The sequence below is a fragment of the Mangrovimonas aestuarii genome (assembly GCF_028767185.1).
GTDB lineage: Bacteria > Bacteroidota > Bacteroidia > Flavobacteriales > Flavobacteriaceae > Mangrovimonas_B > Mangrovimonas_B aestuarii.
Map to the genome: position 1 here is coordinate 1 of NZ_JARACK010000006.1, position 57,671 is coordinate 57,671.

The 57,671-nt window shown below is 35.9% G+C and carries 54 protein-coding genes (1 of these 54 running past the window's edge); 24 read left to right on the forward strand and 30 right to left on the reverse strand.

Annotated elements, in window-relative coordinates:
- Positions 1 to 716 precede the first annotated feature (716 nt).
- From PWU04_RS08675 to rpsF, 6 genes are all read right to left on the reverse strand, one after another.
- Positions 717 to 851 carry a macro domain-containing protein gene (locus PWU04_RS08675; protein WP_274475661.1) on the reverse strand — a complete coding sequence of 45 codons (135 nt, stop codon included), beginning with the start codon at positions 849 to 851 and terminating at the stop codon, positions 717 to 719.
- 102 nt (positions 852 to 953) lie between these two features.
- Positions 954 to 1,421 carry a DUF6495 family protein gene (locus PWU04_RS08680; protein WP_274475662.1) on the reverse strand — a complete coding sequence of 156 codons (468 nt, stop codon included), beginning with the start codon at positions 1,419 to 1,421 and terminating at the stop codon, positions 954 to 956.
- A 76-nt stretch (positions 1,422 to 1,497) separates the two neighbouring features.
- Positions 1,498 to 4,650, reverse strand: coding sequence for a TonB-dependent receptor (locus PWU04_RS08685; protein ID WP_274475663.1), 3,153 nt, complete (start codon positions 4,648 to 4,650; stop codon positions 1,498 to 1,500).
- A gap of 105 nt (positions 4,651 to 4,755) precedes the next feature.
- Positions 4,756 to 5,208, reverse strand: coding sequence for a 50S ribosomal protein L9 (gene rplI, locus PWU04_RS08690; protein WP_274475664.1), 453 nt, complete (start codon positions 5,206 to 5,208; stop codon positions 4,756 to 4,758).
- A 13-nt stretch (positions 5,209 to 5,221) separates the two neighbouring features.
- Positions 5,222 to 5,518: a 30S ribosomal protein S18 gene (gene rpsR, locus PWU04_RS08695; protein WP_274475665.1), complete on the reverse strand. Its 297-nt coding sequence runs from the start codon at positions 5,516 to 5,518 to the stop codon at positions 5,222 to 5,224.
- Positions 5,519 to 5,520: 2 nt separating this feature from the next.
- Positions 5,521 to 5,859: a 30S ribosomal protein S6 gene (gene rpsF, locus PWU04_RS08700; protein ID WP_274475666.1), complete on the reverse strand. Its 339-nt coding sequence runs from the start codon at positions 5,857 to 5,859 to the stop codon at positions 5,521 to 5,523.
- Between the two features lie 210 nt (positions 5,860 to 6,069).
- On the opposite strand from rpsF, the gene PWU04_RS08705 reads away from it, so the two are divergent.
- Positions 6,070 to 6,765 carry a LytR/AlgR family response regulator transcription factor gene (locus PWU04_RS08705; protein ID WP_274475668.1) on the forward strand — a complete coding sequence of 232 codons (696 nt, stop codon included), beginning with the start codon at positions 6,070 to 6,072 and terminating at the stop codon, positions 6,763 to 6,765.
- Between the two features lie 5 nt (positions 6,766 to 6,770).
- Here the strand turns inward: PWU04_RS08705 and priA are convergent, their stop codons facing one another.
- The 3 genes from priA to nadC are packed head-to-tail and all read right to left on the reverse strand — an operon-like array spanning position 6,771 to position 11,009.
- Positions 6,771 to 9,224: a replication restart helicase PriA gene (priA, locus tag PWU04_RS08710; protein ID WP_274475669.1), complete on the reverse strand. Its 2,454-nt coding sequence runs from the start codon at positions 9,222 to 9,224 to the stop codon at positions 6,771 to 6,773.
- A gap of 2 nt (positions 9,225 to 9,226) precedes the next feature.
- Positions 9,227 to 10,150, reverse strand: coding sequence for a YihY/virulence factor BrkB family protein (locus PWU04_RS08715; RefSeq protein ID WP_274475671.1), 924 nt, complete (start codon positions 10,148 to 10,150; stop codon positions 9,227 to 9,229).
- A 1-nt stretch (position 10,151) separates the two neighbouring features.
- Positions 10,152 to 11,009, reverse strand: coding sequence for a carboxylating nicotinate-nucleotide diphosphorylase (gene nadC / locus PWU04_RS08720; RefSeq protein WP_274475673.1), 858 nt, complete (start codon positions 11,007 to 11,009; stop codon positions 10,152 to 10,154).
- 163 nt (positions 11,010 to 11,172) lie between these two features.
- Here nadC and rlmH point away from each other — a divergent pair, with 163 nt between their 5' ends.
- The 4 genes from rlmH to PWU04_RS08740 all read left to right on the forward strand — a co-directional run bounded on the left by rlmH (position 11,173) and on the right by PWU04_RS08740 (position 15,404).
- On the forward strand, positions 11,173 to 11,646 hold the full coding sequence (gene rlmH, locus PWU04_RS08725; RefSeq protein WP_274475674.1) for a 23S rRNA (pseudouridine(1915)-N(3))-methyltransferase RlmH: 474 nt from the start codon (positions 11,173 to 11,175) through the stop codon (positions 11,644 to 11,646).
- A 411-nt stretch (positions 11,647 to 12,057) separates the two neighbouring features.
- Entirely contained in the window at positions 12,058 to 12,633 is a 576-nt protein-coding gene (locus PWU04_RS08730) for a non-canonical purine NTP diphosphatase (RefSeq protein ID WP_274475676.1), read from the forward strand.
- Between the two features lie 160 nt (positions 12,634 to 12,793).
- Positions 12,794 to 14,533, forward strand: coding sequence for a DEAD/DEAH box helicase (locus tag PWU04_RS08735; RefSeq protein WP_274475677.1), 1,740 nt, complete (start codon positions 12,794 to 12,796; stop codon positions 14,531 to 14,533).
- Between the two features lie 94 nt (positions 14,534 to 14,627).
- A complete protein-coding gene (locus tag PWU04_RS08740; RefSeq protein ID WP_274475678.1) occupies positions 14,628 to 15,404 on the forward strand; it encodes a carboxypeptidase-like regulatory domain-containing protein in 777 nt (258 codons plus the stop codon).
- A 24-nt stretch (positions 15,405 to 15,428) separates the two neighbouring features.
- Here the strand turns inward: PWU04_RS08740 and PWU04_RS08745 are convergent, their stop codons facing one another.
- Entirely contained in the window at positions 15,429 to 15,803 is a 375-nt protein-coding gene (locus tag PWU04_RS08745) for a VOC family protein (RefSeq protein ID WP_274475679.1), read from the reverse strand.
- A gap of 859 nt (positions 15,804 to 16,662) precedes the next feature.
- Between PWU04_RS08745 and PWU04_RS08755 the strand changes: the two genes are divergently transcribed.
- Positions 16,663 to 17,334 (forward strand): GNAT family N-acetyltransferase, encoded by a 672-nt coding sequence (locus PWU04_RS08755; protein WP_274475680.1) that lies wholly within the window; start codon positions 16,663 to 16,665, stop codon positions 17,332 to 17,334.
- Positions 17,335 to 17,360: 26 nt separating this feature from the next.
- Here PWU04_RS08755 and PWU04_RS08760 read toward each other — a convergent pair whose 3' ends face one another.
- Complete coding sequence (locus PWU04_RS08760; RefSeq protein ID WP_274475681.1) at positions 17,361 to 18,020, reverse strand: TrmH family RNA methyltransferase; 660 nt, start codon at positions 18,018 to 18,020, stop codon at positions 17,361 to 17,363.
- A gap of 152 nt (positions 18,021 to 18,172) precedes the next feature.
- On the opposite strand from PWU04_RS08760, the gene PWU04_RS08765 reads away from it, so the two are divergent.
- Positions 18,173 to 18,850 carry an SIR2 family NAD-dependent protein deacylase gene (locus PWU04_RS08765; RefSeq protein ID WP_274475682.1) on the forward strand — a complete coding sequence of 226 codons (678 nt, stop codon included), beginning with the start codon at positions 18,173 to 18,175 and terminating at the stop codon, positions 18,848 to 18,850.
- 213 nt (positions 18,851 to 19,063) lie between these two features.
- Here the strand turns inward: PWU04_RS08765 and PWU04_RS08770 are convergent, their stop codons facing one another.
- The 6 genes from PWU04_RS08770 to lon form a co-directional block, all read right to left on the reverse strand.
- Positions 19,064 to 19,714 (reverse strand): hypothetical protein, encoded by a 651-nt coding sequence (locus PWU04_RS08770; protein WP_274475683.1) that lies wholly within the window; start codon positions 19,712 to 19,714, stop codon positions 19,064 to 19,066.
- Between the two features lie 70 nt (positions 19,715 to 19,784).
- Entirely contained in the window at positions 19,785 to 20,915 is a 1,131-nt protein-coding gene (locus PWU04_RS08775; RefSeq protein WP_274475684.1) for a DUF4932 domain-containing protein, read from the reverse strand.
- A 193-nt stretch (positions 20,916 to 21,108) separates the two neighbouring features.
- Positions 21,109 to 22,941 carry a 30S ribosomal protein S1 gene (gene rpsA, locus PWU04_RS08780; protein ID WP_274475685.1) on the reverse strand — a complete coding sequence of 611 codons (1,833 nt, stop codon included), beginning with the start codon at positions 22,939 to 22,941 and terminating at the stop codon, positions 21,109 to 21,111.
- Between the two features lie 180 nt (positions 22,942 to 23,121).
- Complete coding sequence (gene cmk / locus PWU04_RS08785; protein WP_274475687.1) at positions 23,122 to 23,817, reverse strand: (d)CMP kinase; 696 nt, start codon at positions 23,815 to 23,817, stop codon at positions 23,122 to 23,124.
- Entirely contained in the window at positions 23,817 to 24,839 is a 1,023-nt protein-coding gene (gene porQ / locus PWU04_RS08790) for a type IX secretion system protein PorQ (RefSeq protein ID WP_274475688.1), read from the reverse strand. The genes cmk and porQ overlap by 1 nt, the downstream gene beginning before the upstream one ends.
- Before the next feature lie 112 nt (positions 24,840 to 24,951).
- The gene (lon, locus tag PWU04_RS08795; RefSeq protein WP_274475689.1) at positions 24,952 to 27,402 is read right to left on the reverse strand and encodes an endopeptidase La; all 2,451 of its coding nucleotides are present in this window, start codon (positions 27,400 to 27,402) and stop codon (positions 24,952 to 24,954) included.
- A gap of 222 nt (positions 27,403 to 27,624) precedes the next feature.
- Here lon and PWU04_RS08800 point away from each other — a divergent pair, with 222 nt between their 5' ends.
- From PWU04_RS08800 to PWU04_RS08810, 3 genes are read left to right on the forward strand one after another with little or no spacing between them, the layout of a single operon-like run.
- Complete coding sequence (locus PWU04_RS08800; RefSeq protein WP_274475690.1) at positions 27,625 to 28,182, forward strand: RNA polymerase sigma factor; 558 nt, start codon at positions 27,625 to 27,627, stop codon at positions 28,180 to 28,182.
- Positions 28,183 to 28,187: 5 nt separating this feature from the next.
- On the forward strand, positions 28,188 to 28,751 hold the full coding sequence (locus tag PWU04_RS08805; protein ID WP_274475692.1) for a hypothetical protein: 564 nt from the start codon (positions 28,188 to 28,190) through the stop codon (positions 28,749 to 28,751).
- The gene (locus PWU04_RS08810) at positions 28,729 to 29,811 is read left to right on the forward strand and encodes a hypothetical protein (RefSeq protein ID WP_274475693.1); all 1,083 of its coding nucleotides are present in this window, start codon (positions 28,729 to 28,731) and stop codon (positions 29,809 to 29,811) included. The genes PWU04_RS08805 and PWU04_RS08810 overlap by 23 nt, the downstream gene beginning before the upstream one ends.
- A 66-nt stretch (positions 29,812 to 29,877) precedes the next feature.
- Here the strand turns inward: PWU04_RS08810 and PWU04_RS08815 are convergent, their stop codons facing one another.
- From PWU04_RS08815 to PWU04_RS08830, 4 genes are all read right to left on the reverse strand, one after another.
- Positions 29,878 to 30,648: a hypothetical protein gene (locus PWU04_RS08815; protein WP_274475694.1), complete on the reverse strand. Its 771-nt coding sequence runs from the start codon at positions 30,646 to 30,648 to the stop codon at positions 29,878 to 29,880.
- 219 nt (positions 30,649 to 30,867) lie between these two features.
- Positions 30,868 to 32,151, reverse strand: a complete 1,284-nt coding sequence (locus PWU04_RS08820) for a hypothetical protein (protein ID WP_274475696.1) — start codon at positions 32,149 to 32,151, stop codon at positions 30,868 to 30,870.
- Between the two features lie 37 nt (positions 32,152 to 32,188).
- Positions 32,189 to 33,514, reverse strand: coding sequence for an MFS transporter (locus PWU04_RS08825; RefSeq protein WP_274475697.1), 1,326 nt, complete (start codon positions 33,512 to 33,514; stop codon positions 32,189 to 32,191).
- A gap of 68 nt (positions 33,515 to 33,582) precedes the next feature.
- On the reverse strand, positions 33,583 to 34,404 hold the full coding sequence (locus tag PWU04_RS08830) for a M48 family metallopeptidase (RefSeq protein WP_274475698.1): 822 nt from the start codon (positions 34,402 to 34,404) through the stop codon (positions 33,583 to 33,585).
- Positions 34,405 to 34,548: 144 nt separating this feature from the next.
- Between PWU04_RS08830 and msrB the strand changes: the two genes are divergently transcribed.
- Complete coding sequence (msrB, locus tag PWU04_RS08835; protein ID WP_274475699.1) at positions 34,549 to 35,025, forward strand: peptide-methionine (R)-S-oxide reductase MsrB; 477 nt, start codon at positions 34,549 to 34,551, stop codon at positions 35,023 to 35,025.
- Between the two features lie 16 nt (positions 35,026 to 35,041).
- On the opposite strand, the gene PWU04_RS08840 is transcribed toward msrB, so the two are convergent.
- Positions 35,042 to 36,367 (reverse strand): NAD(P)/FAD-dependent oxidoreductase, encoded by a 1,326-nt coding sequence (locus PWU04_RS08840; protein ID WP_274475700.1) that lies wholly within the window; start codon positions 36,365 to 36,367, stop codon positions 35,042 to 35,044.
- A 115-nt stretch (positions 36,368 to 36,482) separates the two neighbouring features.
- Between PWU04_RS08840 and lpdA the strand changes: the two genes are divergently transcribed.
- A complete protein-coding gene (gene lpdA, locus PWU04_RS08845) occupies positions 36,483 to 37,859 on the forward strand; it encodes a dihydrolipoyl dehydrogenase (RefSeq protein ID WP_274475701.1) in 1,377 nt (458 codons plus the stop codon).
- A 103-nt stretch (positions 37,860 to 37,962) separates the two neighbouring features.
- Here lpdA and PWU04_RS08850 read toward each other — a convergent pair whose 3' ends face one another.
- Positions 37,963 to 38,376, reverse strand: a complete 414-nt coding sequence (locus PWU04_RS08850) for a hypothetical protein (protein ID WP_274475702.1) — start codon at positions 38,374 to 38,376, stop codon at positions 37,963 to 37,965.
- A gap of 68 nt (positions 38,377 to 38,444) precedes the next feature.
- Positions 38,445 to 39,059, reverse strand: coding sequence for a hypothetical protein (locus PWU04_RS08855; protein WP_274475704.1), 615 nt, complete (start codon positions 39,057 to 39,059; stop codon positions 38,445 to 38,447).
- Positions 39,060 to 39,425: 366 nt separating this feature from the next.
- Here PWU04_RS08855 and PWU04_RS08860 point away from each other — a divergent pair, with 366 nt between their 5' ends.
- Positions 39,426 to 42,167, forward strand: coding sequence for a fibronectin type III domain-containing protein (locus tag PWU04_RS08860; protein ID WP_274475705.1), 2,742 nt, complete (start codon positions 39,426 to 39,428; stop codon positions 42,165 to 42,167).
- A gap of 77 nt (positions 42,168 to 42,244) precedes the next feature.
- Here the strand turns inward: PWU04_RS08860 and PWU04_RS08865 are convergent, their stop codons facing one another.
- The 3 genes from PWU04_RS08865 to PWU04_RS08875 form a co-directional block, all read right to left on the reverse strand.
- Positions 42,245 to 42,568, reverse strand: a complete 324-nt coding sequence (locus PWU04_RS08865; RefSeq protein WP_274475706.1) for a hypothetical protein — start codon at positions 42,566 to 42,568, stop codon at positions 42,245 to 42,247.
- Positions 42,569 to 42,573: 5 nt separating this feature from the next.
- Positions 42,574 to 43,749 carry a GlmU family protein gene (locus PWU04_RS08870; protein WP_274475707.1) on the reverse strand — a complete coding sequence of 392 codons (1,176 nt, stop codon included), beginning with the start codon at positions 43,747 to 43,749 and terminating at the stop codon, positions 42,574 to 42,576.
- A gap of 77 nt (positions 43,750 to 43,826) precedes the next feature.
- Positions 43,827 to 44,078: a type B 50S ribosomal protein L31 gene (locus tag PWU04_RS08875; protein ID WP_274475708.1), complete on the reverse strand. Its 252-nt coding sequence runs from the start codon at positions 44,076 to 44,078 to the stop codon at positions 43,827 to 43,829.
- A 161-nt stretch (positions 44,079 to 44,239) separates the two neighbouring features.
- Between PWU04_RS08875 and PWU04_RS08880 the strand changes: the two genes are divergently transcribed.
- The 4 genes from PWU04_RS08880 to PWU04_RS08895 are packed head-to-tail and all read left to right on the forward strand — an operon-like array spanning position 44,240 to position 49,354.
- Positions 44,240 to 44,770 carry a DUF4199 domain-containing protein gene (locus PWU04_RS08880; RefSeq protein WP_274475709.1) on the forward strand — a complete coding sequence of 177 codons (531 nt, stop codon included), beginning with the start codon at positions 44,240 to 44,242 and terminating at the stop codon, positions 44,768 to 44,770.
- A 6-nt stretch (positions 44,771 to 44,776) separates the two neighbouring features.
- Positions 44,777 to 45,727 (forward strand): glycosyltransferase family 2 protein, encoded by a 951-nt coding sequence (locus tag PWU04_RS08885; protein WP_274475710.1) that lies wholly within the window; start codon positions 44,777 to 44,779, stop codon positions 45,725 to 45,727.
- Positions 45,728 to 45,782: 55 nt separating this feature from the next.
- On the forward strand, positions 45,783 to 47,528 hold the full coding sequence (locus PWU04_RS08890) for a phospho-sugar mutase (RefSeq protein WP_406600949.1): 1,746 nt from the start codon (positions 45,783 to 45,785) through the stop codon (positions 47,526 to 47,528).
- A complete protein-coding gene (locus tag PWU04_RS08895; protein ID WP_274475712.1) occupies positions 47,528 to 49,354 on the forward strand; it encodes an ABC transporter ATP-binding protein in 1,827 nt (608 codons plus the stop codon). The genes PWU04_RS08890 and PWU04_RS08895 overlap by 1 nt, the downstream gene beginning before the upstream one ends.
- Before the next feature lie 222 nt (positions 49,355 to 49,576).
- Here PWU04_RS08895 and PWU04_RS08900 read toward each other — a convergent pair whose 3' ends face one another.
- Entirely contained in the window at positions 49,577 to 50,047 is a 471-nt protein-coding gene (locus PWU04_RS08900; protein WP_274475713.1) for a GNAT family N-acetyltransferase, read from the reverse strand.
- Between the two features lie 38 nt (positions 50,048 to 50,085).
- Positions 50,086 to 50,502, reverse strand: a complete 417-nt coding sequence (locus PWU04_RS08905; RefSeq protein ID WP_274475715.1) for an SRPBCC family protein — start codon at positions 50,500 to 50,502, stop codon at positions 50,086 to 50,088.
- Positions 50,503 to 50,632: 130 nt separating this feature from the next.
- On the opposite strand from PWU04_RS08905, the gene PWU04_RS08910 reads away from it, so the two are divergent.
- The 3 genes from PWU04_RS08910 to PWU04_RS08920 are packed head-to-tail and all read left to right on the forward strand — an operon-like array spanning position 50,633 to position 52,145.
- Complete coding sequence (locus PWU04_RS08910) at positions 50,633 to 51,175, forward strand: RNA polymerase sigma factor (RefSeq protein ID WP_274475716.1); 543 nt, start codon at positions 50,633 to 50,635, stop codon at positions 51,173 to 51,175.
- Positions 51,176 to 51,208: 33 nt separating this feature from the next.
- Positions 51,209 to 51,700: a hypothetical protein gene (locus PWU04_RS08915; RefSeq protein ID WP_274475717.1), complete on the forward strand. Its 492-nt coding sequence runs from the start codon at positions 51,209 to 51,211 to the stop codon at positions 51,698 to 51,700.
- A 4-nt stretch (positions 51,701 to 51,704) separates the two neighbouring features.
- A complete protein-coding gene (locus PWU04_RS08920; protein WP_274475718.1) occupies positions 51,705 to 52,145 on the forward strand; it encodes a Spy/CpxP family protein refolding chaperone in 441 nt (146 codons plus the stop codon).
- Positions 52,146 to 52,175: 30 nt separating this feature from the next.
- On the opposite strand, the gene PWU04_RS08925 is transcribed toward PWU04_RS08920, so the two are convergent.
- Entirely contained in the window at positions 52,176 to 53,198 is a 1,023-nt protein-coding gene (locus PWU04_RS08925; protein ID WP_274475719.1) for a WD40/YVTN/BNR-like repeat-containing protein, read from the reverse strand.
- Positions 53,199 to 53,291: 93 nt separating this feature from the next.
- Here PWU04_RS08925 and PWU04_RS08930 point away from each other — a divergent pair, with 93 nt between their 5' ends.
- The 4 genes from PWU04_RS08930 to purL all read left to right on the forward strand — a co-directional run.
- On the forward strand, positions 53,292 to 54,500 hold the full coding sequence (locus tag PWU04_RS08930) for an RsmB/NOP family class I SAM-dependent RNA methyltransferase (RefSeq protein ID WP_274475720.1): 1,209 nt from the start codon (positions 53,292 to 53,294) through the stop codon (positions 54,498 to 54,500).
- A gap of 19 nt (positions 54,501 to 54,519) precedes the next feature.
- Complete coding sequence (locus PWU04_RS08935; protein ID WP_274475721.1) at positions 54,520 to 55,509, forward strand: endonuclease; 990 nt, start codon at positions 54,520 to 54,522, stop codon at positions 55,507 to 55,509.
- A gap of 16 nt (positions 55,510 to 55,525) precedes the next feature.
- Positions 55,526 to 56,437: a fructosamine kinase family protein gene (locus tag PWU04_RS08940; protein WP_274475722.1), complete on the forward strand. Its 912-nt coding sequence runs from the start codon at positions 55,526 to 55,528 to the stop codon at positions 56,435 to 56,437.
- A gap of 91 nt (positions 56,438 to 56,528) precedes the next feature.
- A protein-coding gene (purL, locus tag PWU04_RS08945) for a phosphoribosylformylglycinamidine synthase (protein ID WP_406600950.1) crosses the window boundary here: on the forward strand, positions 56,529 to 57,671 show its 5' end (the start). 2,523 nt of this gene lie beyond the right edge of the window; only the first 1,143 of its 3,666 coding nucleotides appear in the window; its start codon is at positions 56,529 to 56,531; its stop codon lies off the right edge, out of view.

The following is a 57,671-nucleotide window of genomic DNA, read 5'->3' on the forward strand; positions in this document are numbered from 1 at the left end:
TCCCAATCAATGAACGTCGCTTTTTCGCTGGGCGTGCCCCTCTCAAAGCGGCTGCAAATATAAGACCGTTAATCAACAAGGCAAGCTTTTCCTCTCCTTTTTTTGAAAGTATTTTTATTGGAGCTGATTTTAAGTAGTTTACAATAAATCATCTTTACTCCTTTTAAAAAGGATGCTTTAAAAAATAAAACTAACATTCAAAACCACATAAATGTGTATTCAAAAAAAAGAACCACAACTAAAATAGAACAAAACAGTAAATTGTTCTGATTTCAAGGTAGATATCAAGGATGGTAAATATAGTAAATTTTCATTAAACACTGAAAATCATCGGCTTATTTTTTATCATCTAAACGTTTTGAATAAATGATTGAAGTTTTAACCATCATAACAAACAAATACAACCTTTCCTATTATGGCAAAGCTATATTTTTAAATGGCATCCATGACCAACTCAGCCACTCTATCTTTTGGAAAAACACTTATACCAGATTTATATTCGGAAAAAAATAGTTTTTAAATTTTGCTCTTCAGCAAGCTTTAAGCTATTTAAAGAACAATTCTTAAGTTTTTCACCCTCTAAATCACCTTATTTATTAGTAACAAGCCCTAATGTAGTAATTACTTTTTTTTGCAAAAAGGTTTCCTGCATTGACAATAACCGCTTCACCTACTTCACATCCTATCTGTCCATTTTTGATAACAATACACTGTCTCTATATTTGTGCTACCCCTACCCTATGAATAGCTCCATCTATACCTCCCCCTCCTAACAAAAATGGATCTGCAGTATTTACTATTGCTTCGACATGCAAAGTGACAATACCCCCTCTAGGCAATTCGATTTCCATTGCATTATGTTTTAATTTAAAACAACTAACCATAAAACAGAAAAAGCCCCTATAACTTACCGAGGCTCCTTTCCTATTCTAATTTTAATATTCCTTGTTTCCTTAATTAATCAATTTATCGAAAAAACGAAATAGTTCACCTTTAGTAATCACCCCACCTTGCTGCACAAGTTTAAATTTATCCAAATTCTGATCCTTACCATAAGGCTTCTTAGCCTGAAGAAACTCCACAGCATCATTCATTAAATTCTGGCGAAGCCAACTATAACCTTCAGGAGTCGTCAAGTCTTTATCATTAGCTAATTTTATTGCAATAACATGCATTTCCTTTTCACCCAAATGGAACAAATGCATTTGTTTAGACGAAATATGCTCTACATAAGATGCCTGATTTAGCACTCCTTCCCAAACCAGGTCACTAAACACATCCAACTCTTGTTCTGCTACCTCTGGTTTATCTCGTTTAATTTCTGTCCATTCGTCAGCATTAATGGATTGTGTTGCTAAAAAATTTATAAACTCTTTATGCAATTCTTCAAACTGCTCTTTAGTCAATCGACTATATTTCATGGTTTCTTTTTTTACTTATAAAGGAAACAAAAGCGCCCCCATAATGAGAGCGCAAATTTAAGCATATTATGATATCCTAAAAAATGTATCGAAGACCAACTTGTAATTGCCATCTGGAAGCTAGACTGGAATCGTATCCAAAAGTTTTAGATAGGTCTTCATTAAAAGTATAGGTAGGTACATTATTTTCATCAACTGTTACACCTATTGGCTGTACATTGTTTGGTTGCTGCACTACTCCCCAATCAGAATTGATAAAGTTACCAATATTAAGCATATCCAAACTAAACTGAATAGTGTTGTATTTATCTCCAGATACTCTGAATTTAAAATCCTGAAGAAACTTCATATCCCAACGGCTTCTCCACGGTGCAAGTGCTCCATAACGCTCTGCATAATCTCCCCGACGATCACTCAAATAATCATCTTGATTAATGTAATCATTAAACGCTTCAGCTTGTCCTGGTCCAGAGAATTGCATTTGCTGTATTTCACTTTCTGTTGGAATATAAATCAAATCGTTCACGTTCGAACCATCATTATTGATATCTCCACCATAAGTATAATTAAACCTTCCCCCCTTTGCATATTCAAAGAAAAAAGAAATGGTAGAGGCCCAATTATCATCTTTACCATAGGTCCACTTCTTAGTTCCCACCCCAACAAAACGATGAGTATCTCCATATTTGGAATACCCAAGACGGTCGTAGTTAACATTGCCAAGCGCAGGGTTAAAAGCAAAAGCATCACCCGTTATCTCTGCTTCGATAGAATTAACATCTTTTGCATTAAGATAACTATAAGCCAAACTTGCATAAAGTCCATTATTAAAAGTTTGCTGACCCTTTAATACAAAATTCCAAATACGCCCTTTATCAGTATTGGTAAACACATAAGCATTATTTGTTCCTTTATCTTCTGACAAGTAAATTTCACGGTTGTCAACCCCCTCAAGCGTCCCTGTTGGATCTTTTAATCCCCAATTTTGAACTTGAGCTCCATTAATATCTTTGGTATAAGAAGCGTCGAAAGTAAGAATCAACCCCATATCAAATCTATGATCAACCCCCAAACTAGTACGCCACACTTGTGGCCACTTAAAATCTGGATCGGTAATCTGGAAAAAACCTTGATCAGCGCCACTTACTTGGTTCCCTATCCACACAAAAGGAAAACGCCCCGTAAATATACCAGTTCCACCTCTCACTTGAGTCACATTATCGTTATTAACATCCCAATTAACTCCTAAACGAGGCGATATCAACCAATCGTTTGTTGGTAATTTAGTTGAATTAAGAGTTACAGCGTCTCCCGTTTCAGGATCGTAATAGATTGTATTTGGGTCTACACTGGCACCGTTATCAGTATCGATATACTCTTGGATTTTTTCTGAAGTATCAAAATACAATGGTTTATCGGCCCTTAAACCAATAGTCAACTTAAGATTATCCTTTACGTTCCATTCGTCCTGAATATAAAATGCTAATTGACCAACATTGGTTTCAGATAATTTCCAGCCACCATCATTCCCTTCTCCAGCAGCATTTTGATTAGCAAAAACACTTTGAGCATACGCTATGTTTAGAGCTAAAACTCCATTTGGATTAGCTGCATCATCCAAAAATGTTTGAACATCTGGATAAGCATTAAAGGTACCATAATAAGCAGGAGCCCCAAAATTATCATAGTTGGCAAGATTAAATGAATTATCGAACATAAACTTTTCAAACGATGTCCCAACAGTAAAGGTGTGATCTCCTTTATAAAAATTCATATTATCTGTAAATTGAAATACTTTTTGATCTAGCCTATTATTTATTGAAAACGGCTCATGTCCTGCAATAATATAATTAGACCCATCCTTTTGAATACTAATTACAGGAGCTGGAGTTGAAAATGGATTTCTGAAGTCGTTAAAATGGGTATACCCAATCTGGAGTTTATTTGCCGCTTCATCAGACAAAGTTGAGTTTAACTCCAATTGAATTGACTGTATTTCATTATTAATTTGATAACCGGAATTCTGAAATTGCAACACCGAAGCACTTGGTCCACGAAATCCTAAAGCGGTTGGGTGAGCTGTATTATCCTTAGCTGCATCCAAGAAATTGTAAATAACAGCCAATCTGTTATTTTCATTGATATTCCAATCTATCTTAAAAATACCTTTCGTAGATTCAGTTTTAAACAAAAAACCTTCATAAGCCCCCGGGTTATAACCTAAACCTAACAAAGCATTTTGAACATCTATCAAATCCTGTTCATCTACCCTTGACTCATTAATAGCTCCTGTTCCTCTATTAGGTAGCCAACTTTGCCCCAAATCTTCCCTATCGTCTTTTTCAAAGTTTGCAAAAAAGAAGAGCTTATTTTTTATAATTGGCCCTCCAACACTCACACCAACCTGAGTTTGACTTAATTTAGGAACAAAAATATCTTCTCCCTTTACTTTATCTCCAGTCATATCCTGGTTTCTGTAAAAACCGTAAACTGTACCATAAAACTCGTTGGTACCGCTTTTTGTTACAGCATTCACTGAAGCACCTGTAAACCCTGATTGAGTTACATCATAAGGTGCGGTTGATACTTGGATTTGATCTATAGCATCCAATGAAATAGGCTGCGAATCGGTTTGCCCTCCAGGTGTTGCTGCATCGAGGCCAAACGGGTTATTGAAAATAGCCCCATCTAGCGAAAAATTGTTATACTGATCATTCCTTCCAGAAAATGAACCGTTACTAGCTGTTGGTTCTAAACGAGTAAAGTCGGCTGCCGATCTAGAAATTGTTGGCAATCGAGTGATTTCCCTTCGACCAACACTAGTTTCTGCTCCAGTTCTGTCACTTCCAAATGTGCCCGTACCACCTGTTCCTTGAATTACCACCGTTTCCAATTCGGCACTATCTATTACCATGGAAATATCAATATTTTTAGTAATTCCCAAAGAAAGGTAAACATCGTCGTAGATCTGTTCCTTATACCCAACATAACTAATGGTTATGGTATACGGTCCGCCAACGCGAAGGTTAAGAAGATTAAAGCGGCCATCGAAGTTCGTAGCTGCACCATACTTAGTCCCTGTAGGGTTGTGTATAGCCAAAACGTTTGCACCTGGCAAGGGTACTGAATTTTCATCCAATACCAACCCTTTAATGTTTGATGTTGTAACCTGAGAAAAAGCAGTAAAAACAGTAAAAAACAGCAAACAAGCGAAGAAAATTGTTTTCATGTGACTGACAAATAATTAGTTAGCGTTTAGTTATTGTAAATAAATATACACAAAAAAAAACTGCCCTTTCGGACAGTTTTATTTTTTTTTACGCTAACTAACTGATTAGTCGGCCTGTGGAATTACTTCAAAAGGAAGTTCTACAGACACTTCACGGTGTAAACGGATGATTGCCGTGTACTTCCCTAAGCGCTTAACATTACCTCCAATCACATTTATGAATTTCTTATCAATGCTGTGACCAGCTTGGCTTAAAGCCTCTGTTACGTCAATGTTGTTTACAGATCCAAACAACTTGTCACCAGCACCAACTTTAGAAGCAATTTTAATTTCCAATGCTTTTAAGGCATCAGCAATGTTGTTAGCATCCTCAACAATTTTCTTTTCTTTAAAAGCTCTTTGCTTCAAATTCTCTGCTAATACTTTTTTAGCAGAAGAAGTAGCTAAAATAGCATGTCCTTGTGGAATTAAAAAGTTTCTACCATAACCGTTCTTAACTGTTACAATATCGTCTTTAAATCCTAAGTTTTCAACGTCTTGTTTTAATATAAGTTCCATAGTTATGATATTTTTATTTTAACAAATCAGCCACATAAGGCATTAAAGCTAAGTGACGAGCTCTCTTAATAGCTACAGACACTTTTCTCTGGTACTTTAATGAAGTTCCCGTTAAGCGTCTTGGTAAAATTTTACCTTGCTCGTTTACAAACTTCAATAAGAAATCAGGATCTTTGTAATCTACATATTTGATTCCTGATTTTTTGAAACGACAGTACTTTTTAGTCTTGTTTGTTTCTATGTTAAGCGGAGTTAAGTATCTAATTTCTCCGTCTTTCTTTCCTTTAGCTTGTTGTTCGATAGATGACATAATTACGCTTTTTGTTTGTTTCTATTTCTTCTCTTTTCAGCCCAAGCAATAGCATGCTTATCCAAGCTTACCGTAAGGTAACGCATAAAACGCTCATCACGTCTAAACTCAAGCTCCAATTGACCAATTACTTCACCTGGTACAGTGAATTCGAATAAATGGTAAAAACCACTCTTTTTGTTTTGGATTGGGTAAGCCAATTTTTTAAGCCCCCAATCTTCCTTAGATATCATCGTGGCACCGTTAGAAACAAGGAAGTCTTCGTACTTCTGTACTGTTTCCTTTATCTGCGTCTCAGATAAAACGGGATTTAAGATGAAAACAGTTTCATAATGATTCATAAAAACTAAATTTTATTTGTTAAAAATGGCTGCAAAAGTAACTATTTAATTTGTATATTGCAACACAATCCCGATAATCTTCTCTAAAAGAAACAAATTTATAGCTAATATTAGTGAAATGTTAAATTTCACACTTTACCGATGAAACATTGGATTTTAACTGTTTTTTTTGTAATATTATCGATATCTTAACCGAATAAATTGAACGTTATGACTTTAAATTGTGTAGTAGTTGATGATTCAGCGATTCAGCGTTTGTCAATAGTGAAACTGATAGAAAACCATCCCTCCCTTAATTTAATAGCAGAATACAATAGCGCACTCGAAACAAAAAATGGTTTAAACACACACAAAGTAGACCTTATTTTTTTGGACATTGAAATGCCTGTTCTTAACGGTTTTGAACTTTTGGATGTGTTAAACAACAAACCTCAAATAATTTTTGTGACGGGAAAAACAGAATATGCTTTTAAGGCATTTAATTACGATGCTACCGACTACCTGCACAAACCAATCACAAGGGAGCGTTTTAATGTTGCAGTGGAAAAAGCTATAGAATACCACAAACTGAAAAACGATTTTAAGGAAGCTGAAGGAGAGCACATTTTTGTAAAGAGTAACCTTAAAAAACGTAAGGTTTACATTAAAGATATTAAGTGGATTGAAGCCCTCGGAGATTATGTAAAGCTGGTTACCGAAGATGCTAGTCTTGTAGTTCTTTCTACAATGAAAGCCTTTGAAAAGGAACTACCGGAGAATATGTTTTTGCGCATCCATAAATCCTACATTGTAAATTTAGATAAAATTGATCGTTTTAACAGCAAGAATGTTGAAGTTGGATCATTTGAAATTCCATTGAGCCGCAATAAGAAAGTACAACTGGTTGAAGCTTTAAATAATATGTAAGCTATTTAATAACTATCTACATTTATAATAACTTTCACCGGTTTAAAGTCTTTAACACTCTCAAAGCTATTGTTAACCTTAACAATAGCTTCTTTTGTTTTTGCAAGTGATTGTTTTGGGTGAATTTTTATCAAGATGTAACGATGGTACTGATTCCGTATTCTTGATACTGGCGGCTCTACAGGACCTAAAATTCCTGCTTTAAAGATTTGACGCAAGGATTTTGCCATCCATTCTGATGCTGTATTCACCCTATTATAATCACGATGCCTCAAGGTTATCTTTACCAATCTATAGATAGGTGGGTATTTAAAATGAAAACGCTCTTCCATTTGTTCTTTATACATCTCACCATAAGCATTCGTTGAAACCTGCTGTAATATATTATGGTAGGGATTGTAAGTTTGCACTATTACCTTTCCTCTAGCATGAGCTCGCCCTGCCCTACCCGAAACCTGCTGCAGCATTTGAAAACTGCGCTCATGGGCTCGAAAATCAGGGAAATTTAAGAGGTTATCAGCATTCATTATACCTACCAGTTTCACGTTACCAAAATCAAGCCCTTTGGTTAACATTTGGGTTCCTACCAAAATATCAACTTCCCCTTGTTCAAAAGAAGAGATAATTTTATCATAACTATATTTTCCTCTAGTGGTATCGAAATCCATTCGAGCCACTTTCTTTTCTGGAAACAGTTCTTTTACCTCCTCCTGAATCTGTTCTGTTCCAAAACCTTTTGTATCCAAAGTTGAACAGCCACAGGCATCACACTTAGGTCTTAGAATAATGGTATAACTACAATAATGACAACGCAGTTGCTGTCTGTGCTGGTGATAGGTTAAACTGACATCACAATTAGGGCACTGAGGCGCATGACCACAGGTCTGACACTCAACTACCGGTGAAAAACCCCTTCTATTCTGAAACAGAATCACCTGAAACCCCTCTCCTAAAGCTTCCTGCATCTCTTCGATTAATCGGTCACTAAAATGACCAACCATTCGTTTTCGCTTGTACTTATCCTTTATATCTACCAGCTCTATATCTGGCATCAATACATCATTATAACGTCTGGTTATTTCTACTAAACCATACTTTCCTGAAGTTGCATTATGGTAACTTTCTAAACTTGGCGTAGCAGACCCCAAAAGTATTTTAGCCTGTTGCATTTTAGAAAGTACAATAGCGGCATCTCTAGCGTGATATCTCGGTGCAGGGTCAAACTGTTTAAATGAGTGCTCATGCTCCTCATCTACAATAACCAACCCTAAATTGGTGAATGGTAAGAATAAAGCCGATCGAGCTCCAAGAATAACTTTGGCTTTACCTTTCTTCTCTAACACATTATTCCAAACTTCAATACGTTCATGGGCTGAATATTTAGAATGAAATACGGATACCTGTCCTCCAAAATAGGCTTGCAGCCTATTAATAAGTTGGGTTGTCAAAGCTATTTCAGGCAACAAATACAAGACTTGCTTACCTTTATCCAAAACCTCTGCAATTAACTTCACGTAAACCTCTGTTTTTCCAGATGACGTTACTCCATGCAATAAACATACATCTTGCTTATCGAAACAGTCTTTTATTTCCTCAAATGCTTTTTGCTGATACTCGCTAAGTTCTGTATCCTTCTTTTCATTATCTCCTAAAAAGTTGACCCTATCTGTTCTGATAAAATATTCCTCAAGAATACCTTTATCTATCAAGGATTTTATAATTGCTGAAGAAGCTTTGCTTACCTCATGAAGGTCTTTTACAGAAACTGGCTTTTTTGTTTTTGCTTCAAGCATAAACAAGTGCATCACTACATCGCGCTGCTTATGGGCGCGTCCTAACTCATCCAGTAGAGCATTTAAGTTGTCTTGAGTATTATACGCTTCATTCAAACGAACATTACGAACCAATTTTGGCTTGTATTTTTCGTATACCTCCTCCTGAACCTCTACTGCTTCTCTTTCCAACAATCTTTTAATTACAGGCAATACACTTTTTTTATCAAGTATATCCATAACATCCTGTATTCTTAATGAGGATTGATGTTGTAAAGCATCCCAAACCATAAATTCATCGTCTTTCATTTCGATTTCATTCAATTGGGTATCTGTACGCCTGTTTATTATGGTTTCACTTTCCAACAAAAAGGCATTAGGCAAGGCTGCACGCATAACATCTCCAAGCGCACACATATAGTAACTTGCTATCCATTCCCAAAACTTTAACTGATCAGGGACAACAATTGGACTCTCATCAAGTATCTGATGAATTTCCTTAGCCTCATATACTAGCGGCGGATTATTATGGATCTTGAATACCAAAGCTGTATAAATTTTACTCTTTCCAAAAGGAACAGCTACACGCATTCCAGGCTTTAGAAAACCAGCTTCAGCTTCAGTAATTCTGTAAGAGAAACACTTTTCTACTGGTATGGGCAGAATGACATCTATAAAGTGTGGCATTACTAAAAACTTTTTCTCAATTGATTTAAAGATGCATTCAATTCGTAACCCAACAAAAGAATATTGGCATTTAGCCAAAGGTAAAACATCAATATTAAAAGTGCTCCAATAGAACCATAAAGTTCATTATAACTGGAAAAATTATCGATATAAACACCAAATAGGTAAGATGATAAAATAATCAGTAAAGTAGTAAACAACGCTCCAACCGAAAAGAAACGTGAAGACTTACCTTCTCTAGTTCCAAAATAATAAAGCGTTGCAGTAGCCAAATAAACCATGATGACAAAAAACATATACTTGGCCAACACCAATCCTGTCTGGCTATCTTCTTCTCGTAAGCCAAACTCGTTCAAATTACCCAATACATAGATTTCAAAATAACCGAATACAGCAACTGTAACTATTAACAAAAAAGCCAAAATTAACGCTACTCCGAATGCGTAGAGGTATTGTTTGATAACATTTCTGGTTAATTGTGTATGGTAAGAATTTTCAAAACCAGAAAACACTGCATTTACACCATTGGCCATTAAAATCATTGATAGCATAAAAACCGTAGAAAGCATTCCTGCACTTTGGGTGTCTATATTTTCAAAAATATTTGTGAAAAAGAAATCGGAAGTACTCGGCGGTAAAAATGATTCCAAAAAAGCCTGAAACTCCCCTTCAAACCCGTCAATGGGGACATAAGGAATTACAATAAGAATGAAAAGCAAAAAGGGAAAAATAGCCATAAAAAAACTAAAAGCTATTGCTCCAGCCCTTGAAGTCAATGCCCCCTTTACAATTCCTGTAACATATAATTCTAAAAGATCGTATAGCGAAAGACCTTCCAAACCTGGCAGTTTAATACGCTTTAAAAAACTAACCAACAGATTTATTACAGGAATAGACCTTAGTTTGTCCTCTATAGGCTTTGTCATATTAAACCGCTTTCAAACTCAGGTCCATATTATGAACAGAATGAGTTAAAGCTCCTGAAGATATATAATTTACACCACACTCGGCATATTTTCTAAGAGTATGCTCATTGATACCTCCTGAAGATTCAGTTAAGCACTTATCTCCAATCATTTTCACAGCTGTTCTAGTATCTTCGTAATTAAAATTATCAATAAGAATACGATACACACCATCACTCATCAGAATCTCTTCTACCTCACTCAAATCACGAGCCTCTACGATTATTTTAAGATTCTTTCCTGTTTCCATAAGGTAAGCTTGGGTTTTTTCTATGGCCTTTGTAATTCCTCCCGCAAAATCAATATGATTGTCCTTTAGCATGATCATATCGTACAAAGCAAACCTATGGTTCTCTCCTCCTCCAATTTTTACTGCCCATTTTTCCAACGCTCGTATTCCCGGTGTTGTTTTTCTAGTATCCAATATTTTGGTTTGGGTGCCGTCTAATAAATCAACATAACTTTTTGTTTTGGTTGCAATAGCACTCATTCGCTGCATAGCATTAAGTACCAAACGCTCTGCTTTGAGTATAGATTGCGAAGCACCATGTACATAAAACACGATATCCCCTTCCTTAACAAAGCTACCATCTTCAATATGCACGTCAATGATCATTTCCGGATCAATATAAGCAAATACCTGCTTAGCAAATTCTACTCCTGCAATTATACCTTTATCCTTAACTAATAACTTAGCCTTTCCTTGAGCTGTTTTAGGTATGCAAGCTAATGAACTGTGATCTCCGTCTCCTACATCTTCTCTAATGGCGTTTGCTATTATAAGTTCAATTTCCTTATCGAACTGTACTTTGCTAATCATGCTTAAAATATTGTGGTTTCTACTGCTAAAATAGTAATTGCCCTCAAACAAAAACAGAATTTAATATACAAATTCATATAGTTTCTCAAGCATGAAACTCAAAACTTTCACACCAATTAAACCCTCCTTTTAACACAAACCTCAAAAAATGTAACTTTGCTCCATGACAATAAAACTCATTGCAATCGGTAAAACCGACAACAAACAACTACTACAACTTATTGACGAATACAAAAAGCGTTTAGGTTTTTATGTGAAGTTTGATTTTGAAATTATTCCGGATATTAAAAACACTAAAAAGTTGACAACATCACAACAAAAACAAAAAGAGGGTGAATTGATACTGAGCAAAGTTAATTCTTCCGATGCAATGATACTATTGGATGAAGGTGGTAAACAATTCGATTCCGTTGCGTTTGCTAACTACCTACAAAAACACATGAACTCTGGCCTCAAACAACTGGTTTTTGTAATTGGGGGACCTTATGGGTTTTCAGAGGAAGTCTACCAAAAGGCAAAAGGAAAGCTCTCATTATCCAAAATGACATTTTCTCACCAAATGGTTCGACTATTTTTTATTGAACAGCTATACAGAGGCTTTACAATTCTAAGAAATGAACCGTATCATCATAATTAAAAAAAATTTCAAAACTTTAAACCTCATAAAATTTAAAACTTAGATTTTGCATCCTAACAATTAATTCTATTAAGGACAAAACCAATTTATAAATTAAAAGGATAAGAAAAAGGGTTAGAGTTCCCAACGACAAATTCACCAGACTTCTTTTCATGATCGTACACTTTAGATTAACATCTAACTCTAATCGATCATAGGAAGTAACTAATCTTCATCAATATTTGGTCGAGAATTGAATCATAAATTTACGAATACCACCATTGAAATACAAGTAAAAAACAATAAAACAAACATTTATGAAATCAGGCAATACTTTTAAATTTATAAGTTATACTATTTTTCAATGATTAATTTTGCAGATGCAAGGATTGATTACTCATTTATACAGTCCCTTAAATAAAACTTTTGTCTATGAAAATTGTTTTCGCCACAAATAACCAAAATAAAGTAAAGGAAGTTCAAGCACTAATGCCCGACAGTATAACTCTTTTAAGTTTAAAAGACATTAATTGTACAGAAGATGTTCCCGAAACTCAAGATACTATTGAAGGAAATGCCATTCAAAAAGTAGAATACATAAAACTAAACTATGGCTACGACTGTTTTGCTGACGATACTGGACTAGAAGTTAATTCCTTAAACGGTGCCCCTGGAGTGTATTCTGCTCGTTATGCAGGCGAACAGAAAAACGCCAATGACAACATGAACAAGTTGTTAACTGAACTTTCTGGAAAAGCAGATAGGTCTGCTCAGTTTAAAACTGTAATTGCCTTACATTTAAATGATAAACTACACACCTTTACTGGAATTTGCTTAGGATCTATTACAAAAGAAAAGTGTGGTGCACAAGGATTTGGTTACGATCCTGTTTTTATGCCTGAAGGTTTCAAAACCACTTTTGCCGAGATGGAATTAGCAGAAAAAAATGCCATAGGCCATCGTGGAAAAGCGGTATCCCAGTTGGTTGAATTCTTAAACAAAGCTTAATACTTATACCAATTTAGCGACTGTTAATAAAAAAACATTACCTTTGCGCCTTTAAATTCCTCAGGGTGAGGATGTGTTACTAGGAAGTTTAAGGTTTAAGTATGTCGATTCACTTCTATGTCGCACTTACATAATTCAATCGAATACTTATAAACTTTAAATGAATACATTTCAAGAATTGGGTCTTGACCAAGACCTGCTACAAGCTATTACCGATTTAGGTTTTGAAACTCCAAGTGAAGTTCAACAAAAAGCAATCCCTATTTTATTAGAACAAGGAACTGATCTAGTAGCACTTGCGCAAACCGGAACAGGAAAGACAGCTGCTTTCGGGTTTCCAATGCTTCAAAACATTGATGTAAACAGTAGAACAACACAAGGCTTGATTTTATCGCCTACACGCGAACTTTGTTTACAAATTGCCAATGAACTTAAACTTTACGGAAAATACTACAACGGACTAAACGTTACTGCTATTTACGGAGGAGCCAGCATTACCGATCAAGCTAAACAAGTTAAAAAAGGAGCCCAGATTATTGTTGCTACCCCTGGTCGTATGAAAGATATGATTGGCCGTAGAATGGTAGACATTTCCAAAATCGAATATTGTGTACTGGACGAAGCAGATGAAATGCTTAACATGGGATTTTACGAGGATATCACTTCAATCCTATCACATACACCGCAGGATAAAAATACTTGGTTATTCTCTGCTACAATGCCTAAAGAGGTAGCTAGCATCGCTAAGGAATTTATGCACCAGCCTACCGAAGTTACTGTAGGTACTAAAAATGAAGGGAGTAAAAATGTTTCGCACGAATATTATTTGGTAAATGCTAGAGATAGATATCAAGCGTTAAAGCGTTTGGCTGATGCTAACCCAGACATTTTCTCTGTTGTGTTTTGTAGAACAAAACGTGACACCCAAAAAGTAGCAGAGCAACTTATTGAAGATGGCTACAGTGCTGGTGCTCTTCACGGGGATTTAAGTCAAAACCAACGTGATTTGGTTATGAAGTCATTTAGAAACAATCAAATTCAAATGTTGGTAGCGACAGATGTTGCTGCTCGTGGAATTGATGTAGACGACATTACACACGTAATAAACTATCAGCTTCCAGACGAAGTTGAAACCTATACACACCGTAGTGGACGTACAGGGCGTGCTGGAAAAACAGGAACTTCTATGGTTATTGTTTCCAAAAGTGAAGTTCGTAAAATCAAACAGGTTGAACGAATAATTAAAAAACAATTTGAGAAAAAGGACATCCCTGGAGGTATTGAAATTTGTGAGGTACAATTAATGTCTTTGGCTAACAAAATCCACAATACGGAAGTTAACCATGAAATCGATAAGTACTTAGAAAACATCAATGAACTATTTGAAGATACTACCAAGGAAGAATTAATCAAGAAGTTCTTCTCTGTAGAGTTCACACGTTTCTTCAACTACTACCAAAAATCTAAAGATTTAAACGTAGAAGCAAAAAGCAGTAGTCCTCGCGACAGTGAGTCCAATGAGAATTCTACTCGTTTCTTCATCAATGTTGGTAAGAAGGATGGTTATACCTGGATGGACCTTAAGGACTTTTTGCGTGAATCTTTAGAATTAGGCAAAGATGATGTGTTTAAAGTTGATGTCAAGGAAAGCTTTTCATTCTTTAATACAGATACTACAAATCTACCTAAAGTATTGGAATTCTTTACTGATTTCAAGTACAATGGACGTTATGTAAACGTAGAAATATCTGAAGAAACAGCACGCAAAAAAGGACGTGGAGGACGAAATGGAAAACGTCGCGATGGTGGCCGTGATAGCGGAAAACGCAGAGCTAGCGAAAACCGCTCTAATCGCCGTAATGCCGGGGGTTCATCAAGACCTCGACGTTCTCGTCGCTAGATTAAACCTTTTTGTTAATAATTAGTCAAAATAAAACAAAACTCGCATTTATTGTGAGTTTTGTTTCTTACTTTTAGACCAGAATTATTTAACAATGAAATACCACCTGCTCCTTATCACCCTACTTTTCTCTGCTGTACTTGCTCACGCTCAAGATATTAGTACTGTAAAAGGAGTTGTTATAAATTCGGCAGATTCAAAACCATTAGAAAGCGTAAATATTGTTAACCTTAATCAAGTAAAAGGAACCACAACTGATTCTGATGGAAACTTTGAGATTATTGCTCAAGCTAACGATACATTGCACTTTTCTTACTTAGGTTTTAAGTCCGTTAAAGTTAGGGTTACTAACGATTGGATAAAATATGGTAGTTCTACTGTTGAGCTTACAGAACTAGCATTAGCTCTTGAAGAAGTTGTAGTAAACCAACTTAATTTAACTGGGTATTTAGAAGTTGATATCAAACAAGTAGTAATCAACACCAATCCTCGCTATAGTATTTCAGGTCTCCCTAATACCGGCTATGAAGCTGGGGACAGCCGTTCGGCAAGTAATATTAATAAAGTTTTGGGGTCCATATTCAATCCTGCAGATTTATTGCACAACATTTTTGGAAAAAAACCCAATGAAATGCGAAAGCTTAAAAAAATGAAAGAGGATGATGAAATACGGAATTTATTGGCCTCTCGTTTTGATCGTGAAATGCTTATGGTACTCTTACAAGTAGACAAAGTAGATCTTGATGAAATGGTGCGTCAATGTAATTACTCTAGCGAGTTCATTCAAAATGCAAACGATTTACAGGTACTTGATGCCATAAGTGAATGTTACGAAGAATACAAGGTTTTACGCCGTGGGCGTGATAAATAAAAAAGACGCTTTTAAGCGCCTTTTTTATTGTCGTGAATGTAAGGCTATACGGTTTCCTTCACTATCAATAAAAGCGGCCATGTAACCATGTTCTGGTGAAATTTGCGTTTTAGCTTGATAAATCTTACCCCCAGCAGCTTCTACTCTATCAAGTTCATTTTGTACATCATCACTCATAAAATATACTAAGGTTCCTTCCTGACTAGGAACATAGGTATCTTGTTTTATTAAAGTTCCCTGTGCCCCAGGAACTTCTCCTCTATCCGGAAACCACCCCATAAGCATGCCTCCAAAATCGTGAATGGAAATCTCTACTTTAAAAACAGTTTCGTAAAAAGACTTGGCTCTATCCATATCTTCTACAGGTATTTCAAACCAACCTACCATGTTATTTGACATTTATTTAATTTTTTAAGATTAATTATCGCTCTAAAATATCCTTTAAACTTTCTAGTCCCACTTCAAAATCCTTACCAACAGCTTTATCCATATACATAAAAAGCATAAAAATATTAAATGGAAATTTATTTCTTCCTTTAAATCCCCAAGTGACTTTTTTTTGTCATTGCTTAATTCATCAACTTTATAAGCATCGCTTGTAGATTCCCATGGTTTAAAAAAACGTAATTTGGTCTCTATTGTTTTATTTTATATAATAATTTTATCTCTTGCTCTCCAGAACCTACTTGTTTATTTCTTAACCATTTAGATAAAAAACCTAATGTCCCATTGGTTCCAGTAAACATTCATTTTAATTCTGGATGTTTGATTTTCCAAGGCGACCATTTATCTTGATTTTATATACTTGAGGTAATTGAACACATCTGACAAAGGTTTATTGATTTCAACAGCTCTTGATATTTCGAAATTATTAGGAGCAATCGAGGTAAGTAAAATGAAAATAGCCATTAAAATGTAAAGAAAAATCATAATCTATGTTAAAGGTTTATTATGAATAAGTAAAACTGTTCGACCATTTGGTCTATGCAAATACCTTAATAGCATTATCTAATAGTGCTCCTATACAAGATTACATATTTGCAGCTTTATTAACAAAACTTAATATATAAAATTCCTATATAGTTTAACTATATCAACACCAAATCTTATCACAGAAAAAAACTATCATTATTCGTTGAAAAACAACGTTTTGAAGCTTTTTCCTTTCGCTTTTTTACATGAATACCTACAATTTATGGGTAGAGTTTTTGTAATTTTAATTATCTGTTTTATAAACATTTAAACAACTATCACCAATATGAACAAGTCAATTTCGAATTCATTATTATGGGTAAATTCTGTATCGAATTTAATTAAAGATGGTGAGTTTAAACAACTCTTTAACGGGTTAACCAAACGCCTTTATTCGAACACCCAATCCTTTGGCTTAAAAAGGGACTTAGAAATTCCTTTTGAAGCTCCAAAAGCAAACATTCAGCTAAAGATACGTCCTGCAAATAATTCTGATATGGAAGCTTTTAGGAAATTTCACACCGAAGATCGTTTATTATCAACTGATATCCCACAATGTTATGTTGCCACCACAAGCAGCAATGAGGTTTGTTACAGACAATGGCTTATGGGATCTAAACAAAATGACAAAATAAGATATTGTTTCGGAAAGACTTTCCCGAAATTAAAACCCGATGAAGCCCTTCTTGAAGGAGCTTTTACCTTACCAAATTATAGAGGAAAGAAAATTATGCCAGAAGCTATGGCTCGTATAGCCGAAAAAGGAAATGAGTTAGGGGTAAAATATATTGTAACCTTTGTAAACATAAACAACATTCCTTCATTAAAAGGCTGTAAACGCTCTGGGTTTAACCCATATGTTGTGAGAAACGAAAGGTTCTTTTTGTTCTTTAAGTCAACTTCATTTTCAACTATCCCAAAAAGACTTAAAGCACTATACGAACAGTATACATCCTGATGAAAGGGTCATAAACATTAATTACCTTAATTAAATTTGTTACTATATCTGATTAAAACGTCGTCATAACTTTTAATGGATTTCTTTATCCAGTCAAAAGTTTTTTCCAGTTTTTCCTCTTCTGTAAGTGACCAATTCACTTCTGTTTCCCTCAACTCTGCACTGACATGCTGTAAGATAATTGCTGCAGAAACCGAAATGTTCAAGCTTTCAGTAAACCCATACATTGGAATTTTCAAATAACAATCGGCTTGATCTATCACAGTTTTTGACAGTCCATCGCGTTCACTGCCAAAAAAGAAGCAACTCTTTTTGGTTACATCAAAATGGTGCAATTCACAATCGTTTGTATGAGGTGTTGTTGCTACTATTTGATAACCTTTTGCTCGCATTGTATCTATGCAGTCCTTAGCTGAATTATATCGATGTACATCTACCCATTTTTGGGCACCCATAGCAATTTCCCTATCAATTCGTTTGGTGTTTCTAGCTTCGACAACATGAACGTCCTGAACACCAAAAACATCACAACTACGAATAACCGCACTGGTATTATGTAGTTGATAAACATCTTCGACGGCAACAGTAAAATGTCTGGTTCGTTGTTCCAAAACTTCTTTAAAACGTTGATTTCTACTTTCTGTAATAAACCCTTCCAAATATTCTAACAATGCCTTATCTACCATTTGATGCTGTCTTTAATACCAGTTTCCGAAAATATAAAAATTATAGGAGTTCTATCTACTTAAATCAAATGAACAATTTCCATAATATCATATTAAAGACGTTCAAAATATAATCTAAGCTTTTATTAATTTTACCAATAACAAAAAATCACATGAAGCATATTGTTGTATTAAGTGGAGCTGGGGTAAGTGCGGAAAGCGGAATCAAAACATTTAGAGACGCTGATGGACTTTGGGAAGGTCATGATGTCATGGAGGTAGCCACTCCAGAGGGGTTTGAGGCCAATCCAGAACTCGTATTGGATTTTTACAATCAACGTAGAAGACAGCTGTTTGAAGTTGAACCCAATGCTGCACACCTCAAATTAGCACAACTGGAGAAAACCTATAAAGTTTCCATCATCACACAGAATGTTGATGATTTGCACGAACGTGCAGGCAGTACGAATGTAATTCATCTTCATGGTGAATTACTCAAGGCTAGAAGCATGGGAAATGAAGACTATGTTTTGGAATGGAATTCCGATATAAACTGGGGTGACAATTGCCCCGATGGGCATCAAATTCGGCCACATATTGTTTGGTTTGGAGAAGACGTCCCGATGATGATTCCCGCCATAGATATTTGCCAAACAGCCGATATATTAATCATAATAGGTACTTCCATGCAGGTTTACCCAGCCGCCGGCCTAATGCATTATGTGCAACCCCAAACTAAGATTTTCTATATCGATCCAAAACCCGCTATTAGCGGAAATAATCAAATTACTGTAATAGCAAGACCTGCAACAACGGGTATTGAAGAAGTCATATCATTTTTGCACTCATAGAAAAATCAACTTGTAACTAATACGGCTTCACTTGTTGGAAAAGCTGAAGAATATGGGAAACAACACTCTATAACCAGTAACGATACCGAAGAACGACGAGCCAAAAATCGTAGAATTGCCATTAGAGGAACGAAAAAATGATAGACGAGAAGACCTTCTTTTGAGATTACCTTAAAGAACATTCTAGAATTGAGTGTTATGTTCTTTGATTTATTATGTGTTATTTACAGCTTTCTTACCTCCCAACTTTCCAGTATATCGTTTCATAAAGTATCCAAAACCAAGTCCACTAATAGCCCATAGAGGGATCGATATCAAAACACTTTTCCATGTGATAGGCTGCTCTTGAAATAAAGGAAATAAAAATGTCATAAAAACATACATAAACAAGCCCCAGCTTAAGCCAACTTTAATCCACCCTTTACCTTCATAAGGATTTGGTATAGTTGTAATATCAATTTCGTTAAACCTTTCTGGTTGCTTTGCTAACCATTTATCTTTAAGAGACACTTTAAACCAACCCCAAAACGGATAGGTCAATCCCAACACAATGTAGCTCGTTAAACTGGTCATACAAGGAATCACTCCCCCACATTCATGGCAATATAATCCAAACCAATTTTTAAAAGCTGTACCATTTTGTGTAGACCATGTTCTGCCATCGTGTAAAGTGTTACAGTGGGGACAAGGCACATAACTTCGTTCGGCCAATGGTTTAATTGAGGTTTTATCTACCAAGCTTATCTTTGGAAGCCTTTGTCCTAAAACCACTTCATTAATAGCCGTACCCGGATTCAAAATCCAGAACAACATCATCCAGTTTTTCTGGGTATATGCTTTGTATTTACATTTATTGTATTGCATTATTTTATTTCTAGTTAGCTTCAATTAAAATGTTTATTTACTTCATGCCATACATTCTATTTTATCAAAGCTATTTTAAAGCATTCATTGCTTTTTCAACTGCTTCATAGTATGATTTATATTCACCATCATCATATTTCCTTAATTCATTTATTACCTGAGTCAGGTATTTAAATTGTCGTTTCTCATTATAATCGACAAATAATTTTTGGGCACTCTCCTTATTTCCTAACTTTTCAGCGATTATTATTTCACCTGCTCTCACGAAATGTTCATAAACACATGCCTTCCATGTGTTATAGCCTTGTTTGGACATTACCGTCTTTAAAGGTTCAAATAAATGTTCTGTTTCTGTAAATAATGTGTCTGGCAACTTTACTATAATTGGATTTACAAAAGAATGTCCAAATTCATGAACGCTTAATTCTCTAAGTTTTTTCTTATCTGTAAAGCCCATTTTTAGGTTTTCTTCATCCACAAACTCTTGAAATCCCAAAGCTCCAAATATATTATAAACTTCTCTTTCTCCATTGTTAATATTATTAACGGCAAACCCCATACCTTTAGGGATGGTTAAGCTTGGAACCAGCAAATATTTATCGAAACTCTTATTGTAAAATGATTCCATTGCTTCTATAAAAGCGGTATCCGGCAAACCGCCTTCTATTTCCTCAATAACCTTGATGTAATATTTTTTTGAGTTGATTAAATAAGATTCAAATTCTATTTCTTCCGAAAATGAATTTAATCCTTTCAAAAAAATTTCAGCATTCTTTTTTGCCTCACCAACATTCTTTTCTTTAGAGAAGTTTATATAATATTTTTCATCAACAGAATTTGTTAATTTCGCATTTGGAACATCATCTACTTGAAGAAGGAAAGCATTGATGTAATCAAGCCATAAGTGGTCGGCTACAGCAAAACTTCTAGCCAAATACTCACTTGAGGCATAGGACTTGTAATCATTATATATTTTAAAACCGTAATTATGCCATTCCTTTTTGAGCATTGTTATACCATTAACTTCAACAGTTTTCTCTTCAATATCAACACCTTCAAAGCCAATAAAATAAGCTAGGCCTAAAAGTTCAATATTTTTATTGATTTTTATTTCAACCTTACCGGATTCTAACGAATAATGCTGATTTGACTGAATCGAAGTCAATAATAGCCCAATTATCAGAATAATATTTTTCATCATAAATTTTCTATTATGCTACAAGCATTAGTTTCTACCAGTGTTTTTGTTTCATTTATTTCTTTATTTACCTAATATACAAAAACACTTAACATTGTAAGAAAACGTCATTAGCAATCTTATCCACAAAAAATCAACCATAAAAAAAGCCTCCCAAATGGGAGGCTTTTATTGTTAACTTAAAATATATGAACAATTACGATTTACCGTCCATTTTGTCCTTAAGCGCTTGTAAAGCATCGTTAGCATCACCTAAAGTTGGTTTTGCTTCAGCAGCAGCGTTAGCAGCTTTCTTAGCAGCAGCTTTTACGATTGCAGCTTCTTCAGCTTTGTGAATAGCAGTGTGAGATGCTACTACACGCTTGAATTCCTTATTGAACTCAATGATTTTGAATTCAGCAGATTCACCTTTCTTAAGTTTGCTTCCGTCTTCTTTTTCAAGGTGACGAGCAGGTACGAAGGCTACGATGTCTTCGTTGAACTGAACAGTTGCTCCTTTGTCTACAACTTCTGAAATCTCAGCAGTGTGAACAGTTTCTAAAGCAAACTCAGTTTCATACTTATCCCAAGGATTCTCTGTAGTTTGCTTGTGACCTAAGCTTAACTTACGTCCTTCAACATCTAACTCAAGTACTATAACGTCTAGTTTATCACCTACGTTACAGAATTCACTTGGGTGCTTAATTTTCTTAGTCCAAGAAAGATCTGAGATGTAAATCAATCCATCAATTCCTTCTTCTAACTCTACGAATACACCAAAGTTAGTGAAGTTACGTACAGTTCCTGAGTGCTTAGAACCTACAGGGTACTTGCTAGTAATATCTGTCCATGGGTCTGGAGTCAATTGCTTGATACCAAGAGACATTTTGCGCTCTTCTCTGTCTAGAGTCAAGATTACTGCTTCTACTTCGTCTCCTACAGATACGAAATCTTGAGCAGAACGTAAGTGAGTAGACCAAGACATTTCAGATACGTGAACAAGTCCTTCAACACCATCGGCAACTTCGATAAATGCACCGTAATCTGCGATTACAACAACTTTACCCTTTACTTTGTCACCAACTTTTACTTCCTCACCTAGAGCATCCCATGGGTGCTTGCTCAATTGTTTCAATCCTAACTGGATTCTTGACTTATCCTCATCAAAATCAAGGATTACAACGTTAAGTTTTTGATCAAGCTCAACGATTTCGTTAGGGTGGTTAATTCTAGACCAAGAAAGGTCTGTAATGTGAATTAATCCGTCTACGCCACCAAGGTCGATGAATACTCCGTAAGAAGTGATATTTTTAACAACTCCTTCAAGTACTTGACCTTTTTCAAGCTGCCCGATAATTTCTTTCTTTTGCTCTTCAATATCAGCTTCGATAAGCGCTTTATGAGATACAACAACGTTTTTGAATTCATGGTTGATTTTAACAACTTTGAACTCCATAGTTTTGTTAACGTATTGGTCGTAATCTCTAATTGGCTTAACATCAATTTGAGATCCTGGTAAGAACGCTTCGATTCCGAATACGTCTACAATCATACCACCTTTAGTTCTGCACTTAACAAAACCATTTACAATCTCACCATTATCGTGAGCTGCGTTAACGCGATCCCATGCTTTAATTACACGAGCTTTTCTATGTGACAATACCAATTGACCTGTAGCGTCTTCACGTACGTCAATTAATACTTCTACTTTGTCCCCTACTTTTAAGTCTGGGTTGTAACGAAATTCGTTTAAAGAGATTACCCCTTCAGACTTAGCGTTAATATCGATGATAGCATCGCGATCAGTAATATGAACTACTTCTCCTTCTACCACCTCATCATCTAAAGTGTCTACAAAATTCTCCTCAACTAATTTTTCAAATTCTTGAAGTTGAGAGTCTTCAACTTCGTCAATACCTTCTTGGTAGTTGTGCCAGTTGAATTCTTTTAAGAATTTTTCAGGGTTCTGTTGAGCTTCAGATACTACAGGAGCTTCAACTTTTTTAGCTTCAGTTGCTTCAACTTCAGCTTGTTTTGCTTTTTCAGCCATGTGCTGATTAATAATTTGTATCCTGTGTGCCTTCGGAATATTTTAGCGATACCACACAGAAGAATTAAAAATATAATTAATTTTTCTCGCCCTTTCCTTATCCGATTCTCGCTGAAAAGGAGTGCAAAATTAAGTCATTAATCTTTAACAACCTAATCTATTACACTAAAAATTAAACAATTACGAATTATTTTTAATTGACTGAGTTGCAAGCACTAACACTTTTTGGAATTGTTCTTCTAACCCCATTTGGGAGTTATCTATAGTTATGGCATCTTCTGCCTTAATCAATGGGGAATCTTTACGAGTGGTATCTACATGGTCACGTTCCTGAACGTTTTTTAATACCGATTGATAAGTAACATTATCTCCACGCTCCTTAAGCTCATCATAACGACGTTGGGCACGGGTTTCTGCTGTGGCGGTCATAAACAGTTTAAGCTCAGCTTCGGGAAATACAACTGTACCTATATCACGGCCATCCATAACAACCCCTTTGTTCTTACCCATCTGTTTTTGCTGCTTCACTAATTGACGGCGAACTTCGGGAATGGCTGCCACTTTGCTAACAAAGTTTGAAACCTCCAATGTACGAATACGCTTTTCTACATTTTCACCATTTAGGTACACTTCTGCGAAACCTAAGTCTTTATTAAACTGAAAGCTGATATTGATGTTATCCAAATGAGACTTTAATACTTCTACATCAAAACGGTCATTATCAATGAACCCATTTTGCATGGCATAAAGTGTTACGGTTCGGTACATTGCACCAGAATCGACATATACATACCCCAAACGCTTGGCCAATTGTTTGGCAACTGTACTTTTTCCTGTTGATGAATAGCCATCTATGGCAATGGTGATTTTTTGCATTACTTATCTAAATCGATATGGAGTCCGAAAAAATTGGTATTCGATGCATTGGTGTACCGTGCATGAGTATAACTAAAACGTAGTTTTTTTATTTTTAGGGCAAAACCAGCTGAAAAGCCTGAGAAATTGCGTTGGTCTACAATACGCAGCTCTTCACCTCTTCGAAAGTTATAACCAAAACGCAGATTAAAACCTCCCTCTGGAAACAGCTCTGCACCAATGATGGTGTGACGTATTACTTGCCCAAAAAAGCCAATTTCTTCCTGAGTTTGGTTTCCTTCCAAATCAGTTGTTGCTCTAGCTGGGTTAGATTCAGCTATTTGCCATTTTTGCAAGTTCTCAAAGGTTAAATGCCATCTAATAGGAACATTCTCCAAGCGCTGAGAAAGACCTAAATCCACCTCCAATGGTAAGGGTTCATTTTGACCCGCGTACGTTGTAATTTGCACTCCTGCATTACGCAATACCAAAGCCATATTAAATCTTCTTTCTTCATTTCGATAAATCAGTCCCAAATCTGCTGCCATACCAAATGAATTATATTGCTCTAACTTAGAAGTGATAAACTTTAAATTAGCCCCAAAATAGAAATCTGAATAACCTAACTGTCTGGCATAACCAAGTGTAATTGCTGTTTCATTACCGGAAAACGATCCCGTTTGGTTACCTTGTTCATCGTAGCCATCGAACGAACCGTAATTAATATAATTTACCCCAATAGCGAAGGTTTGTACGTGACGGTCCCAAGTATAACCATAGGAAGCTGTTCCATAGCTTATGCCTCCCAAATAACTACTATAGTTGAGTGATACTTGATTATCCATTTCCTGATTTATTGTGGCTGGATTATATAGAAACTGTGAAATATCGTAATCTACATTGGTAACAACTTTTCCTCCCAAGGCGGCTTGTCTGGGTGACGACACTAGATTAAGAAATTGATATGTATGCTCGCCCCCTAGCTGAGCTGAAGCAGAAACACTAATAAGTAACCCTAAAAAGGTGTATATTTTCTTTAGCATAAAGCCGCAAAGTAAGTAAATCTATCCTAAAACGGGTACAAGTATAATTTATTTTTTATTCAAAAGAAAACCCCGATAAAAATCGGGGTCAAATATATCCTCTTTAAAACTTTTAGAGCTTTTTTGCATTCTTAACTTTTTGATTAGTAATGGCTATGTCCAAAACCTCACTCATTTCCGTTACATAATGGAATGTTAAGCCTTTTAAGTAATCCTCTTTTATTTCCTCTATATCACGTCTGTTTTCCTCACACAAAATTATCTCCTTGATACGAGCCCTCTTCGCTGCTAAAATTTTCTCCTTGATCCCTCCAACAGGCAATACTTTACCCCTAAGTGTAATCTCACCTGTCATAGCAATACTTTTCTTAACCTTTCTTTGAGTAAACAAAGACACTAAAGATGTTAACATTGTAATACCTGCACTTGGACCATCTTTAGGTGTTGCTCCCTCTGGCACGTGAATATGAACATTATATTTATCAAAAATATCTGGGCTAATACCAAAAGTATCAGCATTTGCTTTAATGTACTCCATTGCAATAGTAGCCGACTCTCTCATTACCTTACCTAGATTCCCAGTAATATTTAAACTACCTTTTCCTCTTGAAAGAATGGATTCGATAAATAAAATATCCCCTCCTACTCTAGTCCAAGCTAATCCAGTTACCACTCCCGCAACATTATTATTCTCGTACTTGTCGCGTTCTAACCTTGGCGCTCCTAGAACCTCTATAACATCTTCATTAGTTACCTTTATATTATACTCCTCCTCCATAGCAATGTTCTTTGCTGCAAAACGTACCATCTTGGCAATTTGCTTTTCAAGACCTCTCACTCCAGATTCACGAGTATAGCCTTCAACTATTTTCTCAAGTTGTAATTTACCTATTTTTAAATCTTTTTCTGTTAATCCGTGCTCTTTCAATTGTTTTGGAAGCAAGTGACGTTTTGCAATCTCTACTTTTTCCTCTATAGTATATCCTGTAACATTGATAATTTCCATTCTATCCAATAAAGCTGGTTGAATAGTTGACAAACTATTTGATGTAGCTACGAACATTACTTTTGACAAATCGTAACCCATTTCCAAGAAATTGTCGTGAAAATCACTGTTCTGCTCAGGGTCTAAAACTTCCAACAAAGCTGAGGATGGATCTCCCTGGTGCGAATTGGTCAATTTGTCAATTTCGTCCAATACAAAAACTGGATTAGATGTACCTGCCTTTTTAAGACTTTGAATAATACGTCCGGGCATAGCACCAATATAGGTCTTTCTGTGCCCACGAATTTCTGCCTCGTCGCGTAACCCACCCAAAGATATACGTACATATTCCCTTCCAAGAGCCTCGGCTATCGATTTTCCTAAAGAGGTTTTACCAACTCCTGGAGGACCGTAAAGACAAAGTATAGGCGATTTCATATCATTACGGAGCTTCAAAACTGCTAGATATTCTATAATTCTCTTCTTTACATCATCCAACCCATAGTGATCACGATCCAATATACGCTTAGCACGCTTAAGATCGAATTTATCTTCACTGAATTCATTCCAAGGCAATTCCAAAAACAAATCCAGATAATTTCTTTGAATCGAATACTCTGCAACTTGCGGATTCATGCGCTGCATTTTGGCTAGTTCTTTTTCAAAATGCTTCGCAACTTTTTCGTCCCACTGTTTATCCTTTGAGCGTTGTCTCATTTCTTCAATTTCTTGCTCGTAACTAACACCACCAAGCTCTTCTTGAATGGTCTTCATTTGTTGATGCAAGAAATATTCACGCTGTTGCTGATTAAGGTCACTCTGCACCTTCAACTGAATATCATTTTTTAGTTCCAACTTTTGGAACTCGATATTCATGAACTTCAAAGTCTCCAAAGCACGCTCCTTCAGCGAATTTATTTCCAAAAGCTTTTGCTTTTCCTTCACAGTAAGATTCATATTGGATGACACAAAATTCACCAAGAACGAATCGCTTTCTATATTTCTGATAGCAAAAGAAGCCTCGCTAGGAATATTTGGACTCTCCTTTATAATTTGAAGAGCAAGATCCTTTATGGAGTCAATAATTGCTTCAAACTCTTTATTTTTTTCTGCAGGTTTAGCTTCTGCAACCTCACGAACCGTTGCGTTCATATAAGGCTCTTCGGTAATCATCTCTGCTACCTTAAAGCGCTTTTTGCCTTGAATAATTACTGTTACATTACCATCTGGCATTTTAAGAACCTTTAAAATACGAGCTACGGTTCCGGTTTCGTGGATATCGGCAACGGTTGGATCTTCAACATTTTCGTCTTTTTGGGAGACAACCCCTACTACTTTACCTCCTTTGTTCGCATCGTTGATAAGCTTAATAGATTTATCACGACCGGCAGTAATAGGAATAACCACTCCTGGAAACAACACTGTATTACGCAATGGTAATATAGGTAAGGTTTCTGGAAGCTCTTCCCGATTAATTTCTTCTTCATCTTCTGGAGTCATCAAAGGAATCAACTCTGAATTCTCATCAAATTCCTGCAATGACAAACTGTCAAGACTTAAAAAATTAGACTTTTTCATAAATATTTTTAGGTCATTCTGTCATAATAAAACAGAACATTTTTTATAATTTTAGTTCATCCAACACCTTAATCAACCTAACAGCAAGCCTTTTGCACTATTAGCGTTCTTAGGAGTCGCTACTATTATTCAATTAATATGCCAAGCTATTACAAAATATTTTCCCTTTTAACTGTAACAATCAATAAGAGACTTCATCTTTAAAGTAAAGCTATAGTTTTTTTGACACTGACCAACCAAAATATCGAAACGCTCGTTGAGCTATGCCAACAGGGTAACAAAACCGCCCAACTGGAAATTTATGATAGATATAGTAAAGGAATGTTTAATGTTGCGTTTAGGATAGTGAAAGATCAATTTGAAGCTGAAGATATAATGCAAGAGGCGTTTTTAACAGCCTTTACAAAATTAGACAAATTAAAAAACAAGAACACATTTGGCGCATGGCTAAAAAGGATTGTGGTTAATAACAGTATTTACCAATATAACAAGACGATCTCTAAAAATAATGTACCGATTGAACCTATGCTGTACAAGGTAGAAGACCAAACCAATGACCATGAATCGAATAGTGAAAATAAAGAAAAAGTAGCCAAGGTGATAAGGGAGATGAACCACCTGAAAGACAATTATAGACTTGCATTGACTTTACACCTAATTGAAGGATACGATTACGACGAGATTTGCGACATTATGAAGATTAGCTATGCTAATTGCAGAACAACAATCTCACGAGCTAAAGAACAATTAAGAAAGAAGTTGGAACCAATAATAAATTAGGCATCATGAAAAGTGACAAAATAGATAATTTATTTGAAACGCTACAAAACGATTTCGATATCCTTGAGCCTAAAAGCGGGCACCGTCAACGATTCTTGGATAAATTGGAACAACAGGAAACAGCAATACCCCATAAAACCAGATCGGTAAGAATGCTGTGGAGACCAATGGCTGGAATTGCCGCCCTTTTAGCTTTGTTTTTAGCAATTGCTATCTCTCTAAACAGAGAGCCTAAATTAGAAGGATTGGCAGCTGTTTCACCTAAAATGGCTAATACGGAAAGCTTTTTCGTTACAACCATAAACGAGGAAATAAGACTTCTAAACAAAGAAGTAACGCCACAAACCCAACATTTTGTAAACGATGCTCTAAAACAGCTTGAGCATTTAGAAAACGAATATGAAGTTCTCAAATCAGATTTGGCTACAAGCGGTAACGATAGTAGAGTAATCTACGCCATGATTTCAAATTTTCAAAATAGAATAGACGTCTTACAAACAGTACTGGAACAAATAGAAACCTTTAAAAATCTCAAAAAACAGAACTATGAAAACAATAATACCATATAAGTGTATCACCCTCTTTTTAGTTGCTTTATTAACATTGCAATCGCAGGCCATGTTTGCTGGTGATAAACACGAGAAGTCAAAAACCATTAAAAAGGAGTTCAACGTTAACAAAAACGCCTTGGTGAGTATAGACAACAGTTATGGTAATCTCGATGTGATTACCTGGAGCGAAAACCGTGTAGTGTTTGAAATCACTATAACTACTAGTGGAAACAACTTGGATAAAGTAGAACAAAAGCTGGAAGACATTACGGTAGATTTCACAGCCTCAACCAATGAGGTTTCTGCTAAAACAGTGTTCAATAAGGACAAGTCGTTTTGGAATTGGGGCAATAGCAATGTAAACATGAAAATAAACTATATCGTAAAAATGCCTATTACCAATGGGGTAAACCTAAAAAATGACTACGGCAACATTAACCTAGCTAAACTGGAAGGGCAAGCAACCATTAGTTGCGATTACGGAAAAATCACAACAAAAGAATTAATGGCAGAAAATAACATCATCAAATTCGACTATACCAATAACTGCTATTTTGAGTTTATAAACAGTGGAAAAATCAATGCCGATTACAGCAGCTATACCGTTGCAAAGACTAAAGGTTTAAACATAACAGCAGATTATACCAAATCAAATATTGAAGTTGCAGAAAACATAGTTTTTAATTGTGATTATGGAGCTATTTCGATAGATCAAGTGAACAACCTAAAAGGAAATGGCGACTATCTCACAACCAAAATTGGAGATGTGTACCAAGCTTTGGATTTAGATGCCGATTATGGTGCCATAAAAATAGAACGTCTGCACAAAAATGTATCTACGGTTCGTATAAAGTCGGATTATACGGGAATAAAAGTAGGATGCAGTCCAGACTATAATTTCAATTTCGAGATTGATTTAGAATATGCTTCTTTAAAAGAACTAGACAACTTTAATTTTACAACCACCAAAAAAGATCATACCGACAAATATTATTCTGGCTATAGCGGAAACCAAAATTCCGGTAATATGATAAAAATTGAATCGGACTACGGTAGTGTCAGTTTCTTTAGGAATTAAGAATACATTCTTAATTAAAAAAGCCACTCATGTTTCGAGTGGCTTTTTGAATAAATTAAGCTGAAATTAATTTAAAGAGTAAGTTTCAAGTTCCTGTAACATATGAGTAGAAGTTGAACCATCCGTTATAACACCGTCCATTTTAATCATTCCTACATTTTCAGCAAAGTAATATGTATAATTGTAGGAGACTTGCTGTCCCATAGAATCGGAAAGCATATCAATCCCTACCTTAATTACTGGATAGTAAGTTTCTCCGTTTACCTCAACTGTAGCGTCTCTTTCAAGAATTATACCATCCAATTCCATGGTTTGATCTATTTCCTGATCTGGATAATTAGGATCTGTATACTCTATATTTGTTGTAACAGTAAAATCCGTATTCCATGTTTCACCCACTTCTAAATAATCCTTAAGTACAATATAATCGTAACCATCTTGAGATAACTGCATCATACCTTGATATTCAGCATTTAAATCATCCATTCCTATATGATAGTCACCACCTTCTTTATATGAATACGTTACCACATCTAGATTATCAAACATGGTTCCATCTGTTGCTGTGTTAGACATTACCAGGTTATTGAACTTAAAGGCATTTACTCCATTGATCGTTTCGTTTCCAATAATGGTAATTTCACTGTCATCTTGACTTTGGCTATCCATCTCAACGGTATAATTCCAACTATTCCCTACTGCAAGTGGCCAATAATCACCAGTAGATTCACCTACTTCATTGTTATTATTATCATCATTAGAATCACTTTCACAAGACGTTAACGAAAAGGTTAAAAATGACAACATTAATAGACCTGTTAGTTTAATTTTTTTCATTTCTTTAATAGATTTTGTTAATTTTCTTACAAACATATCATTTTTTTATATGTTTAAAAAATTAACTTTATCTTACAAATACAATATTGCTTATGAAGAATCAATAAGCTTCTAGCTACAAAACAGTTACACCATAAGAATATTATTTTTTAAAAGTACCCATATAAAAAAAGCCGCTCAGAGAGCGGCTTTTTTATTATACACAAAGTACTTTTTTTATTAGAATGTGATTTCAATTTGCCCCATTTCAACTACAAAGTTACTTGGCACATCTGCATTCGAAAACGAACCTCCAAAAGTTCCGATAAGTTGATCTGCATTGTTTACAGTAATTTCATCGGAATAATACGGCTCGAACTCTGTTACATCCATCTGGTAAGTATTCTCATCAGAATAAAGAATCTCAAATGATTCAATTTTATTCATACCTGTTAATCCCCCTGTAATAGTGAATTGGAAAGATACGCCATTAGAAGCTTCTGCAGATGATATTGTCTTTTGACCAGATTCGTCTGAAACCTGTAAAAAAGTAAATACATACTCTTCTTCTGCTATTGAAAAAGAAACAACACCTTGCCCTTGCTCTTCACCACTACAATCTCCCAAAGCATCAATCATTCCTTGTAGTGTGTTTTCAGCGTCATCACCACAAACGGCCAATTGATTTGTTAAAGCCTCTTTATAAGCTAAACATGCTGCCATATTAGCATCCTCATTAGTCTCGTCAACATTGTTATATTCTATCTGGGCAAGTTGTGCATAGTAAGCTGCCAGATTACAATTGTAATCTTCCATAGACTCACAGTCTTGAAGGCATGTCAATTTAATCTGTACAGATCCATCTCCAAGCCCACACCAATAGAGTTGTGCTTGTAAAGCCTCTTGATATGCTTGTAATAAGGTTGTAAAATTTTCTTCATTAGAATTATTAAATGCTTCTTCTGCAACCATAGCTTGCTGAATTGCTTGAATGCAATCTTGTGGCTCTTCTACAGTACTGCCACAGTCTCCCAATAATTCAATTGCTGCTTGCAAACTACCATCTTCATCCCCACATAGGGTTATTTGGTGTTGTAAAGCTTCTTTATATTCTTGACATAGCTCTACTTCATTTGTTGCATCAGAATTTTCATAAGCTTGAGCTGCAACGCTAGCCAACGCCACGGCTTCATCACAATCTGCTGGACCTTCATAACCACAATTCCCAAGAGCATCAAGGGTAATGGCAATAGTTCCACTAGGGTCTCCACAGGTTTCTAAATAATCCTCTAATGCACTTCGATAAGACAAACACATTTCTACTTGATTGTCAACAGTTGCGTTAGTGTAATTTATTGAAGCTTGGGCCAATATCTCAGTAGCTTCCTCACAAGTTAATGCTGGTGTAACAGTATTATTGTTATTTCCATTATATTCTTGAAATTCTCCTTCCAAAGGTTCATTCTCACAAGTAAAGGCCATACTTAACACGCCAATACAAAAAAGTACAAGTATTTGTCTCATAATAGATTTGTTAATTTTTTCACAAACATAAATAATTTTAATTAAATCGCAACTGCCTTTTTGGTACTCTAAACAAAAGAATTATGCCAAATAAAAAGAAAATAAACAGAAATAAAATTGAATTTCTCATACTACCAGTAATCTGATCAATTGTTCCGTATAGCACCATCCCTATAACGATACCTATCTTTTCAGAAACGTCATAAAAACTAAAATATGATGTAGTATCCTTGGTTTCTGGTAAAAACTTTGAATAGGTAGAGCGCGATAAGGCTTGGATTCCCCCCATTACAAGTCCTACAAAAGCAGCAGTAATATAGAATTGCATCGGGGTTTGCACAAAATACCCATAGAAACAAAGTCCCATCCAAATAAAGTTAATGACTATAAGTGTGTTGATGTTACCAAACCTTGCAGAAGCACGAGAAGTCATCACAGCTCCCAATACTGCAACAATTTGAATCACCAAAACACTCACTATTAGACCCATTGTTTTTTCATCGTCACTACCCCAACTTATTTCTTGTTCACCAAAAAAAGCTGCTACAAGCATAATAGTCTGCACAGCCATGCTGTAAACAAAGAAAGCTCCGAGATAACGCTTAAGCCTAAGATCCTCTTTTAGTTCACTCCAAACCGTTTTAAGCTCCCTTACCCCTTTAAAAAGAACATCCCTTGTAACCTTATGACCTTTTGAAACGCCTTTCGGCAGGTAATAGTAAGTATACTGGCTAAAAACAATCCACCACACACCTACGGTAATAAAAGAGTAGCGCATAGCTTTCATGGCGGCTTCCCCTTCTGTACCCGTAATGCCAAACCAATGTGGATACATTACCATTGCTAAATTGACAATTAGAAGCAATACACTACCTATATATCCCAATGAAAACCCTTTAGCACTAATTTTATCTTGCTGTTCTGGGTATGCTATATCTGGTAAATAGGAATTATAAAACACCAAACTTGCCCAAAAGCCCAGCAAACCGCAGAAGTAAAATAACAGCCCCCAATAAATATTACCTAGTTCAAACCAATTGAGACCAATACAACCAATAGATCCCAAATAACAGAAAAATTTCATAAAGGCCTTTTTGTTTCCAATATAATCGGCTATACCAGATAAAAAAGGTGATATAACCGCCACAACCAAAAAAGTAAAAGCTGTAACAAATGAGATTAATGCTGTATTCTTAAACTCGAAACCAAAAGCATGAACTGTATTCTTTCCTTCAGTAAATAGAGCCCCATAGTATATAGGAAAAATCGTTGAAACAATGGTTAGTGCATAAACCGAATTTGCCCAATCGTAAAAAGCCCATGCGTTAAGTAGTTTTTTACTTCCTTTTTTGAGATTATCCATAGAAAAAAAGCTGTTCATTTTATTGAACAGCCCCTAAAAGTAAACAAATATTTTATCCTGTTTATTTCTTAATTAACAAATGTAGTGACCCCAAATTTCTTGGCTTCGGCTTTTGCCTTGGGAATCATATTTGTAAGCTCTGAAATACGAGAATTGTTAGATGGGTGCGTACTTAATATTTCTGGGGGTGCCCCCCCTCCATTTGCATTCATTCTTTTCCAAATTTCAGGAGCTTCCTCTGGATTGTAACCAGCGATAGCCATTAAAATAATTCCAATTCTGTCCGCTTCAGACTCATGGCTTCGACTAAATGGCAACATCCCTCCAACATTGGAAACCACCCCATAAGATTGATTGAAAATATCTACCGCCATAGGGTCTTGAATGGCCAAATTTCCAGCTACAGACAACCCTTGCTGAAGGTATGAAGCACTCATGCGTTGTTGACCGTGATTTGCTAACGCATGTGCCACTTCGTGCCCCATAATTGCTGCCAACCCAGCTTCTGATTTAGCTATTGGCAATATGCCTGTATAAACAACTATTTTCCCCCCTGGCATACACCAAGCGTTAACAGTTTTATCTTCCACTAAATTATAATCCCATCGATAATCCTTAAGATACCCCTTAAAACCATTAGCATTTAAATATCTTGAAGCAGCATTAGCGATACGTTCCCCTACGCGGCTTACCATTTCTGCATCTTTTGTACCATTAACAACCTTGTGCTCATTTAAAAACTGACTGTATTGTTGAAATGAAGCTGGAAAAAGGGTACTGTTTTCAGTGCCTGGAAAGGCCATCGTTTTTTTTCCTGTAAAAGGATTTGTTGCACAGGATAAAAGCAATCCCAAAGCACCAAAAGCTGTAAGTTTCGTTCTTAAATTCATGGGTAGTGTAACTATTTTTATAAGTATAAATGTACAAAAAGACTTAACATTCTATCATTCTTCAATTTGATTTTTAATCTAGAAATGTCAGCATCATTGTTCTTTAGCGACTTATAAAATGAAAATTGATAGATTACACCTCAAATGAAAACTCTCACTATAACAATAGTACTATGCTTTTTGTTAAGCTGTAACGGAAACGCTCAAAAGAACACTTCATCAAAAGACAACAACAAAGTAACAAAAACAGATTCTGAATGGCGTTCTGAATTAAGCTCAATGGAATATCATGTTATGAGAGAAGGCGGAACAGAACGTGCTTTTTCTAGTCCATTGAATGACAATTATTCTAATGGCACTTATGTTTGTGCTGCTTGCGACACCCCATTATTTAATAGTGTTAACAAATTCGATTCAGGTACTGGATGGCCAAGTTTTGATCGTGCTATTGAGGGCAATGTAGCTTATGGAGATGGCTCAGAAAACAACTTCTCTGGAGTTGAAGAACACTGTGCTGTTTGTGGAGGTCATTTAGGGCATAGATTTAACGACGGACCAGAAACCACTGGCCAGCGTCACTGCATCAATGGTGTGGCTCTAAAGTTTGTTCCTGCCGAATAGTATCTAAAACCCCTTCTTAATCTTCACTTGTGTCTTTTATTTTAGCTTTTTGCGACACCATTACATTTTCCCTCTTTTTATATGGTCGTATAATTAATCGTGCTTCTCTGTCAAAGCGAATATAATTGTAAAGCCAGTTCACAAAAACAATAGCCCTATTTCTAAACCCTATCAGAAAGTACAAGTGTACAAACATCCAAACAAACCAAGCAAACACCCCTTGAAACCTAAATTTTGGCAAATCGACTACAGCTCTATTTCTTCCCACTGTAGCCATAGATCCTTTGTCTTTGTATTTAAAAGGAATCATAGGTTCACCTTCCAATAACCTAAGTAAATTCTCCCCTAATTGTTTTCCCTGCTGAATTGCAGGCTGAGCCATCATTGGATGCCCTCTAGGGTAATCTGATGTTTCCATTTGAGCCACGTCACCAATTGCAAAAATGTTTTTAAACCCTACAACTTGGTTAAATTCATTGACCTTAATTCGATTGGATTTATTAACAAAATTCGATCCATCAAGACCTCTAACTGCTGCGCCTTTCACCCCAGCCGCCCATATTAAGGTGGCTGTTTTAAAGACCTCGTCAGTATTTGTAGTTACAGTTTTTCCATCATACTCCAGAACTCTTGTGTTTTTCCAAATATTTACCCCCAAATGCTCCAAAAAATCTTCGGCCTTTTGCGATGCTTTTTCACTCATTTCGGGCAAAATTCTACCATTGGACTGTACCAAATTAATTTGTGCCATACGCGTATCCAAATCTGGATAATCCTTGGGTAAAATTCCTTTTTTAATTTCTGCCAATGCACCAGCTAATTCAACTCCAGTTGGTCCAGCCCCAACAATTACAAAATTCATTAAAGCCACACGTTCGTTTAAATCGGAGGTCAACAAAGCAGCTTCGAAGTTTTCCAAAATCAAGCTCCGTAAATCCAACGACTGGGGAATGGTTTTCATAGCCATACTGTTTTTTTCAATGGTCTCATTACCAAAATAGTTGGTTTTAGAACCAGTGGCGACAACCAAATAATCATAATCAATTCTCCCAATATCAGTATAAACCCACTCCCCTTCAGAATCGATAGAAAGCACATTAGCCAAGCGAAAGTAAAAGTTAGGAAAATCCTTTAGTATTTTACGAATGGGATAAGCAATAGAATCAGGCTCTAAACCGCCTGTAGACACCTGATATAGTAGGGGTTGAAACGTATGATAATTATGCCTATCTAACAGCACTACCTGGACCTCTTGTTTAGCCAGTTTTTTGGCCAATCGGACACCTGAAAATCCACCACCAATAATAACGATTCGTGGAAAACTACTTTGTGGGATATTCATACGGAACAGCTTACTTCTCAAAGATAGCAAAACTTAGATTTTTTATTAGCATAAAGTATTATTCAATTAGGTTTTGTAAATTCGTGCCTTCAATAAAAGTTTAAAAAAACGACTCATGAGTAAATACGATATTATTGTTCTTGGAAGCGGTCCGGGAGGTTACGTTACAGCCATTAGAGCATCACAATTAGGATTTAAAACAGCTATTGTTGAAAAAGAGAACCTAGGTGGTGTATGTTTGAACTGGGGATGTATCCCTACCAAAGCGTTATTGAAGTCGGCTCAGGTTTTTGAATACCTAAAGCATGCCGGAGATTACGGGCTTACAGTAAATGAATATGACAAAGATTTCACATCTGTTGTAAAGCGCAGTCGCTCTGTTGCCGAGGGAATGAGCAAAGGTGTTCAGTTCCTAATGAAAAAGAACAAAATAGACGTTATTGAAGGTTACGGAACCCTTAAGCCAGGAAAGAAGGTAGAGGTTGATGGTACTGTTTATAGTGCAGATAATATTATCATTGCTACTGGAGCTCGTTCTCGTGAGTTGCCAAGTTTGCCTCAAGATGGTAAGAAAATTATAGGGTACAGAGAAGCGATGACACTTCCTGAGCAACCAAAGAAAATGATTGTTGTAGGTTCTGGTGCAATTGGTGTTGAGTTTGCTTACTTCTACAACTCTATGGGTACTGAAGTTACGGTTGTTGAGTTCTTACCAAATGTTGTACCTGTTGAAGATGAAGAAGTGTCAAAACAATTAGAGCGTTCATTCAAAAAGAGCGGCATTAAAGTAATGACATCCTCTGAAGTTACTAAAGTTGACACTTCTGGTGAAGGCGTTAAAGCTACTGTTAAGACCAAAAAAGGAGAAGAAATCATTGAGGCTGACATCGTATTATCTGCTGTTGGTATCAAATCGAACATAGAAAACATTGGTCTAGAAGAAGTTGGTATCGCAACTGACCGTGATAAGATTTTGGTAAACGACTATTACCAAACTAATATTCCTGGTTACTATGCTATCGGTGATGTAACTCCTGGGCAAGCACTTGCTCACGTAGCATCTGCCGAAGGTATTTTATGTGTTGAGAAAATTGCAGGAATGCACGTTGAAGCTCTAGATTACGGAAACATTCCAGGGTGTACTTACTGTTCTCCTGAAGTTGCTAGTGTAGGTTTAACCGAAAAGCAAGCAAAGGAACAAGGTTATGATATTAAAGTTGGTAAATTCCCATTCTCTGCTTCTGGTAAAGCAAAAGCCGCTGGAACTAGCGATGGATTTGTAAAGGTTATTTTCGATGCTAAATATGGTGAATGGTTAGGCTGTCATATGATTGGAGCCGGAGTAACTGATATGATTGCAGAAGCTGTTTTAGGTAGAAAGCTTGAAACTACAGGTCATGAAGTATTGAAAGCAGTACACCCTCACCCCACAATGAGTGAAGCGGTAATGGAAGCTGTTGCCGATGCATATGATGAGGTTATTCACTTATAATAGTGAATAACCTATTTTCTAAATAATAAAAAAGCGATCTAAATCTAGATCGCTTTTTTATTGTTAAATTTTGTTCTAATACTCACATCAATAAATAATATATTTAAGCACATGAAACCGTTACAGAATGATTGTGACCTGAACCACTAGTAGAAGATACCACAATGGATTGATTAGCCTGTAGATCTGAAAAATCATTTGGTCCCAAAGTTACGTTATGGTTATGGTCTGCATTTCCTTGAATAGAATATGTTTTTTGGGTTCCTTGAACGACATCATCCATGGAAACTACCAAACTATGACCATGATTTCCAGAAATCGAACTAGCATTTGCTCCATTTTCCAAACAATTACCTTGTTGAGACGGTGGGTTATTACCTCCATTACCATATCCACTTCCACCTTCATTATTGTTTCCTCCATCATCAGAACTGGACGAACAGCTTAAAACAGAGTACGCTGGAATAGCTAGAAGCAGCGCTGCAAAAGAACGATAAATAAAAGTTTTTCTGTCCATCTTAAAGTTGTTTTGATTTAAAGGCATAAAGATACAACATACAACACTGCAAATCAACTATATATACTTCAAAACCCACCTGTTAACTCAAGAATGGCCACATACTTTGGTACTTCAAAATACTTACTACTGAGCTTTTTTTTATCAATGTTTTTAGCCTCCATGACGACATTGAATAACGGATACTCAAGTTCCATTTTAAGATAAACGGCTTCCATTATTGCCACTATATCATCTTTATTAAAAAGGTTGAAATTTTCGTAATGTTTTGGGTTCAGGGGAAGTTTAGAAGAATAATAAAAAATCTTGGTTCCCTGATTGTCATTAATTATCAACTTATCACAAACAACCCCTAAAATTGTATCAGACTGCTTAACTATAGTATACTCAAAAGGTTCCTTTACATTCGATACAGTTGAGACATACCTTAATGTGTCTCTATCTGTTTTATTCTTGAAATATATTCTCTTATCTGAATGCCTATACAACTGGAAATTCATAAAATTAGAATCAGTAGTTTCCATATAATTACCATTTTTAAAATATGTAATGGCTTTTGTACCTAATTCTTTCTCTAAATCTTCCACAGAAATAGTTGAAGTTTTTGATTCATATTCTAATTTGTACTCAATAATACCTTCAAAGTCCTGACCTAAAATTCTACAATAGCAGAATATAGCCATTATACAGATTATGATTCTTTTCATATGCTAGTGGGGTTAATAACTATTAAAAAGCAACACCTTCAACAGATAATCATAAGAGATAAAGATGTTTTAAGAGTTTTGTCTTCATTATAATAAACAAAGAAACACACTATAAAAGTTACAAAACAACACACACTAAAACAAACGTAAAATACTCACATCCAAGTAAATAAGACGATCAGCTGTTTTATTCGACAAAAACAAAATATTTTCTAGCTTAACCTAATGCTAACCTAGTTAACAGCAACTTGAACTATTAGTAAAACAAGGTTAAACTACAGATAAACATCTTCATTAACCACATAGGTAATTTTGCAGCATTAATCAATATGAACCACATTTATGAAAAAGAATTATTTATTATTGCTTACTCTATGCTTTTTTCAGCTAGCTTCTGCACAAGACCTATTTCCTTATCTTCAATCTGTCACACCAAATTCCATTTACGTTAACTGGAAAACCGAAGGTAATCCTGAATCTATTGTAGAATATGGAACCGTAGCAACTAACCTAAACGTAACTGTTACTGGAAATACTAATATCTTTACCGACAGCGGTTATCCGGGAAATTATTATTACCACACTGTAAAACTGATCAATCTAACCCCAAACACTAAGTATTATTACAAAATAAAAACTGGGAGTGAAGAATCTGCAATTTATTCATTTAAGACCTTACCAACCCCAGGAGAAGCTGCTACTAATGATGGGCATATTCGCTTTCTTATAATGGGTGATAATCAACTTAAAAATGAACCTCGTTATGATTCTCTTGTTTCAGCTGCTTACAGAAAGATTAAGGAAAAATGGGGAACATCAATTTCTCCTGACGATAACATCGCTTTAACTTTCATGGTTGGCGACCAAGTGGACGTAGGGACATTAGACCACTATGAACATGTACATTTTAAAAAGAACAGAAAACTATCGGGCTACATACCAATTCAAACCACAGTTGGCAATCATGAAACATACGGGACTCTTGGTATGCAAGCCTATTACGATCATTTTTATTTAGATGAAATGTCATACCAAGGCATATCATCAGGAACGGAAAATTACTATGCGCAGCAAGCTGGTAATGTATTGTTCATTAGTTTAAGTTCTGAACATACGGGTGCAACTCAATTAAGTTGGTTACACCAAGTTGTTGCTGCCGCGAACAATGACGATACCGTAGACTGGATATTCTCTCTTAGTCACCGTCCTTATCAAGCCGAACAATACGTTGGAGATATTTCATCTTGGGTCAGAAATACAGCAGTACCACACTTAACAACTTCTGACAAGTACATCATGCACATTGGTGCACACCATCACTTATATCACCGGGGTCAGTTAAAAGACTCTCCCACTTACAATATCATCTCTGGAGGTACAGCCTGGGATCAGTACTGGGGGATGTCTTCAGAACAGGATTTTGAGGATGTACAAAAGACCATTAGTAATTGGATGTACCAAATTGTGGATATCGATGTTATAAATGGCACTATGGATGTTGAAAGTTACTCTATTGGAAGTATATTCCAATGGAAAGACAACCAACTTATGGATACTTTCCATAGATATAAAAACCAAGCATCACCGAGCCAACCTATCATCGTAAATGATTTTACTGAAGACGTTACCCAACCAGTAACCATTCATGCTTCTGGATACCAAACCACAACAACAGAAGAATTAAATACCTCTCAATTTTTGATTTCAAAAACGGAAAACTTCAACATTATAGAAAAAGAAATATACCGTGATTATGAGAACCTTTTTGGAATGTATGAAACCCAAACCGATTCAACTATTGACATAAACTTAGGAGTTGACATCTCTAAAATAACTTTAGCAACAAATGAATTGGCCAACGGTGAGTATTTTGTAAAAATGCGCTATAGAGACCGTAATTTGGAATGGTCGTCGTGGAGTGAAACCAAAAGTTTTACAATCATAGGAAGTGAAAATTTGGATACTGCTATTACGCTAGATGCTGAGTCTTACGAAATCGATTCTCCTATTATAGTTGAATATACAGACGCCCCAGCCGAAAACACTACCTGGGTTGGTCTTTATACTGCTTCTCAAACACCTAGTCTTTCTTCTCCTTCAATTTCATGGTTGTACACGGACGGAAACTCTAATGGCTCCATTAACTTTAATGATGGGATATCGCAAGCTGGAAGATATTTTGTTGCTATATTTTCAGATGATGGTTATACAGAAATCGCAGAACGCCAATATTTTTATGTTGGACCGACACCTGTACTTTCAGCAGATGCAGCCGAATACGCTGAAGGAACTCCCGTAAACATATCATTTACAAACGCCCCACAACTAAACAACGATTGGATAGGTATATACAAAATGGGACATGTTCCAGGTGACATCAACTCCACAGCATGGTCTTACGTCAACAATACAGCTGAAACCAAAACTTTTAACAATCTAAATCCTGGCTATTATTATGCTGAATACTTTTTATTGGATGGGTACGAATCTATTGGGAATAAAGTATTCTTTAAAGTTGGAGATTTGGTTACCAATCTTTGGATTAACCAACCCGTATATCAATTGGGTGAGCAAATTACCGCTTCTTGGACCGATGCCCCTGGAATCGTTAAAGACTGGTTGGGCATATACCCTAGCGATGCTAACCCAAATATAGATCCTCTTATCAGCTACACTTATTTTGAAGGATTGGCAGAAGGAACAACAACTTTACCCGAAGAAGCCATGCCTACAGCAGCTGGAAATTATTACGTAGTGATGTTCACAAACGATTCTTATAACGAAGTATCTAACAGAGTGGATTTTCAGGTAATAGATGAAACCCTTTCAAATAATGAATTTGAAATTGATCATGGGCTTAAGCTTTACCCTAATCCAACATCAAATACCAATCAAAGTATCATTTCATCGAAATACCCTATCGATAAGATAGAATTATTCAGCACCGATGGTCAGCTTATGTATGCCACAGAAAATGTAAACAACAATAAATATTCTTTGGTAACCCAAGATTTGCCAACAGGCGTATATATTGTTAAAATACATTCCAGAAAAGTATACACAGCTAAATTAGTTGTGCAATAACCCAAATCTACTATTATATATAAAAAAGAGGTCTTCCGTTTAGAAGACCTCTTTTTTATATATTTTTGAACAATGAACTACTCTATAAGTGTTCCTATTTGGTCAATTTCATCTTTTTCCTCAACAAAGGATTTCTCCCATTTCTTTTTCAATAGTGTATAAAATAAATAAACTGCACTCAAACCAAAAGGTATTGCCAAGAGACCAATAAAAGCATTATCCCAATTTACTCCCCAGTTAAACAGCGCATCTAAAAAACCAAGAATAGCTCCACCTACAAACATACTGGCATAATAAAACCCCACACCTAGAATAGCAAACAACCATTTTTTTTGATTGAATTGATCTGCTAAACGATAGAAATACTTTCCTATCCAATAAATAAGTACAAATCCAAGCATACTAACTAGTTTCTTCTATATTCTTTACTCAACTCAAAAACATGCTCTAGAACAGCGGCATCTTGTTCGGTAAACTCAACATTTCGTCTTGACATTACCACCTTTGCAACTTCAAAGGCTTTTTTGGTAAGATAAGTGGTAAAACCACTACTACCTCCCCAAGAAAAACTGGGAACAAAATTTCTTGGGAATCCACTACCAAAAATGTTTGCACTAACCCCGACTACAGTACCAGTATTGAACATGGTATTAATTCCACATTTACTGTGATCGCCCATCATTAACCCACAAAACTGAAGGCCTGTACGCGCGAAACCTTCTGTTTGATAATCCCATAAACGCACTTCCGCATAATTGTTTTTCAAATTTGAGTTATTGGAATCTGCTCCAATATTACACCACTCACCCAACACTGAATTACCTAAAAATCCATCGTGACCTTTATTTGAATATCCGAATATCACAGAATTGTTTACCTCTCCTCCAACTTTACTATGTGGTCCTATAGTTGTTGGACCATAAATTTTAGCACCAAGTTTTAAGGCAGAACCTTCACATAGAGCAAATGGCCCCCGAACAATACTCCCTTCCATTACTTCTGTATTCTTACCAATATAAATTGGTCCTGTGCTTGCATTTAAAATAGCACACTCGATTTTAGCTCCTTCCTCAATAAAAATATTTTCAGATCCTATAACCTTATTGCTGGACGGAATGGATTGTGAACGTCTACCATAGGTTAACAATTCAAAATCATCCTGTAAAGCATCTCCGTTCTTTTTAAAGATATCCCAGGTATGTTCAATAGTAATACACTCACCTTCATATTCAATAGCATCGTAACTTTCAAGATCGATATCCTCTTGTGTATCCTGTGAATGAAAAGCAATAACATCCTCTCCTTTAAAAACGGCCTGGTTAGGCTCCAAACTTTTAACCAATTCAACCAATTCGGAGTTTGGCAATACAGAAGCATTAATCATCACGTTACTTTCCATTTCAACCATAGGATACTTATCGGAAAGATAATCTTCGGTAACAGTAGTTGTAGTATATCCTAGATAACGTTCCCATTTTTCTCTAATGGTTAAAATTCCAACGCGGATATCGGCTACAGGGCGTGTATATGTAAATGGCAATAAGCTATTGCGCGCAGGCCCATCGAAAAGAATATAGTTCATGCTTTTTTAAGGTTTTTGTAAAAATAAAAAAGCCTTCCGATATCGGAAGGCTTTTAAAAATATATTTTAAGCTAAAATTACTTCTTGAATTTAGCGTATTTGTTTTTGAACTTGTCAATACGACCAGCGGTATCTACTAACTTAGACTTACCAGTATAGTACGGATGAGAGGTTCTTGAAATTTCCATCTTAATCAACGGATACTCAACACCATCAACCTCAATCGTTTCGTTTGTATTGGCTGTAGATTTTGTAAGGAACACGTCGTCGTTAGACATGTCTTTGAACGCTACTAATCTATAATTTTCTGGATGTATACCTTTTTTCATCGCTAATCGCTTTATTATCTTTACAATTTTGAGGTGCAAATTTAAGTAAATTTATATAACAAACAATAGTTTTCCTTAAAAAAATATTGTAGTTACTTTGCGTAACGTTTTGCTATATTTGTTTACTAACAAACCACAAAACTAATTAAACTATACCAATTATGAACAAACCTTTAAAGTCTAGTGCGCTTAATTATGGCTTATATCTTGGACTTACACTTATTGCTGTAACTACTATTATCTATGCTTTTAACCTAGAGTTATTCTCTAATTGGTGGCTTGGAATCATATTATTTTTAGTTATCATTGGATTCGGAGTTGTTTCAGCTGCTAAAGCTAAAAGTTTAAACAATGGCTTTTTATCATTCAAAGAAGGGTTTTCTGCGTATTTTATAACAGTTGCTGTTGGTGCAATTTTAAGTGGTATCGTTAGTGTTATTTTATTTAACGTAATCGACCCTGATGCTGCTCAATTCCTTAATGAAAAAGCGATTGAAAATGCTCAAGCTATGATGGAAAAATTTGGAGCTCCTCAAGCAGAAATAGACAAGGCTATTACCAAAATGGAAAATGAAAGCCAGTTTACTATTGGAAAAGTTCTTCAATCCACGGCTATTCAATTAATTTTTTATGCTGTAATAGGCCTTATTGTTGGTCTTATTATGAAGAAAAATGACCCTAATTTAGAATAATAATACATGAACATATCAGTAGTCATACCACTACTTAACGAACAAGAATCTTTAACAGAACTATACGATTGGATTGCATCGGTTATGCAATCCAATCGTTTTTCGTATGAAATCATTTTTATTGATGATGGAAGTACAGACGATTCTTGGAAAATTATAGAATCACTTTCAAAGAGGGATCCCCACATAAAGGGCATTCGTTTTTTTAAGAACTTCGGAAAGTCTCAAGCCCTTCATGCTGGTTTTAAAAAAGCCCAGGGAGAGGTGGTTATTACCATGGATGCCGATCTTCAGGACAACCCAGAAGAAATCCCTGAACTTTACAACATGGTAGTCAATAAAGGCTACGATTTGGTTTCTGGGTGGAAAAAAAAGCGTTACGATTCTGTTATCGCGAAAAATCTTCCTTCAAAACTCTTTAACTGGGCAGCTAGAAAAACTTCAGGCGTTAAACTTCATGACTTTAACTGCGGGCTAAAAGCCTATCATCGTGATGTTGTTAAACACATAGATGTGAATGGTGAAATGCATCGTTACATTCCGGTACTCGCTAAAAATGCTGGCTTCACTAACATAACCGAAAAAGAAGTAAAACATCAAGCAAGAAAGTACGGAAGTACCAAATTTGGTATGGAACGCTTTATAAACGGTTTTTTAGATTTAATCACCATTTGGTTTATATCGCGTTTCGGGAAGCAACCCATGCATCTTTTTGGCGCACTTGGCGTATTAATGTTTGCCATTGGTCTCGGATTTTCCCTTTATCTTGGCATTGATAAATTGTTTATCAACCCTTACGGACGATTAATCACCGAACGACCACAATTCTTCATTGCCCTAACCACAATGATTATCGGAACACAGTTTTTTGTTGCAGGCTTCCTTGGCGAGCTTATTTTAAGATCAAAGGAAAACAAAGAACGCTACCTTATTAGAGAAGAATTGAATTTAGATTAATTTCCTAAATAAATCCCAAATAGATTTACAACCTTATATTATTTACTTTTGCAAAATGACAAGTAAAGACACACAACCTATGGAACTTGAAATTATGGAGCGTGTGAAAAGCTGGTTAAACCCAGTTTTTGACCAAGATACCCAAACCCAAATAAAACAACTAGAAACCAACAATCCTACAGAACTTAAAGAGAGCTTTTATAAAGACCTTGAGTTTGGAACCGGCGGTATGCGTGGTATTATGGGCGTTGGAACCAATAGAATAAATAAATATACTCTTGGTAAAAACACCCAAGGCCTTAGTCAATATTTATACAAAGTATTTTCTGGCGAATCCATTAAGGTTGCTATAGCCTATGATTGCCGTCACAATAGTAAATCATTGGCAAAAGTAGTTGCCGACGTGTTCTCTGCTAACGGTATTCAGGTGTATCTTTTTGAAGATCTACGCCCTACTCCAGAGTTATCGTTTGCTGTAAAACACCTCAAATGTCACTGCGGAATAGTGCTTACCGCATCTCATAATCCACCAGAATATAATGGTTATAAGGTGTATTGGCAGGACGGCGGACAATTAGTACCACCACAAGATGATGAAATAATCAAGGTAATTAATGCTCTTGACTATTCTGAAATCAAGTTTGAAGCCAATAATGATTTAATTCAATATATAGGCGAGGAAGTAGACAAAGCTTTCATAAATGCTTCTGTTGAAAACGGAACATTCAATACAACAAAAGAAGCTAAAAATGGCTTAACCATTGCCTTTACTTCGCTTCACGGAACATCAATCACTGCCATTCCACAGGTTTTAAAACAGGCTGGATTCTACAATGTACATATTGTAGAGGAGCAACGAGCTCCTGATGGTGATTTCCCAACAGTAGCTTCTCCAAACCCTGAAGAACCGGCAGCTCTTAAAATGGCATTGGAACTAGCCGAAAACACCAATGCCGATATTGTTATTGGAACAGATCCAGATAGCGATCGTGTTGGTATCGCGGTGAGAGATTTAGATGGAAAAATGATCTTATTGAATGGTAACCAGACCATGGTCATTATGACCGACTTTCTACTCAAACAATGGCAGGGAAAAGGAAAAATTCTAGGCAAACAATTCATTGGCACTACTATTGTTTCCACTCCAATGATGTTCGATTTAGCCAAAGCTTACAATTTAGAATGCAAAGTAGGACTTACTGGTTTTAAATGGATTGCAAAAATGATCAAGGATCATCCTGAACTTGACTTTATTGGTGGTGGCGAGGAAAGCTTTGGTTATATGGTTGGCGACTTTGTTCGCGATAAGGATGCCGTGACCTCAGCACTATTGGCTTGTGAAATTGCAGCCCAGGCAAAAGCAAACGGAAGTAGTTTTTATAACGAATTAATAAAACTGTACACTGAACATGGACTATATAAAGAACGTTTAATTTCAATTACCAAAAAAGGTATTGAAGGCGCTCAGGCTATTAGACAAATGATGGTAGATGCTCGCAACACACCTTTACAAAAATTAAATGGTTCAAAGATTATTTTAGTAGAAGATTACCAATCATCTACTGCTAAAAATATGACTGCAGGTACAGAAACAACCATCGACATTCCAAAATCGAACGTTTTAATTTATTACACCGAAGATGGCAGCAAAGTTGCTTTAAGACCAAGTGGTACAGAACCTAAAATAAAGTTTTACATAAGTGTCTATTCAACTTTAGATAATGGAGCCGATTTCACAGTTACCGAAGAAAAACTTGAAGCTAAAATCGATGCTATCTTAAACGACCTCAACTTAAATTAATGGATTACATAAAAAAACTATCGCAGTTTATAGTTCCTTATAAAAAGTACGCTTACCTAAACATTGGATTTAACGTCATGTATGCCTTGTTCAGCACATTGGCTATGGTATCGTTAATGCCAATGATTAATGTCCTGTTTGGTGAAGGAGAACAAATTCATACCAAACCGGTCTACAATGGAATTGGTGATTTAAAATCGTTTTTAGAAGACAGCTTAAATTATTTTATAACCACTACAACCGAGCTACATGGTCCTCAACGTACCTTGATGTACATGATTGCTTTGGTAATTAGCTTGTTCTTGCTAAAGAACCTTTTCAACTATATGGCATTATATTCTATTACATTCCTAAGAAATGGAGTGCTTAAGGACTTGAGAAATGCCATATATGAAAAAGTAACCTCTTTACCTATTTCATTCTATTCCGAAAAAAGAAAAGGAGATATTATTGCACGTATTTCCGGAGATGTTAACGAGGTTAAAAACTCATTGTTGGCCATTTTGGAGCTTATAGTTAAAGAACCATTAACTATTGTATTTGCTATTATATCCATGTTCCTTATTTCCGTTAAACTTACCATTTTTGTGTTTTTGTTTATTCCTGTTTCCGGGTTGATTATATCAAGAATAGGTAAAAGTTTAAAACGTAAATCTGATCGGGTACAACGCGAACAAGGTACTTTCCTTTCAACTTTAGAAGAAACACTTAGCGGATTGAAAGTAATAAAAGGCTATAATGCTGAAGATCGTTTTAACGAAAAGTTTCAGGAATCCACATCTAGGTATTACCACTTCTCCAACACATTAACAAATCGTCAAAATTTGGCATCCCCCACCAGTGAGTTTTTGGGAATTGTAACCATTGCCATCCTGTTATGGTATGGAGGAACTATGGTGTTGGTGGAAGGAAGTCTATCTGGCGGGGCTTTTATAGGTTATATGGGGTTAGCATGGCAAATCCTTACTCCTGCAAAAGATATTAGTAAAGCCAGCTATAAGGTAAAAGCCGGTAATGCTGCAGCCGACAGGGTTTTGGAAGTTCTGCATACGGAATCACCCCTCGAAGACAAGCCAAACGCCATTTCTAAATCCGACTTTAATTCTGATATTTCCCTAAACCATGTATCCTTTAAATATGAGGACGATTTAGTTTTAAGAGACTTTACTCTTACTGTCCCGAAAGGTCAAAGTGTGGCTTTGGTAGGACAATCCGGTAGTGGTAAGAGTACTATAGCCAATTTGGTAACCCGTTTTTACGACGTTACTGTAGGTAGTATTACCATAGATGGTGATGATATTAGAAACATCAAGAAAAAAGATGTTAGACAACTTATGGGACTAGTTACCCAAGACTCCATCCTATTTAATGATTCGGTTAAAAACAATGTCCTTCTAGGTAGACCTGAAGCGTCTGACGAAGAAGTTATCGAGGCATTAAAAGTGGCCAATGCTTGGGAGTTTGTTAAAGATTTACCTCAAGGTATAAATACTAATGTAGGAGACTCAGGAAACAAACTCTCTGGTGGACAAAAACAACGTTTAAGCATTGCCCGTGCAGTTCTTAAAAACCCGCCTATTATGATTTTGGACGAAGCTACTTCTGCCTTAGACACCGAAAGCGAACGTTTGGTACAAGTGGCTTTAGAGAACATGATGAAAAATAGAACTTCGCTAGTTATCGCTCATAGATTGTCTACTATTCAAAATGCTAACCAGATTGTTGTTATGCAAAAGGGAAGCATAGTAGAACAAGGTACACACAACGACCTTATCGCTAAAAATGGAGCTTATAAAAGACTAGTGGATATGCAAAGTTTCGAATAATTAAGAAACACTCTTTTTTAAAAACCTAAAAAGGATAGCTTGTTGAGAACAAACTATCCTTTTCTTTTGGGGATTACTACCTCCTTGGCAGTTTTCTTACTGTAAAGTAAAACAAAAAATGTAAGTAAAACAAACTAAATCAAACATTTAAACTGTTAAAGTTTAGTTATGCACGATGTTTAACCTTTTCAGAAAACGTAATTTCTGTCAATACTTTTTTGATTATTTCCCACGATTTACAGACATTTCCATATAATATAAATCAAAACCTTCTGCCCAATAATCTTTTACAATTTCTTTCACCTCAAAACCACCTTTTGCATAAAATGGATACGTTTTCTGTGAAGTTCTTACAATAACTTTTTTAATTGTATTTCTTTTAGAGATAGTATCCAAACGATACTTCAGTAAAGCTCGCCCAATACCCATACCATGATATTTAGGTTTAATATAATCCCAACTTATTATACCTATCCTTCGGTTGTCTTTAAAGTTAATTCCTCCGGCTCCAACAGTTTCGCCATTAATCTCAACGACAAAATACTCCTCAACACCGTAGTCTAAATATTGATTAAGATCTTCAATTTCCTTTTCGGCAAAATACTCGGGAACATTCTTCTTTAAAATCTCTATCAACGTAGATTTATCTGATGCTTTATACTGTCGTATGTTCATGATCTTTTGAAAATCCATACTTGATAATAGATGTTTTACTCTTTTAACAGAATTGATTAATTAGATTCGGTATATGCTTTAAAGTTATTCAAAATTGCATGCCAGCCATCTCGTTGCATATCCACTGGGTTTTGTTTTTCCGCATCGAAAGTTGTTTTAACTTTCGTTTTACCACCATCATCTTCAAAATTGGTTACCACAACTCTCCCATCAGGCATTGTATATTTAATTCGTTCTAATGCAGAAACCTCATCGTAAATTGCTTCAAAATCAAATCCAAAACTTCCATCTTTGGCTTCCATTCTAGCCTTATATTGTCCTCCTACCCTTAAATCGTTTTCAGCATATGAGCAGCACCAATCATCTGAAGCAAAATTCCATTTAACGATGTGTTCCGGTTCTAAGTAATACTTCCAAACTTTATTTAAGTCAGCCGAAACTGTAACTTCTATGGTTATTTTCATTGATTTCATTATTATACCCTTTTTGTCATTCAAAAGTTAAAGATTAAATAGCAGTATTAAACTAAATAGTTATACTAAATAATTTTCTAGCGCTTTTAAACTTTTTGTAATTTATACTGTCATACTACAAAACACAACTGTGATAGAAGAGTCTGCACTTGTTGAACAGCTCCAATCTGATACTGAAAGAGAGCAAGCCTTTAGCATATTGGTATCCACATACAAGGAACGCTTGTATTGGCATATCCGCCATATTGTGAAATCACATGACGATGCAGACGATGTACTTCAAAATACATTTATTAAAGTTTATAAGGGTATTGATGGTTTTAAAGGTGATAGTAAACTTTTTTCATGGATGTACAGAATTGCAACCAACGAATCGCTTACCTTTTTAAAAAAACGTTCCAGAGAATTATATATTAGCGATGAAGAAAACCAACAAAGTATGGTAAATGCCCTAACTGCTGATGTTTATTTTGAAGGCGATGCCATACAATTAAAACTACAAAAGGCCATTGCTACACTACCAGGCAAACAGCAATTGGTATTTAACATGAAATACTTTCAGAAGATAACTTATAAGGAAATGTCTGAAATACTAGAAACCAGTGAAGGTGCATTGAAAGCCTCCTATCATTTGGCCATAAAAAAAATAGAAACATATCTCACGGAAAATTAAACCTTTAGACAATAAATTAGTCTTACCTAAACAATGAAAAAAAATCTTCCATATAACGAGAATAACCACGGCTTTATGCTTCCTGATAACTATTTCGAGAATCTTGATGAGAAACTGTTTTTGGAAGCCAAACTTAAAAGCTCTGTAACCGATTCCGGCCTTAAAGTACCTAATAATTATTTTGAGAACTTTGAAGCTAGACTTTTCAGTAAGATAGAAGCCAAAAAAGAGCAAAAGGTAGTCCCCTTATTCAGTAAAAAAATATGGTATTCTGCAGCAGCTGTAGCGGCTATATTTTTGTTGTTCTTTGGTTTGAAGCCCTTTTCGAAATCTGCTACTTTTGGATCAATTAACGAGTCTGCTCTCGAAAATTATGTGTTTCAAATAGATTGGGACGACTCTCAATTAAACACTTTAATAAAAGATGATTTCGAAGCTGTTGTTTTACAACAAACGTTGTCAGACAATTCAATAGAAAACTATATACTGGATAACTTAGATGTAGACGAACTTACTAATGAATAATACTATGACCCTGAAGAAACTTAGCTTACTAGTGATTACCTTGTTAATAACCGCAACCTCTTTTGCGCAATCAAAAAAAGATCGAATTAATTCTCTTAAGGTTGCTTTTATTACGGAGCGTCTGGATCTTAGCGAAAAGGAAGCACAACAGTTTTGGCCTATATATAATGCTTTCAAAGAACAAAACAATCAATTAAGAGAGCAGATGCACGAAAAACGTAAAACAGTTGATGTTGATGCTCTCACTGAGGCTGAAGCAGAAGCTCTTTTAAGTGAAATGGAAGCTATGGAGAATAAAAAACGTACTCTGCATAGTAACCTTGTCAAAGATTTGAAGAAAGTATTACCATCAAAAAAAATAGTGTTGCTTTTTAAAGCTGAAGACGAATTTAAACGTAAAATGTTTGAAGAATATAAACGAAGACAACACCGAGATAAACCATAAACAGAAAAAGGCACCTATTTGGTGTCTTTATTATTTAAAATGCAACTTAACAACTCTGCCGTTTCCAGCAGCGATAGCTTGATTAGTGTTTAAAAACCGAATAGTGTAAAAGCCTTCATCACTCAAGTGGTTCCAACTTAAACCTTCGTCATGGGAATAATCTATTCCTTTAAACCCAATAGCAACCAACTCTCTTCCATTTCTGTTTGGAATGTATTGCACACAACTTCTGTAGCCTGGGTTCTGCCCATCTGCAACCAAACTCCAAGTCTTACCACCATCTTTAGTAACTATTTTATTGCCACTGTTTGCATCTGGTTCTGTATAATCACCACCTATGGCATAACCAATTTTTTCATCATAAAAATCAATGGAATACATTCCTGTTGTTTCCTTTCCTTGAACGATTGGAGTATCTATTGCCTCCCAAGTTTTTCCTCTGTCTCCTGAAAATAACACCCTACTATGTTTACCGCCTGTTGCCACCCATGTTTTATTTCCCTGAATTGAAATATTTGTATCACTAGCAGCAAATGCTGCCTCTCCTTCCTTAGCAACAGGTAATGCATCGCAAGACAACTTCTTCCAAGTAAAACCACCATCTCTAGTAATTATTACACTCATACAACCACCTATTGGATCTCCAATGGCAATACCTTCTTTATCATTCCAAAACTCCAAGGCATCATAAAACGCTTTGGGGTGATCCTCTCTATAAACCAACTTCCCATTTCGATATAATAGAGCAGGACTGGAAATACTCAAAGTAAATACCGCTTCATTGGTTACTGCCATAGCTCTAAAATTTGGATGATTCAAAGTATCAACAGGCCACAATTCTTTGATACTACCCGCTTCAATCACCTTTACTTCTCCCCTACTTGTTGCAAAATACACTTTGTCTTTATAAACCTCTAAAGCTCTAACATTAAGCAAGGGATCTTCTATAAGGGTTTCTACTTCAACTTGTGTAAAAACTATAGATTTGAAAGCACTTTTTGTCTTGCATGACACAACTGCAATAATCAACAAAAACGTATAAATAAACTTCATCAATAAAATTTTCGATCAATATAGGCCTTAAAAATTAAATCCTTACAGGAATTCGTACCTTTTGACGTACCTTTGCATCCTTAAATTTTCATCATGCGATTACATAAAAATCTTTGCTTTGCACTTATCGATGGTTTACATCAAATTTTTAATGAAGGAAAATATGCCGATAAAGTTGTAGAACAACTTCTTAAGCGTGACAAACGCTGGGGAAGCCGCGACCGTGCTTTTATAGCGGAGACAACATACGATATTGTTCGTTGGAAACGTCTTTATGCTGAAATCGCTGATGTTAAGGAGCCTTTCGACAGAGATAATCTTTGGCGTCTTTTTGCGGTTTGGGCTGTTTTGAAAGGTATAAAACTACCTGATTGGAAATACTTCACCCAAACTCCTGTTCGCCGTATTAAAGGTCGTTTTGACGAACTTTCTAAAACCAGAGTCTATCGTGAATCTATTCCTGATTGGATGGACGAATTAGGAGTCAAAGAATTGGGTGAATCAATTTGGACTAAAGAAATCGCAGCTCTTAATGAACAAGCAGATGTAATTCTTCGTGTGAATACATTAAAAACAGATAAAAAAGCCCTTCAAGGGGAATTACACGATATTGATATTCAAACAGAATTCATAAACGAGTTCCCAGATGCATTACGATTAAAAGAACGTGCAAATGTTTTTAAAACTGATGCCTTTAAAAATGGGCTTTTTGAAGTACAGGATGCATCCTCTCAATTAGTTGCAAAATTCCTAGATGTAAAACCTGGAATGCGTGTTGTAGATACTTGTGCCGGTGCCGGAGGAAAGTCACTTCACTTAGCTGCCCTGATGGAAAACAAAGGACAAGTAATTGCTATGGACATTTATGGTAATAAGCTAAAAGAGCTTAAACGTCGGGCAAAACGTAACGGCGCTCATAATATTGAAACAAGGGAAATCGACTCTACTAAGGTTATCAAAAAACTTTACGACAAAGCCGATCGCGTATTAATCGATGCTCCCTGTTCTGGACTTGGAGTTTTAAGAAGAAATCCCGACGCTAAGTGGAAATTGCAACCCGAATTTTTGGATACGATTAAAAAAACTCAAAAGGACATTTTAAGCCAATACTCTAAAATGGTAAAACCAGGAGGAATGTTGGCTTATGCTACCTGTTCTATCCTTCCTTCTGAAAATCAGGATCAGGTTAAATATTTCTTAGACTCAAATAAAGACTTTACCTTTGTAAAAGACGAAAAAGTCTTGGCCCACCAATCTGGTTTCGACGGATTTTACATGGCCCTTTTAAAGCGTAAACAATAATCAACCAAACCAACCTTGAATGAAACAACTGTACTTAACTGTATTGTTTTTTTTCATTTCCCTTAAGGGATTCACACAACTCAACCCACCGGCTGAGTTAGCTGACTATTATACAAACGTGAGTTTCTCCCGATCGGGAAACACCCTTTATGAAGATCTTGCGGCGGAAACTATTGCCAAGCACTCTGTGTTTTTAGACTATGCTCAAAGACATAAATACCTGTACATTGCTGACAAGGATTTATCAAATTCTAAAAATGTTATTCTTATCTACAGTGGTGAAAGCCGTAGCAAAAATGAATATCAATCGGGTATTAACTCTTACTCAAGGCAAACATTCAACACCGAGCATATCTATCCACAATCTCTTATAAATAACACTGCTAAAGGTGATTTACATCACCTGAGATCCTGCGATATCAGAATCAATTCACGTCGTGGCAACAAACCATATACCAATGGTTCTGGAAGCTACACTGTTAAAAACAATGCTTGGTATCCCGGAGACGAATGGAAAGGAGATGTAGCACGTATGATATTGTATATGAATCTTCGTTACAACGAGTCGATTAACGATGTTGGTGACTTAGAGCTTTTTCTTCAATGGAACGCAGAAGACCCTGTCTCTCCATTTGAAGAACACAGAAACAATGAAATAAGCAAAGTTCAAGGTAATAGAAACCCTTTTATAGACAATCCATATTTGGCGACAGTTATTTGGGGCGGTCCGAAAGCAGAAAATAAATGGGGCAGTTTACCATCTAAAAATCTGCAGTCAAAACTTCCGATTAAGATTTATCCCAATCCCGTAAATGGAGAACATTTGAACATAGAAACTGATATAAAAACTCAATTTTCTATTTACAATATTCTGGGAAAAGAAGTTTTATACGGTACTGTTGATGAAAAATATAGCAGACTTAATATTTCTAATTTGTCTCCCGGTGTTTATCTAATAAAATTAAAATCGACAAACGGAACATCGACCAAAAAACTCGTAGTTCAGTAAACATATCTATCACTGTATGAAAAGAGGCTTTTATAAAGCCTCTTTTTTTATTAGGTTTAGAGCTATGTTAGACAAAGATCTTATTCAAAAGTTAAGCACTATTTTAGAAGAGACTGTTTTAGAAATCAGTACTATGCCTGGTGGTGATATTTCAAGTATTTTCAAACTCAAAACACCTTCGAGATTATTAGTTATAAAACTACATAATGGTGAATTGGGACATCAAATACTTCAATCTGAAAAACTAGCATTGAAAACCATTGCCAGTACCAAAACTATTGCTACTCCAAAAATCTACTCTTCAGGAATACTCGACAATAAAGCTTATCTAGTAATGGAGTGTATCAATTCAAAAACACCAACATCAGACAATCAAGAGCGGTTAGGGCATGATTTGGCTACTTTACACAAAATCACCTCGGATAATTTCGGATTCATAGAAAACAACTTCATAGGTTCACTGCCTCAATCGAATACCAACCACGATAATTGGATAGATTTTTACATCAACGAACGCTTGTTTCCACAATTAAAAACAGCTGAAAAGAAAGGATTATTAAACTTCTCAAACATACCTCAAATAAATACAATGGCATCGGTTTGTAAAGAATTAATGCCTGAAGTTGTTCCCTCACTACTCCATGGTGATCTTTGGAGTGGTAATTTTATGATTGACCAAAACGGTACCCCTTACCTCATCGATCCATCTGTGTATTTCGGACACAACGAAGTAGATATTGCCATGAGCAAATTGTTTGGTGGGTTTTCAGAGTCTTTTTATGAGGCGTACCATCGACATTTTCCAAAAACACAGTATTTTTCAGAGCGGATTCAGCTTTACCAACTTTATTATTTGTTGGTACACTTAAACCTTTTTGGTCGCTCTTATTACCCCTCGGTAAAAGGAATTTTATCACGCATTTTTTAGCAGTAATTTAATAGTCATTTAATCCACAAATTGTGTATTTTTGCACTTTCAAAATAACTGTCTAAACAGCAGACACAAACACACATTTAGAATGATTCATTTCTTTGGAAACGTAAGCGGTAAGGTATTTGCCGTACAAACAGCAGAAGAATTATCTACTGAGACTATTTCAAAACTAACTTGGCTTTTTGGCAATCAACCTAAAATAGATGCGGCGTCCCTAGACGCCTTTTTTGTTGGGCCAAGAGCAGCCATGATCACACCTTGGAGCACCAATGCTGTGGAAATCACCCAAAACATGGGGATTGAAGGTATTATAAGAATTGAAGAATTCGAAGCCGTAGCTGAAGATTTTAAAGGGTACGACCCGATGATCTCTCAGAAGTTCAACGGCTTGAACCAGGATACCTTTACCATTGATATCCAACCAGAACCTATCTTGGAAATTAAAGACATTGCTGCTTATAACGAAAAAGAAGGATTGGCTTTAAATGAAGAAGAAATTGAATACCTAAACCAAGTGTCTGAACGAATTGGTCGTCCGTTGACCGATTCTGAAGTATTTGGATTCTCTCAAGTAAATTCAGAGCACTGTCGTCATAAAATCTTTAACGGAACATTCGTTATTGATGGTGAGGAAAAACCAACTTCCCTGTTCAAAATGATCAAGGAAACATCTAAACAACATCCTAACGACATTGTTTCTGCATATAAAGACAACGTAGCCTTTATTAAAGGCCCTGTTGTAGAACAGTTTGCACCAAAACGTGCAGATGTACCAGAATTTTACCAGACTAAGGATTTTGAGTCAGTAATATCCCTAAAAGCCGAAACCCATAACTTCCCAACAACGGTAGAGCCATTTAACGGGGCTGCTACTGGATCAGGGGGAGAAATTCGTGACCGTTTAGCTGGCGGTAAGGGATCTATTCCTTTAGCTGGTACTGCTGTCTATATGACATCTTATTCCCGATTGGAAGAAAATCGTCCTTGGGAAAATGGCATGCAAGAGCGTGATTGGTTATACCAAACCCCAATGGACATTTTAATTAAAGCAAGTAACGGTGCTTCCGATTTTGGTAACAAATTTGGTCAACCACTTATTACTGGTTCCATTCTTACTTTTGAGCATGAAGAGGAAGCTAGAAAGCTAGGTTTCGATAAAGTTATCATGCTTGCCGGAGGTGTTGGTTACGGTAAAGTAGATCAAGCCTTAAAAGACACTCCTAAAGAA

Coding starts and splice junctions, on each gene's coding strand:
- PWU04_RS08820 (WP_274475696.1), bottom strand. CDS start 32,151: ATGAGACAAATACTTGTACTTTTTTGTATTGGCGTGTTAAGTATGGCC.
- PWU04_RS08885 (WP_274475710.1), top strand. CDS start 44,777: ATGAACATATCAGTAGTCATACCACTACTTAACGAACAAGAATCTTTA.
- PWU04_RS08760 (WP_274475681.1), bottom strand. CDS start 18,020: ATGGTAGATAAGGCATTGTTAGAATATTTGGAAGGGTTTATTACAGAA.
- lpdA (WP_274475701.1), top strand. CDS start 36,483: ATGAGTAAATACGATATTATTGTTCTTGGAAGCGGTCCGGGAGGTTAC.
- rpsR (WP_274475665.1), bottom strand. CDS start 5,518: ATGTCATCTATCGAACAACAAGCTAAAGGAAAGAAAGACGGAGAAATT.
- cmk (WP_274475687.1), bottom strand. CDS start 23,817: ATGCAAAAAATCACCATTGCCATAGATGGCTATTCATCAACAGGAAAA.
- PWU04_RS08925 (WP_274475719.1), bottom strand. CDS start 53,198: ATGAAGTTTATTTATACGTTTTTGTTGATTATTGCAGTTGTGTCATGC.
- PWU04_RS08940 (WP_274475722.1), top strand. CDS start 55,526: ATGAAAAGAGGCTTTTATAAAGCCTCTTTTTTTATTAGGTTTAGAGCT.
- PWU04_RS08890 (WP_406600949.1), top strand. CDS start 45,783: ATGACAAGTAAAGACACACAACCTATGGAACTTGAAATTATGGAGCGT.
- PWU04_RS08935 (WP_274475721.1), top strand. CDS start 54,520: ATGAAACAACTGTACTTAACTGTATTGTTTTTTTTCATTTCCCTTAAG.
- rpsA (WP_274475685.1), bottom strand. CDS start 22,941: ATGGCTGAAAAAGCAAAACAAGCTGAAGTTGAAGCAACTGAAGCTAAA.
- PWU04_RS08775 (WP_274475684.1), bottom strand. CDS start 20,915: ATGATGAAAAATATTATTCTGATAATTGGGCTATTATTGACTTCGATT.
- PWU04_RS08840 (WP_274475700.1), bottom strand. CDS start 36,367: ATGAATATCCCACAAAGTAGTTTTCCACGAATCGTTATTATTGGTGGT.
- PWU04_RS08855 (WP_274475704.1), bottom strand. CDS start 39,059: ATGGCTATATTCTGCTATTGTAGAATTTTAGGTCAGGACTTTGAAGGT.
- rlmH (WP_274475674.1), top strand. CDS start 11,173: ATGACAATAAAACTCATTGCAATCGGTAAAACCGACAACAAACAACTA.
- msrB (WP_274475699.1), top strand. CDS start 34,549: ATGAAAACTCTCACTATAACAATAGTACTATGCTTTTTGTTAAGCTGT.
- PWU04_RS08900 (WP_274475713.1), bottom strand. CDS start 50,047: ATGGATTTTCAAAAGATCATGAACATACGACAGTATAAAGCATCAGAT.
- PWU04_RS08930 (WP_274475720.1), top strand. CDS start 53,292: ATGCGATTACATAAAAATCTTTGCTTTGCACTTATCGATGGTTTACAT.
- PWU04_RS08915 (WP_274475717.1), top strand. CDS start 51,209: ATGAAAAAAAATCTTCCATATAACGAGAATAACCACGGCTTTATGCTT.
- PWU04_RS08880 (WP_274475709.1), top strand. CDS start 44,240: ATGAACAAACCTTTAAAGTCTAGTGCGCTTAATTATGGCTTATATCTT.
- PWU04_RS08740 (WP_274475678.1), top strand. CDS start 14,628: ATGAAATACCACCTGCTCCTTATCACCCTACTTTTCTCTGCTGTACTT.
- PWU04_RS08730 (WP_274475676.1), top strand. CDS start 12,058: ATGAAAATTGTTTTCGCCACAAATAACCAAAATAAAGTAAAGGAAGTT.
- PWU04_RS08875 (WP_274475708.1), bottom strand. CDS start 44,078: ATGAAAAAAGGTATACATCCAGAAAATTATAGATTAGTAGCGTTCAAA.
- PWU04_RS08825 (WP_274475697.1), bottom strand. CDS start 33,514: ATGGATAATCTCAAAAAAGGAAGTAAAAAACTACTTAACGCATGGGCT.
- rplI (WP_274475664.1), bottom strand. CDS start 5,208: ATGGAACTTATATTAAAACAAGACGTTGAAAACTTAGGATTTAAAGAC.
- PWU04_RS08805 (WP_274475692.1), top strand. CDS start 28,188: ATGAAAAGTGACAAAATAGATAATTTATTTGAAACGCTACAAAACGAT.
- PWU04_RS08905 (WP_274475715.1), bottom strand. CDS start 50,502: ATGAAATCAATGAAAATAACCATAGAAGTTACAGTTTCGGCTGACTTA.
- porQ (WP_274475688.1), bottom strand. CDS start 24,839: ATGCTAAAGAAAATATACACCTTTTTAGGGTTACTTATTAGTGTTTCT.
- PWU04_RS08895 (WP_274475712.1), top strand. CDS start 47,528: ATGGATTACATAAAAAAACTATCGCAGTTTATAGTTCCTTATAAAAAG.
- PWU04_RS08815 (WP_274475694.1), bottom strand. CDS start 30,648: ATGAAAAAAATTAAACTAACAGGTCTATTAATGTTGTCATTTTTAACC.
- PWU04_RS08705 (WP_274475668.1), top strand. CDS start 6,070: ATGACTTTAAATTGTGTAGTAGTTGATGATTCAGCGATTCAGCGTTTG.
- PWU04_RS08765 (WP_274475682.1), top strand. CDS start 18,173: ATGAAGCATATTGTTGTATTAAGTGGAGCTGGGGTAAGTGCGGAAAGC.
- PWU04_RS08715 (WP_274475671.1), bottom strand. CDS start 10,150: ATGACAAAGCCTATAGAGGACAAACTAAGGTCTATTCCTGTAATAAAT.
- PWU04_RS08920 (WP_274475718.1), top strand. CDS start 51,705: ATGACCCTGAAGAAACTTAGCTTACTAGTGATTACCTTGTTAATAACC.
- lon (WP_274475689.1), bottom strand. CDS start 27,402: ATGAAAAAGTCTAATTTTTTAAGTCTTGACAGTTTGTCATTGCAGGAA.
- PWU04_RS08850 (WP_274475702.1), bottom strand. CDS start 38,376: ATGGACAGAAAAACTTTTATTTATCGTTCTTTTGCAGCGCTGCTTCTA.
- PWU04_RS08770 (WP_274475683.1), bottom strand. CDS start 19,714: ATGCAATACAATAAATGTAAATACAAAGCATATACCCAGAAAAACTGG.
- priA (WP_274475669.1), bottom strand. CDS start 9,224: ATGCCACACTTTATAGATGTCATTCTGCCCATACCAGTAGAAAAGTGT.
- PWU04_RS08865 (WP_274475706.1), bottom strand. CDS start 42,568: ATGCTTGGATTTGTACTTATTTATTGGATAGGAAAGTATTTCTATCGT.
- PWU04_RS08755 (WP_274475680.1), top strand. CDS start 16,663: ATGAACAAGTCAATTTCGAATTCATTATTATGGGTAAATTCTGTATCG.
- PWU04_RS08735 (WP_274475677.1), top strand. CDS start 12,794: ATGAATACATTTCAAGAATTGGGTCTTGACCAAGACCTGCTACAAGCT.
- rpsF (WP_274475666.1), bottom strand. CDS start 5,859: ATGAATCATTATGAAACTGTTTTCATCTTAAATCCCGTTTTATCTGAG.
- PWU04_RS08810 (WP_274475693.1), top strand. CDS start 28,729: ATGAAAACAATAATACCATATAAGTGTATCACCCTCTTTTTAGTTGCT.
- PWU04_RS08745 (WP_274475679.1), bottom strand. CDS start 15,803: ATGTCAAATAACATGGTAGGTTGGTTTGAAATACCTGTAGAAGATATG.
- PWU04_RS08685 (WP_274475663.1), bottom strand. CDS start 4,650: ATGAAAACAATTTTCTTCGCTTGTTTGCTGTTTTTTACTGTTTTTACT.
- nadC (WP_274475673.1), bottom strand. CDS start 11,009: ATGATTAGCAAAGTACAGTTCGATAAGGAAATTGAACTTATAATAGCA.
- PWU04_RS08860 (WP_274475705.1), top strand. CDS start 39,426: ATGAAAAAGAATTATTTATTATTGCTTACTCTATGCTTTTTTCAGCTA.
- PWU04_RS08870 (WP_274475707.1), bottom strand. CDS start 43,749: ATGAACTATATTCTTTTCGATGGGCCTGCGCGCAATAGCTTATTGCCA.
- PWU04_RS08680 (WP_274475662.1), bottom strand. CDS start 1,421: ATGAAATATAGTCGATTGACTAAAGAGCAGTTTGAAGAATTGCATAAA.
- PWU04_RS08675 (WP_274475661.1), bottom strand. CDS start 851: ATGGAAATCGAATTGCCTAGAGGGGGTATTGTCACTTTGCATGTCGAA.
- PWU04_RS08830 (WP_274475698.1), bottom strand. CDS start 34,404: ATGAATTTAAGAACGAAACTTACAGCTTTTGGTGCTTTGGGATTGCTT.